General features: G+C 51.6%; 63 protein-coding genes, 5 tRNA genes and 2 other RNA genes (2 of these 70 cut by a window edge). 29 read left to right on the top strand and 41 right to left on the bottom strand.

Annotated features, from left to right (window positions below; all coding sequences use genetic code 11):
* The 10 genes from flgK to flgB all read right to left on the bottom strand — a co-directional run.
* Positions 1-1579, bottom strand: partial view of a flagellar hook-associated protein FlgK gene (flgK, locus tag C5523_RS10355; protein WP_108701064.1) — the 5' portion only. Its footprint begins 62 nt before the window's first position; only the first 1579 of its 1641 coding nucleotides appear in the window; it begins with the start codon at positions 1577-1579; its stop codon lies off the left edge, out of view.
* Between the two features lie 75 nt (positions 1580-1654).
* Positions 1655-2611: a flagellar assembly peptidoglycan hydrolase FlgJ gene (gene flgJ, locus C5523_RS10350; RefSeq protein ID WP_041851738.1), complete on the bottom strand. Its 957-nt coding sequence runs from the start codon at positions 2609-2611 to the stop codon at positions 1655-1657.
* Positions 2611-3705: a flagellar basal body P-ring protein FlgI gene (locus C5523_RS10345; RefSeq protein ID WP_041851739.1), complete on the bottom strand. Its 1095-nt coding sequence runs from the start codon at positions 3703-3705 to the stop codon at positions 2611-2613. The genes flgJ and C5523_RS10345 overlap by 1 nt, the downstream gene beginning before the upstream one ends.
* 12 nt (positions 3706-3717) lie before the next feature.
* Positions 3718-4416: a flagellar basal body L-ring protein FlgH gene (locus C5523_RS10340; RefSeq protein ID WP_041851740.1), complete on the bottom strand. Its 699-nt coding sequence runs from the start codon at positions 4414-4416 to the stop codon at positions 3718-3720.
* Between the two features lie 57 nt (positions 4417-4473).
* The gene (gene flgG, locus C5523_RS10335) at positions 4474-5256 is read right to left on the bottom strand and encodes a flagellar basal-body rod protein FlgG (RefSeq protein ID WP_041851741.1); all 783 of its coding nucleotides are present in this window, start codon (positions 5254-5256) and stop codon (positions 4474-4476) included.
* Between the two features lie 15 nt (positions 5257-5271).
* Positions 5272-6027: a flagellar basal body rod protein FlgF gene (locus tag C5523_RS10330; protein ID WP_041851742.1), complete on the bottom strand. Its 756-nt coding sequence runs from the start codon at positions 6025-6027 to the stop codon at positions 5272-5274.
* Positions 6028-6047: 20 nt separating this feature from the next.
* Positions 6048-7319 carry a flagellar hook protein FlgE gene (gene flgE / locus C5523_RS10325; RefSeq protein WP_108701063.1) on the bottom strand — a complete coding sequence of 424 codons (1272 nt, stop codon included), beginning with the start codon at positions 7317-7319 and terminating at the stop codon, positions 6048-6050.
* Between the two features lie 26 nt (positions 7320-7345).
* The gene (gene flgD, locus C5523_RS10320; RefSeq protein WP_071195452.1) at positions 7346-8032 is read right to left on the bottom strand and encodes a flagellar hook assembly protein FlgD; all 687 of its coding nucleotides are present in this window, start codon (positions 8030-8032) and stop codon (positions 7346-7348) included.
* 12 nt (positions 8033-8044) lie between these two features.
* A complete protein-coding gene (gene flgC, locus C5523_RS10315) occupies positions 8045-8449 on the bottom strand; it encodes a flagellar basal body rod protein FlgC (protein ID WP_108701062.1) in 405 nt (134 codons plus the stop codon).
* A gap of 2 nt (positions 8450-8451) precedes the next feature.
* Positions 8452-8868 (bottom strand): flagellar basal body rod protein FlgB, encoded by a 417-nt coding sequence (gene flgB / locus C5523_RS10310; RefSeq protein WP_041851746.1) that lies wholly within the window; start codon positions 8866-8868, stop codon positions 8452-8454.
* A 165-nt stretch (positions 8869-9033) separates the two neighbouring features.
* On the opposite strand from flgB, the gene flgA reads away from it, so the two are divergent.
* The 3 genes from flgA (at position 9034) to flgN (ending at position 10512) form a co-directional block, all read left to right on the top strand.
* Positions 9034-9699: a flagellar basal body P-ring formation chaperone FlgA gene (gene flgA, locus C5523_RS10300; protein WP_041851747.1), complete on the top strand. Its 666-nt coding sequence runs from the start codon at positions 9034-9036 to the stop codon at positions 9697-9699.
* 96 nt (positions 9700-9795) lie between these two features.
* Positions 9796-10086 (top strand): flagellar biosynthesis anti-sigma factor FlgM, encoded by a 291-nt coding sequence (flgM, locus tag C5523_RS10295; protein ID WP_041851748.1) that lies wholly within the window; start codon positions 9796-9798, stop codon positions 10084-10086.
* Between the two features lie 3 nt (positions 10087-10089).
* The gene (flgN, locus tag C5523_RS10290; protein ID WP_041851749.1) at positions 10090-10512 is read left to right on the top strand and encodes a flagella biosynthesis chaperone FlgN; all 423 of its coding nucleotides are present in this window, start codon (positions 10090-10092) and stop codon (positions 10510-10512) included.
* Between the two features lie 60 nt (positions 10513-10572).
* Here the strand turns inward: flgN and murJ are convergent, their stop codons facing one another.
* The 4 genes from murJ to rimJ form a co-directional block, all read right to left on the bottom strand.
* On the bottom strand, positions 10573-12108 hold the full coding sequence (murJ, locus tag C5523_RS10285) for a murein biosynthesis integral membrane protein MurJ (RefSeq protein ID WP_108701061.1): 1536 nt from the start codon (positions 12106-12108) through the stop codon (positions 10573-10575).
* A 106-nt stretch (positions 12109-12214) separates the two neighbouring features.
* Entirely contained in the window at positions 12215-13138 is a 924-nt protein-coding gene (locus C5523_RS10280; RefSeq protein WP_079496427.1) for a Gfo/Idh/MocA family protein, read from the bottom strand.
* A 2-nt stretch (positions 13139-13140) separates the two neighbouring features.
* On the bottom strand, positions 13141-13794 hold the full coding sequence (locus C5523_RS10275) for a YceH family protein (protein WP_041851752.1): 654 nt from the start codon (positions 13792-13794) through the stop codon (positions 13141-13143).
* A 9-nt stretch (positions 13795-13803) separates the two neighbouring features.
* Positions 13804-14388, bottom strand: a complete 585-nt coding sequence (rimJ, locus tag C5523_RS10270) for a ribosomal protein S5-alanine N-acetyltransferase (protein ID WP_041851753.1) — start codon at positions 14386-14388, stop codon at positions 13804-13806.
* Between the two features lie 232 nt (positions 14389-14620).
* On the opposite strand from rimJ, the gene mdtH reads away from it, so the two are divergent.
* From mdtH to C5523_RS10220, 10 genes are all read left to right on the top strand, one after another.
* Positions 14621-15829, top strand: coding sequence for a multidrug efflux MFS transporter MdtH (gene mdtH, locus C5523_RS10265; protein ID WP_041851754.1), 1209 nt, complete (start codon positions 14621-14623; stop codon positions 15827-15829).
* A 64-nt stretch (positions 15830-15893) separates the two neighbouring features.
* Positions 15894-16541, top strand: a complete 648-nt coding sequence (gene grxB / locus C5523_RS10260) for a glutaredoxin 2 (protein ID WP_108701060.1) — start codon at positions 15894-15896, stop codon at positions 16539-16541.
* A 115-nt stretch (positions 16542-16656) separates the two neighbouring features.
* The gene (locus tag C5523_RS10255; RefSeq protein WP_108701059.1) at positions 16657-17217 is read left to right on the top strand and encodes a lipoprotein; all 561 of its coding nucleotides are present in this window, start codon (positions 16657-16659) and stop codon (positions 17215-17217) included.
* Positions 17218-17454: 237 nt separating this feature from the next.
* Positions 17455-18501, top strand: coding sequence for a dihydroorotase (gene pyrC, locus C5523_RS10250; RefSeq protein WP_041851757.1), 1047 nt, complete (start codon positions 17455-17457; stop codon positions 18499-18501).
* 74 nt (positions 18502-18575) lie between these two features.
* Positions 18576-18821: a DNA damage-inducible protein I gene (gene dinI, locus C5523_RS10245; protein ID WP_041851758.1), complete on the top strand. Its 246-nt coding sequence runs from the start codon at positions 18576-18578 to the stop codon at positions 18819-18821.
* Positions 18822-19091: 270 nt separating this feature from the next.
* Positions 19092-19346, top strand: a complete 255-nt coding sequence (gene bssS / locus C5523_RS10240; protein WP_041851759.1) for a biofilm formation regulator BssS — start codon at positions 19092-19094, stop codon at positions 19344-19346.
* 115 nt (positions 19347-19461) lie between these two features.
* Positions 19462-20580 (top strand): N-methyl-L-tryptophan oxidase, encoded by a 1119-nt coding sequence (gene solA, locus C5523_RS10235; RefSeq protein WP_108701058.1) that lies wholly within the window; start codon positions 19462-19464, stop codon positions 20578-20580.
* A gap of 64 nt (positions 20581-20644) precedes the next feature.
* Positions 20645-20761: a YceO family protein gene (locus C5523_RS10230; protein WP_064572418.1), complete on the top strand. Its 117-nt coding sequence runs from the start codon at positions 20645-20647 to the stop codon at positions 20759-20761.
* 268 nt (positions 20762-21029) lie between these two features.
* Entirely contained in the window at positions 21030-21596 is a 567-nt protein-coding gene (locus tag C5523_RS10225) for a cytochrome b (protein WP_108701057.1), read from the top strand.
* Between the two features lies 1 nt (position 21597).
* On the top strand, positions 21598-22173 hold the full coding sequence (locus tag C5523_RS10220) for a YceI family protein (RefSeq protein ID WP_041851762.1): 576 nt from the start codon (positions 21598-21600) through the stop codon (positions 22171-22173).
* 90 nt (positions 22174-22263) lie between these two features.
* Here the strand turns inward: C5523_RS10220 and C5523_RS10215 are convergent, their stop codons facing one another.
* The gene (locus C5523_RS10215) at positions 22264-23313 is read right to left on the bottom strand and encodes a rhodanese-related sulfurtransferase (RefSeq protein WP_079496420.1); all 1050 of its coding nucleotides are present in this window, start codon (positions 23311-23313) and stop codon (positions 22264-22266) included.
* Positions 23314-23530: 217 nt separating this feature from the next.
* Here C5523_RS10215 and C5523_RS10210 point away from each other — a divergent pair, with 217 nt between their 5' ends.
* The 3 genes from C5523_RS10210 (at position 23531) to C5523_RS10200 (ending at position 26300) form a co-directional block, all read left to right on the top strand.
* Positions 23531-24451 (top strand): Kdo(2)-lipid IV(A) acyltransferase, encoded by a 921-nt coding sequence (locus tag C5523_RS10210; RefSeq protein WP_041851764.1) that lies wholly within the window; start codon positions 23531-23533, stop codon positions 24449-24451.
* 147 nt (positions 24452-24598) lie between these two features.
* Positions 24599-25831, top strand: a complete 1233-nt coding sequence (gene mdtG, locus C5523_RS10205) for a multidrug efflux MFS transporter MdtG (RefSeq protein ID WP_041851765.1) — start codon at positions 24599-24601, stop codon at positions 25829-25831.
* Between the two features lie 94 nt (positions 25832-25925).
* A complete protein-coding gene (locus tag C5523_RS10200) occupies positions 25926-26300 on the top strand; it encodes a MysB family protein (RefSeq protein ID WP_041851766.1) in 375 nt (124 codons plus the stop codon).
* On the opposite strand, the gene C5523_RS10195 is transcribed toward C5523_RS10200, so the two are convergent.
* From C5523_RS10195 to mdoG, 3 genes are all read right to left on the bottom strand, one after another.
* Positions 26301-26504: a YceK/YidQ family lipoprotein gene (locus C5523_RS10195; RefSeq protein WP_233473607.1), complete on the bottom strand. Its 204-nt coding sequence runs from the start codon at positions 26502-26504 to the stop codon at positions 26301-26303.
* 95 nt (positions 26505-26599) lie between these two features.
* Positions 26600-29128, bottom strand: coding sequence for a glucans biosynthesis glucosyltransferase MdoH (mdoH, locus tag C5523_RS10190; protein WP_071195456.1), 2529 nt, complete (start codon positions 29126-29128; stop codon positions 26600-26602).
* Positions 29121-30656 carry a glucans biosynthesis protein MdoG gene (mdoG, locus tag C5523_RS10185; RefSeq protein ID WP_103245499.1) on the bottom strand — a complete coding sequence of 512 codons (1536 nt, stop codon included), beginning with the start codon at positions 30654-30656 and terminating at the stop codon, positions 29121-29123. The genes mdoH and mdoG overlap by 8 nt, the downstream gene beginning before the upstream one ends.
* Before the next feature lie 273 nt (positions 30657-30929).
* On the opposite strand from mdoG, the gene mdoC reads away from it, so the two are divergent.
* Positions 30930-32078: a glucans biosynthesis protein MdoC gene (gene mdoC / locus C5523_RS10175; protein WP_108701056.1), complete on the top strand. Its 1149-nt coding sequence runs from the start codon at positions 30930-30932 to the stop codon at positions 32076-32078.
* Between the two features lie 19 nt (positions 32079-32097).
* Here mdoC and C5523_RS10170 read toward each other — a convergent pair whose 3' ends face one another.
* The 6 genes from C5523_RS10170 to csgB all read right to left on the bottom strand — a co-directional run bounded on the left by C5523_RS10170 (position 32098) and on the right by csgB (position 36260).
* On the bottom strand, positions 32098-33582 hold the full coding sequence (locus tag C5523_RS10170; protein ID WP_108701055.1) for a phospholipase D family protein: 1485 nt from the start codon (positions 33580-33582) through the stop codon (positions 32098-32100).
* A 229-nt stretch (positions 33583-33811) separates the two neighbouring features.
* On the bottom strand, positions 33812-34360 hold the full coding sequence (ymdB, locus tag C5523_RS10165) for an O-acetyl-ADP-ribose deacetylase (RefSeq protein WP_108701054.1): 549 nt from the start codon (positions 34358-34360) through the stop codon (positions 33812-33814).
* 104 nt (positions 34361-34464) lie between these two features.
* The gene (locus C5523_RS10160) at positions 34465-34776 is read right to left on the bottom strand and encodes a type 1 fimbrial protein (protein ID WP_079496414.1); all 312 of its coding nucleotides are present in this window, start codon (positions 34774-34776) and stop codon (positions 34465-34467) included.
* Positions 34777-34934: 158 nt separating this feature from the next.
* Positions 34935-35264: a curli assembly chaperone CsgC gene (csgC, locus tag C5523_RS10155; protein ID WP_107222881.1), complete on the bottom strand. Its 330-nt coding sequence runs from the start codon at positions 35262-35264 to the stop codon at positions 34935-34937.
* Between the two features lie 56 nt (positions 35265-35320).
* A complete protein-coding gene (gene csgA, locus C5523_RS10150) occupies positions 35321-35764 on the bottom strand; it encodes a curli major subunit CsgA (protein ID WP_041851773.1) in 444 nt (147 codons plus the stop codon).
* Positions 35765-35804: 40 nt separating this feature from the next.
* On the bottom strand, positions 35805-36260 hold the full coding sequence (csgB, locus tag C5523_RS10145) for a curli minor subunit CsgB (RefSeq protein WP_041851774.1): 456 nt from the start codon (positions 36258-36260) through the stop codon (positions 35805-35807).
* Positions 36261-37025: 765 nt separating this feature from the next.
* Here csgB and csgD point away from each other — a divergent pair.
* The 4 genes from csgD to csgG are packed head-to-tail and all read left to right on the top strand — an operon-like array spanning position 37026 to position 39373.
* Positions 37026-37676, top strand: coding sequence for a biofilm master transcriptional regulator CsgD (gene csgD, locus C5523_RS10140; RefSeq protein WP_041851775.1), 651 nt, complete (start codon positions 37026-37028; stop codon positions 37674-37676).
* 4 nt (positions 37677-37680) lie between these two features.
* The gene (gene csgE / locus C5523_RS10135; protein ID WP_108701052.1) at positions 37681-38070 is read left to right on the top strand and encodes a curli production assembly/transport protein CsgE; all 390 of its coding nucleotides are present in this window, start codon (positions 37681-37683) and stop codon (positions 38068-38070) included.
* A 26-nt stretch (positions 38071-38096) separates the two neighbouring features.
* The gene (gene csgF / locus C5523_RS10130; protein WP_041851777.1) at positions 38097-38510 is read left to right on the top strand and encodes a curli production assembly/transport protein CsgF; all 414 of its coding nucleotides are present in this window, start codon (positions 38097-38099) and stop codon (positions 38508-38510) included.
* A 26-nt stretch (positions 38511-38536) separates the two neighbouring features.
* A complete protein-coding gene (csgG, locus tag C5523_RS10125) occupies positions 38537-39373 on the top strand; it encodes a curli production assembly/transport protein CsgG (RefSeq protein ID WP_041851778.1) in 837 nt (278 codons plus the stop codon).
* Between the two features lie 35 nt (positions 39374-39408).
* Here csgG and C5523_RS10120 read toward each other — a convergent pair whose 3' ends face one another.
* The 4 genes from C5523_RS10120 to ghrA form a co-directional block, all read right to left on the bottom strand.
* Positions 39409-39891, bottom strand: a complete 483-nt coding sequence (locus C5523_RS10120) for a DUF1097 domain-containing protein (protein ID WP_125124331.1) — start codon at positions 39889-39891, stop codon at positions 39409-39411.
* Positions 39892-39994: 103 nt separating this feature from the next.
* Positions 39995-40549 (bottom strand): molecular chaperone, encoded by a 555-nt coding sequence (locus C5523_RS10115; RefSeq protein ID WP_108701051.1) that lies wholly within the window; start codon positions 40547-40549, stop codon positions 39995-39997.
* Positions 40550-40569: 20 nt separating this feature from the next.
* Positions 40570-41307: a phosphatase gene (locus tag C5523_RS10110; RefSeq protein ID WP_041851781.1), complete on the bottom strand. Its 738-nt coding sequence runs from the start codon at positions 41305-41307 to the stop codon at positions 40570-40572.
* A gap of 85 nt (positions 41308-41392) precedes the next feature.
* Positions 41393-42331 (bottom strand): glyoxylate/hydroxypyruvate reductase GhrA, encoded by a 939-nt coding sequence (gene ghrA, locus C5523_RS10105; RefSeq protein ID WP_041851782.1) that lies wholly within the window; start codon positions 42329-42331, stop codon positions 41393-41395.
* 271 nt (positions 42332-42602) lie between these two features.
* Here ghrA and C5523_RS10100 point away from each other — a divergent pair.
* The 4 genes from C5523_RS10100 to C5523_RS10085 all read left to right on the top strand — a co-directional run bounded on the left by C5523_RS10100 (position 42603) and on the right by C5523_RS10085 (position 43884).
* Positions 42603-42690 (top strand) — tRNA-Ser (locus tag C5523_RS10100).
* A 232-nt stretch (positions 42691-42922) separates the two neighbouring features.
* A non-coding RNA gene (locus C5523_RS10095) (RtT sRNA) lies at positions 42923-43058 on the top strand.
* A gap of 554 nt (positions 43059-43612) precedes the next feature.
* A tRNA-Ser gene (locus C5523_RS10090) sits at positions 43613-43700 on the top strand.
* Positions 43701-43748: 48 nt separating this feature from the next.
* A non-coding RNA gene (locus tag C5523_RS10085) (RtT sRNA) lies at positions 43749-43884 on the top strand.
* 455 nt (positions 43885-44339) lie between these two features.
* Here the strand turns inward: C5523_RS10085 and C5523_RS10080 are convergent.
* The 6 genes from C5523_RS10080 to uvrY all read right to left on the bottom strand — a co-directional run bounded on the left by C5523_RS10080 (position 44340) and on the right by uvrY (position 47880).
* Positions 44340-44426 (bottom strand) — tRNA-Leu (locus C5523_RS10080).
* A 12-nt stretch (positions 44427-44438) separates the two neighbouring features.
* A tRNA-Cys gene (locus C5523_RS10075) sits at positions 44439-44512 on the bottom strand.
* A gap of 52 nt (positions 44513-44564) precedes the next feature.
* Positions 44565-44640, bottom strand: a tRNA-Gly gene (locus C5523_RS10070).
* Between the two features lie 149 nt (positions 44641-44789).
* Entirely contained in the window at positions 44790-45338 is a 549-nt protein-coding gene (pgsA, locus tag C5523_RS10065) for a CDP-diacylglycerol--glycerol-3-phosphate 3-phosphatidyltransferase (protein ID WP_041851800.1), read from the bottom strand.
* Between the two features lie 56 nt (positions 45339-45394).
* Entirely contained in the window at positions 45395-47227 is a 1833-nt protein-coding gene (gene uvrC / locus C5523_RS10060) for an excinuclease ABC subunit UvrC (protein WP_041851801.1), read from the bottom strand.
* The gene (uvrY, locus tag C5523_RS10055) at positions 47224-47880 is read right to left on the bottom strand and encodes a UvrY/SirA/GacA family response regulator transcription factor (protein ID WP_041851802.1); all 657 of its coding nucleotides are present in this window, start codon (positions 47878-47880) and stop codon (positions 47224-47226) included. The genes uvrC and uvrY overlap by 4 nt, the downstream gene beginning before the upstream one ends.
* Positions 47881-48343: 463 nt before the next feature.
* Here uvrY and C5523_RS10050 point away from each other — a divergent pair, with 463 nt between their 5' ends.
* A complete protein-coding gene (locus tag C5523_RS10050) occupies positions 48344-48568 on the top strand; it encodes a DUF2594 family protein (protein WP_071196383.1) in 225 nt (74 codons plus the stop codon).
* 70 nt (positions 48569-48638) lie between these two features.
* Here C5523_RS10050 and sdiA read toward each other — a convergent pair whose 3' ends face one another.
* The 7 genes from sdiA to C5523_RS10015 form a co-directional block, all read right to left on the bottom strand.
* A complete protein-coding gene (gene sdiA, locus C5523_RS10045; RefSeq protein WP_041851804.1) occupies positions 48639-49361 on the bottom strand; it encodes a transcriptional regulator SdiA in 723 nt (240 codons plus the stop codon).
* A gap of 297 nt (positions 49362-49658) precedes the next feature.
* On the bottom strand, positions 49659-50411 hold the full coding sequence (tcyN, locus tag C5523_RS10040; protein ID WP_079496411.1) for an L-cystine ABC transporter ATP-binding protein TcyN: 753 nt from the start codon (positions 50409-50411) through the stop codon (positions 49659-49661).
* Positions 50408-51076: a cystine ABC transporter permease gene (tcyL, locus tag C5523_RS10035; RefSeq protein WP_041851806.1), complete on the bottom strand. Its 669-nt coding sequence runs from the start codon at positions 51074-51076 to the stop codon at positions 50408-50410. The genes tcyN and tcyL overlap by 4 nt, the downstream gene beginning before the upstream one ends.
* A gap of 21 nt (positions 51077-51097) precedes the next feature.
* Entirely contained in the window at positions 51098-52084 is a 987-nt protein-coding gene (dcyD, locus tag C5523_RS10030; protein WP_071196380.1) for a D-cysteine desulfhydrase, read from the bottom strand.
* A gap of 100 nt (positions 52085-52184) precedes the next feature.
* Positions 52185-52985, bottom strand: a complete 801-nt coding sequence (gene tcyJ, locus C5523_RS10025; protein WP_041851808.1) for a cystine ABC transporter substrate-binding protein — start codon at positions 52983-52985, stop codon at positions 52185-52187.
* Positions 52986-53069: 84 nt separating this feature from the next.
* Positions 53070-53621 (bottom strand): flagella biosynthesis regulatory protein FliZ, encoded by a 552-nt coding sequence (gene fliZ, locus C5523_RS10020; protein WP_041851809.1) that lies wholly within the window; start codon positions 53619-53621, stop codon positions 53070-53072.
* Positions 53622-53692: 71 nt separating this feature from the next.
* A complete protein-coding gene (locus tag C5523_RS10015) occupies positions 53693-54412 on the bottom strand; it encodes an RNA polymerase sigma factor FliA (RefSeq protein ID WP_041852034.1) in 720 nt (239 codons plus the stop codon).
* Positions 54413-54894: 482 nt separating this feature from the next.
* Between C5523_RS10015 and C5523_RS10010 the strand changes: the two genes are divergently transcribed.
* The 3 genes from C5523_RS10010 to C5523_RS10000 form a co-directional block, all read left to right on the top strand.
* Complete coding sequence (locus C5523_RS10010) at positions 54895-55539, top strand: acetyltransferase (RefSeq protein WP_108701050.1); 645 nt, start codon at positions 54895-54897, stop codon at positions 55537-55539.
* Positions 55540-55630: 91 nt separating this feature from the next.
* Positions 55631-55873, top strand: a complete 243-nt coding sequence (locus C5523_RS10005) for an acyl carrier protein (protein ID WP_108701049.1) — start codon at positions 55631-55633, stop codon at positions 55871-55873.
* 3 nt (positions 55874-55876) lie between these two features.
* Positions 55877-56400, top strand: partial view of an SDR family NAD(P)-dependent oxidoreductase gene (locus tag C5523_RS10000; RefSeq protein ID WP_108701048.1) — the 5' portion only. The gene runs 220 nt beyond the window's last position; the window shows 524 of its 744 coding nt (coding positions 1-524); it begins with the start codon at positions 55877-55879; its stop codon lies off the right edge, out of view.

Genomic DNA, 56400 nt, shown 5'->3' with positions numbered 1-56400 from the left:
CGAGATAATATTGCTGGTAACGCTGCAGGTTACCGTACTCTTCGTCGAGGTTGACGCCAGAAATCGATTGTTGCTGGTCAGAAAGCTGCGTAACAACATTCGCCTGCGTCGTACTGCTGGTTTTCAGCGTAGAGGTCGTTGTACCGACATAGCTGATCATTGACGCGTAGGCATCGTTAAAACTTTTTGTATTGCCGATGACTTTGCTGTTTTGCAGATTTAACAGCGCCTGACCATTGATGTTGTCGCTCTTACCGGATGTCGCGCTGGACGCCATGGCAATTTTCGACTCATCGGTGATGGCCACACTCATATTGGTAATGGCGTTCACGACCGGTTTCACCGTGAAACTGTCGTTTTTGTTCGCTGTACCGGAAACACTGACGGTCAGACCGTCAAAACTGAGGTTGCCGCTGGCATCCGGAGTAACGGCAAACGCCGTATTATCTGCCAGTCGGGTCACATTCCAGCCAGTATCGGTTTTAAGCAGCTTGTAATCCGTCGCCTGCACTTTGGTGCTGTCACTAATGATTGTTGACAGGACACCAGTACCGGTGTTTTTCGCATTGCTCAGAGTGGACGGCGTGCCAATCGTGAAGAAGTCGGTACCCGGATCACCATCGGTGTCATAGCCTTGTTTATGCTGTGCATTGAACTTATCTGCGAAAACATAAGCCAACTGGCCCAGCGTATTGCGCGTTTTGTCCAGATCCTGAGAGCGGAAGGTCAACACGCCACCCAGTGAACCGGTTGTCAGCAGTTTTTCCGGAATTTCAATGTTCCCTGCGGTCGGGTCAACATAAGCAACCGTCGTACGGGCAGGATCATCACTGGATGCCACCGCGGCCAACTGGCGGGAAGTACTACCCTGAACCAGCGTATAGCCATTCGCCATTGTGATGTTAAACGTGCTGTTGTCCTGGACGCTGACTTCAACGCCCACAATGCCGTTTAGCTCACTTACCAGTTGGTCGCGCTGATCCAGCAAGTCGTTCGGCGATGCACCGCCACCTACTGCCGTCAGACGTGAAATTTGGTCGTTCAGATTAGCGATTTGCTTGGTGTAGTTATTAATCTGATCAACGCTTGAGGAGATAGAGGTGTTAACCTGTTTATCCTGATCGCGCAGGTACTGGTCAGCCACTTTAAACTGGTTAACCAGACCATCGGCTTTACCCAGTACACTCTGGCGGGATGATGAATCCTCGGCGTTACTGACCAGAGTCTGAACGCTGGAGAAGAAACCTTGCAGCGCAGTGGCCAGCGTATTGGTTGAACCCGACAGCATGTTGTCAATTTTTGACATTTGGTTATAACGGGTCGTCAGGCTGCTACTCTGAGTATTCGCTGCGCGTAGCTGGTTCGTAATAAACGAATCATATTCACGTTGCACACCTGAGACAAACGCACCGTTGCCAATCCACCCACCAGCACCCAGGGTGCTATTCGCCGCAGTCAGGACTGTTGTCTGGCGGGTATAGCCCGTCACGTTATAACTTGAAATGTTATTACTGGTGGTATTAAGCGCCGCCTGGGCTGCACTGAGCCCACTCATCGCGGTATTAATCAAGTTGGCCATTGAGGTTCCTTATAAACTTTGAGACATAAGTCCTGCTAACGATTATCGGCAACCCTGAGCTGAACTTGAGTCGTTTCAGAACAGATTTTCAATATCATTGCTGTAGGCCTTGCTGACCTTCTCGCCCATCGACTTAAGCTGCTGGATCATACTTGTCAGTTTCTGCGCATATTTCGGATCGGTGGCATAACCCGCGTTCTGCAACGCCTGTGCGCCTTGTTCCGGCGTTGCCGCTGTCGTCACCGCCGCATACCGCGGATTGCGACTTAGCATGCTGACATAATCAGAGAGCGCTTCCAGATACGAGCTATAGACACGGAACCTGGCTTTGACCTTTTTGGCTTCGCCATTTTCATATTCAGTGGTGGTGATTTCGGTGGTCGGCCCTTTCCAACCAGGCGTCGCCTTCACGCCGAAAATGTTAAAGCTCGGCGCACCGTTTTCACGGGTGATTTGTCGCTGGCCCCAACCCGATTCCAGCGCGGCCTGCGCCAGAATCAGATGGTGAGGAACCCCGCTTTGCTCACTGGCAAGACGAGCAGGCAGGGAAAGTTGAGCCAGGAAGTCTTTACTGTCACCGCTCAGCGGCTCGTCACTATTTTCCGGCGCTTTCGGCAGTGCCTTACGCACCATTTGCGTAATAGCCTGGCTTTGATAAGTGTTGATGGTTTCGGGATCGAATTTCATCGGCACCTGCTGCATCTGGTCACCCGCAGCAACCGGCGCCTGCCCGCCGGACATCTGTTGGACCATCATATCGGCCAGTCCCAGCCCCTTGCCTGCCGTCATCTGCTGGGCAATTTGCTGGTCATATAAGCTGGTGTACATCCGCGTGGAATCGCTGCTGAAAATACCGTCTTTTGGCAGGGCTTCGCGCATGCTTTTCAGCATCATTTGCACGAACATCCCCTCTACCTGACGCGCCACAGGCCGCAGGTTAGTCTGCGGATCCTGCCCGGCTTTGGTTTTCAGTTCGTTAAGCGATTGCGCGTCCCATGCCGCGCTCGCCATCAAGCGGCTGTCAGTCAGCATTAGATGATCTCCAGCTTAGCCCGCAGGCAACCCGCGCTCTGCATTGATTGCAAAATGGACATCAGATCAATAGGTGTTGCGCCCAGCGCGTTCAGTGCACGTACCACGCTATTCAGATTGGCGCTGGAACGAATACTCTGCAGGGAGCCGCCACTCTGACGCAGGTCAATCTGTGTCTGCGGCGTGACCACTGTCTGACCACCGCCAAACGGCGTGTTCGGCTGGCTGACATTGGCAGACTGGTTGACCGTGACCGAGAGGTTCCCCTGTGCCACAGCGCAGTTATCCAGCGTGACTTCGCGGTTCATGACAACAGAACCTGTACGGGAGTTGATAACAATTTTAGCGTCCTGCGGCGCGACACCTACTTCCAGGTTCTGGATATCCGCCAACATGCGCACCTGCGAACTGCCGCCTTGCGGCACGCGGACCTGAACCGTACGGGCATCCAGCGCGGTTGCGCCACCCATGCCACGACGGTTGATGGTGTCAGCAATCTGCTGCGCCATCGTGAAGTCATCCTGGTTCAATTGCAGGTTGATGGTGTTGCCATTGCCAAACTGGGAAGGCAACTCGCGTTCAATCACGGCACCGCCAGTGATACGTCCACCGTTAAGCTGGTTAACCGCCACGCTGCTGCCACCGGCGGATGCGCCTGCGCCACCGACCAGGATATTCCCCTGCGCCAGGGCATAGACCTGACTATCCACCCCTTTCAGTGGGGTCATCAGCAGCGTACCGCCACGCAGGCTTTTGGCGTTACCCATAGAGGAGACCACCACGTCGATGGTCTGCCCCTGGCGGCCAAACGCCGGAAGCTGGGCGGTAACCATGACCGCCGCAACGTTTTTGAGCTGCATGTTGGTGCCAGCCGGGACGGTGATCCCCATCTGCGACAACATGTTATTCAGGCTCTGAGTAGTGAATGGCGTTTGGGTGGTCTGGTCACCCGTTCCGTCAAGGCCAACCACTAAGCCATAACCAATTAAGGAGTTTTCACGTACGCCCTGTACACTGGTGAGGTCCCGGATGCGGTCGGCCTGGGCGACAAACGCCACCAGCACTAACGCTATTCCAGCCAGAAATCTAAACATAATTCACCCCGGTTACATCGGCGATAAGTTGAGGAAGAAACGCTGCAGCCAGCCCATATTCTGCGCTTCGTTAATGTAGCCGTTGCCGACGTACTCGATGCGCGCGTCCGCCACCTGTGTGGACGGAACCGTATTGCTGCCGCTGATGGTGCGTGGGTTCACAACACCTGAGAAGCGGATAAATTCAGTGCCCTGGTTGATGGCGATCTGTTTTTCACCCACCACGTGTAAATTGCCGTTGATCAGTACCTGGTCGACCGTAACGGTCAACGTGCCGCTAAATGTATTGCTGGCGTTAGCGCCGCCTTTGCCGTTAAACGAGTTGCTGCCTTCGCTCGTCAGATCTGCACGCGCATTGCCGAACAAGCCTTCCAGATAGCGAGGCGTGGTATCCATTGAGAAACTGCTTTTGCCATCGCGGCTGGCATTCGCTGATGAACTCTTACTGGCGCTCACGTTTTCTTGCAGCACCAGCGTCAATGTATCCCCGACGTTACGCGGGCGACGGTCTTCAAACAGCGGCTGGTAGCCATAGTTGATAGGCTGCGCAGTCTGGTAAATAGAGCCATTGACGACCGGAACGGGTCCCGGCATCGGTTGAGCGGTCGTTGCGCCCTGCACCAGCGGTGTTGAGGGAACCCAGGCACATCCGTTCAACATCAGTGCCAGTAAAGCTAACAGGGGGTAGCGGCCCGCGGCGTTTTTTTGCATTACATTCATCTTCGAAATCAGGGTTCCGGTGCAGCCTGCGCCGCACCGGATAACGCCTTAGAGTTGCGACAGTTTCTGCAGCATCTGATCGGTGGTCGATACCGCTTTGCTGTTAATTTCATAAGCGCGCTGAACCTGGATCATGTTCACCAGTTCTTCCGCCACGTTTACGTTCGAGGTTTCCACATACCCCTGATACAGCAGACCCGCCCCGTTCAGCCCCGGCGTGGTGGTGTTCGGCGTGCCGGAAGACTGTGTTTCGAGGTACAGGTTTTCACCGATACTTTCCAGACCGGTGTCGTTCATAAAGGTTGTCAGGTTGAGCTGCCCCACCTGCACAGGCGCTGTCGCCCCCTGCTGCGTGGCGCTGACCACACCGTCACGGCCAATGGTGATACTCAGGGTGTTAGCCGGAATGGTAATGGCAGGCTGAACCTGGAAGCCGCCCGACGTTACCAACTGGCCATTCTGGTCAACCTGGAATGAACCATCACGGGTATAAGCAGAGGTACCGTCCGGCAGCAGGACCTGGAAGAAGCCCTCGCCTTTGATAGCCACATCTTTGCTGTTGTTCGTCTGGGAGAGGTTACCCTGGCTGTGCAGACGTTCGGTGGCCACCGGGCGAACACCGGTACCAATCTGCAGACCAGAAGGCAGCGTAGTCTGTTCAGAAGATTGCGCACCAGGCTGACGAATCGTCTGGTAAAGCAGATCTTCAAATACCGCGCGCTGACGCTTGAAACCATTGGTACTGACGTTCGCCAGGTTGTTGGCGATAACGTCCATATTGGTTTGCTGGGCGTCGAGGCCGGTTTTAGCGATCCATAATGAACCTATCATAGGAAATCCTGTTTATTAGCTCATGGACAGTAACTGGTTGGCACGCTGCGCATTCTCATCAACGTTACCAATAACTTTCATTTGCATTTCAAAGCGGCGCGCGCTGGCGATCATATCGGCCATTGCCGCCATAGGTTTAACGTTACTGCCTTCCAGCACACCTGACATGACGCGGATGTTTGGGTCCGGCTGTAACGTCTGGCCACGTGTGGCTTGCGCGCTTTGGCTGACGCGGAAAAGACCGTCATCGCCACGCACCACTTCACTGCCGTTCGCTTTCACCAGTTTCAGTTTGCCAACCGGGGAGACCGTGTTCGGCGGATCACCGGCGGTCAGGGCGGAAATGGTCCCGTCCGCGGCAATGGTGACCTGTGAACCTTCCGGAACAGCAATCGGCCCGTTCTCACCCATGACCGGATGCCCCTGAATGGTCAGTTGCCCGGTCGGTGTGACCTGAATGTTACCGTTACGGGTATACCCTTCGGAACCATCCGCGCTCTGCACCGCCAGCCAGCCATCCTGTTGCAGGGCAACATCCAGTGGGCGTGACGTGTAGTTCAGATCGCCTGGCGTCATATCAGCGCCAGGTGTGGTCTCGGCGACCAGTGTACGGGTCGGCAGCGATAACCCTTCTACCGGTACCGCACGCAGCGCACTAAGCTGCGCACGAAAGCCCGGTGTTGAAGCGTTGGCCAGGTTGCTGGCGGTGACAGACTGCTGGTTCAGCGTCTGACTTGCCGCACCCATCGCTGTGTATATTGCGTGATCCATTAGACCATCCCGTCAGCCGATTAACGCAGGTTAACCAGCGTGTTAAGGATCTGATCCTGGGTTTTGATGGTCTGCGCATTCGACTGATAGTTACGCTGCGCGACGATCATATTGACCAGTTCTTTACTCAGATCCACGTTAGAGGCTTCGAGTGCGCCATTGGTCAGCGAACCGAAGTTACCCGTACCTGCCGTACCCAACAGCGCCACGCCAGATTTGTTAGTGGCAGACCATACGTTATCACCCTCAGATTTCAGGCCTTCATTGTTGGCGAAGTTCGCCAGGACAATCTGACCCAGCACCTGTTTCTGTTCGTTGGAGTAGGAACCCACGACGGTACCGTCATCGTTAATGGTGTAGCTCACCATAGAACCCGGCTTGTAGCCGTTCTGCGAGGTGCTCACGACGGCGCTAGTGGTGTTCTGCTGCATGGAGTTCAGGAAACTCAGGGAGAATGTCGCCGCTGTAGCGCCGTTAAGCGTACCGGAAGTGACAGTAATGGCAGGATTCGTATTCGCCGTCGTGGACAGATCGTAGTTACCGGTCGTGGTATTAAAGGTGTAGTTGTATACACCTTGCAGACTACCGTTCTGATTAAAGACCATCTGCGCCGCTTTGGTCGCCGTAGAGCCCGTTACGCTGGAATCCTGCGTGTAGACATCCCATGTATTGTTATTTGTTGCGCTTTTGACATAAAACACGTTCATGTCGTGGGCGTTACCCTGGCTGTCGTAAACGGTGATCGGCCCTTTTAAGTTGTAGCTGTCAGCGTTAGTCGGGTCGAACGTGGTCACTGTCGGCGTCTTAGAAGACGAGTTCAGGTTAACCGGCATCGTTGCGGTGGTGGTGATTTGTGCCGACATCAGCGTCGTTGGGATATTGATCCCCGTTGGGTTAGCGCCCGACTGGATGGTCGGAGGCGTACCGCTTGCCGGAAAACCCGTTACTTGCAGACCCTGCATGTTTACCAGGTTGCGGTTTTCATCCAGCGTGAACTGGCCATTACGGCTGTAATAAACAGAACCGTTGGTATCAACGAGGCGGAAGAAGCCATTCTGGCTAATTGCGACATCCAGGCCGCGTCCCGTATTGGTGGTGGTACCGTCATTAAAGTCCTGGGTAACGCCCGCGACTTTAACACCCAGACCTACTTTAGAACCCGCAAACATGTCAGCGAAGGACGCAGTACTGGATTTAAAGCCATACGTAGCGGAGTTGGCGATGTTGTTACCAATAAGATCGAGGTTGGTGGCCGCAGCATTCAGACCGCTGACCGCTTGTGAAAAGGCCATGACTTACTCCTGATAAGTGTTAAGGCTTAAATAATCTGCCGGACTTCGTTGAGCGTAGTGGTGCCGTAGGTACCTAAATCTAACTTGTTGCCTGATTCCGACAGCGTTACCCCCTGAACCAGAGCGTATTGCAGCGGCTGAGCAACCAGTTGCGTAGTGCCTGAACTGGCGGCGATAGAAACTTTATAAGAGCCATCTGGGGCGGTGGTGCCGTCCGAAAGCTTTCCATCCCAACTGAAGGTATGGACGCCAGCGGTCAGCGGCCCCAGGTTGACGGTCTGTACCACGGTGCCGTCTTTGCTGGTGATGGTCGCGGTCGCTTTATCTGCGGCCTGGGTCAGTTCAACACCAAACGGCGTTGTGGTTGAGCTGCCAGCCAGAATCGTCGTACCTTCAATCATTACACCGTGACCTACCAGATTGCTGGCCTGCAGCGCCTGGCTGTTATCGATCTGCCCGGAGATAGATCCCAGGGTGGTGTTCAGTTTTTCAATCCCGTTCAGCGTACTGATCTGCGCAAGCTGTGAGGTCAGTTCGTTGTTCTGAAGCGGATTGGTTGGGTCCTGGTTTTTTAACTGTGCGACCAACAGGGTCAGGAAGCTGCTCTGTAGGTCTGACGCGCTACTCGTAGTCAGTTGAGACGAGCTGCTACTGCTGCTGGTGGACTTGACACTACTGCTGGACGTGTCGTTCACATTTACGGCGATAGACATTTATGTCTCCTTTTACTGGCCGAGAGTAAGCGTTTTGAGCATCATATTTTTAACGGTGTTGAGCACCTCCACGTTCGCCTGATAGCTGCGAGACGCGGACATGCTGTTCACCATTTCCCCAACAACATCAACGTTAGGCATTTTGACGTAGCCCTTCGCGTCCGCCAGCGGGTTGCCGGGTTCATAAACCAGCTTGTCGGGTGCCTGGCTTTCAACAATGCCAGCCACTTTTACGCCACCCGTTGCCTGACCTGGTGCAGCATCCACCTGGAAAACGACTTGCTTAGCGCGATAAGGTTGACCGTCCGGTCCGGCAACGCTGTCGGCGTTCGCCAGGTTACTGGCAGCCACGTTCAGACGTTTGGACTGCGCGGCAAGCGCGGAGCCGGAGATATCAAAAATATTCAGCAATGCCATGGTTAGTTATTCCCCTGCAACACGGACATCATGCTTTTAATCTGCCCGCCCAGCACGGTCAGCCCTGTCTGATACTTAAGGCTGTTATCCGCAAACTGTGTACGCTCGCGATCCATATCCACGGTGTTGCCATCGGCAGATGGCTGATCCGGGATACGATAAAGCAGGTCTGGAGACGGGGTGGAAATGGCTTGGGCCGGAATATGGCGACTGGAAGTTAACGCCAGCGAGACGCCTGTGTTCTCTGCACGGCCACGTTCCATCACCTTTTTCAGTTCGCTGGAAAAATCCATATCACGCGCCTGATACCCCGGGGTATCGGCGTTCGCAATATTGGCGGCCAGGATTTCCTGGCGCTGCGCGCTCAGATTCAGTGCTTCTTGCTGGAACCGTAACGCAGCATCAAGTTTATCGAGCATGGCTTCCCCGCTGATGACAATTATTTAGTCAACAGCTTAAATCTCCTTACGCGCGCCTTATCGACGGAATAAGCGCAAAATGCGTCGCTATTTATTGCGTTGATAGATTTGCGTGACGGGTAGAATCCTGTCATCTCTTCAACAAACAACAGGCAGGGGTCTGCGATGAACACGTTGAAAAGCGGTTTAGCCGCGGCATTGCTGTTTTTGATTTTAAGCCCGCAAGTGTTGGCGCAAGACTTAAAGGCGCAGCTCACCGCGTTTTTTGCACAACGACTGGCTGGCTTTAGTGACGAGGTGGTGGTAACAATACGTACGCCGAAAAATCTTTATCCCACCTGTGAGCAACCGGCTTTAAGTTTGACGGGCTACGCTCAGCTTTGGGGGAACGTCAACGTATTGACAAACTGCGGTAACGAAAAGCGCTATTTGCAGGTAAACGTCCAGGCGACGGGTAATTATGTTGTCGCCGCTCAGGCGATTGCCCGTGGTAGTGTACTGACGCCGGAAAGCGTAAAGCTCAAACGCGGCAGGCTCGATCAGTTACCGCCGAAAACAATGCTCGAAATTTCTCAGGCACAAGATGCCGTAAGCCTGCGCGATCTCTCACCCGATCAACCGGTTCAGCTCTCGATGCTGCGCCAGGCCTGGCGAGTAAAAGCCGGCCAGCGAGTGATGGTTGTAGCCAATGGCGAAGGCTTTAGTGTCAATAGTGAAGGCCAGGCGCTGAACAATGCGGCGGTGTCGCAAAGTGCCCGGGTACGCATGTCTTCTGGACAAATTGTAAGTGGAATTGTCGGCGCTGATGGGAATATTCTGATTAACCTATAATCTTTTTAAAGAATTCGCGGCATCTGCCGATAAATAAGCAACGACTGAAGATGGCAGACCCAAAACGCCGGAAAACCTCTATGAGGACAACACACTATGAGCATTGATCGTACATCGCCTTTAAAGCCGGTTAGCACCGTACAACCACGTGAAACCAGCGACACCCAGGCAACGAAAGTACGTCTGGAAAAATCGAAAACCGCCAACAGCACGAGCGTAACGCTCAGTGATGCCCAATCCAAATTGATGCAGCCGGGTAGCAGCGACGTCAATATGGAACGCGTTGAACAACTGAAAACGGCAATCCGTAATGGTGAGCTAAAGATGGACACCGGTAAAATCGCCGATGCCCTGATTAACGAAGTGCAGAGTTACTTGAGTAAATAATGTATGAATCAACTGTCAGACATTCTTGATCAGATGACAGTTATCCTGAACGCATTAAAAGACGTGATGGATGCTGAGCAAAAACAACTCTCTGTGGGCCATGTGCATAGCAGCACGTTGCAACGCATTACGGAAGAGAAAAGCTCATTGCTTGCCACACTGGATTATCTTGAGCAGCAACGCCGCGAAGCGCAAAAGGTGCAAAGTAGCGCGAATGACGATATCGCCGATCGCTGGCAGATAATCACACGAAAAACGCAACACCTGCGTGATCTGAACCAACACAACGGCTGGTTGCTCGAAGGGCAAATTGCCCTTAACCGAAAAGCGCTCGAGGTACTGAAACCTCACCAGGAGCCAGGGCTTTATGGTGCGGACGGTCAGACCTTTACGGGTAGCAGGGGCGGAAAAAAGATTTCCATTTAGCTAACGCGTTCACATTCTTTTATGCGGGAGTCGACTGTCATGGTCGACTCCCTTTTGCGCTTACGCTATCCGGCGGGCAAAATCTTTAACTCTGAACCCCAGCACCGCGAGCGTCGCGAAGTAAGCCACAACGCCTACCGCCACCACGACCATGAGCCGAGCCAGGCGATGCGCCATGTTGCCCTGCGCCCAGTCAGGCATCACATACAGCATGCCCAGCAGTGCGGCTGCCATTACGATCACCGCAATAAACAGACGTGTCAGGAAACGGCCCCAGCCGGCCTGTGGGGTAAAGATATTCTGCTTACGCAACTGCCAATAGAGCAGGCTGGCATTCAGACAGGCCGCAAGGCCAATCGAGAGTGACAGACCGGCATGTTTTAGCGGGCCAATAAATGCCAGGTTCATTAATTGCGTCATCACCAGCGTGACAATGGCAATCCTGACCGGCGTTTTGATGTCCTGTCGTGAATAGAACCCTGGAGCCAATACTTTCACCACAATAAGGCCCATCAAACCAACCGAATAGGCGATCAGCGCCCGCTGCGTCATCTGGGCGTCAAATGGGGTAAACTTACCATACTGAAAAAGCGAAACCGTCAGCGGCTTCGCAAGAATGCCTAACGCCACCGCGCTGGGCAGCGCCAGCAAAAAGCATAACCGCAACCCCCAATCCATCAGGCGGCAATATTCATCATGATTACCGCTGGCAAAACTTCGCGAGAGCGACGGCAGCAAAATCGTCCCCAGCGCCACACCCAGTACCCCGGATGGAAACTCCATCAGGCGGTCAGCGTAATACATCCAGGAGACCGAACCGGAGACCAGGAAGGAGGCAAAAATAGTGTTAATAATCAGGGAGATCTGACTAACCGATACGCCAAGGATCGCCGGCCCCATCTGTTTCATCACCCGCATCGCGCCCGCATCGCGGAAACTGATACGCGGCAGCACCAGCATGCCAATTTTTTTCAGATGCGGCAGTTGATAAACCAATTGCAGGATACCGCCCACCGTCACCGCCCATGCCAGCGCAAGCACCGGCGGATGGAAATACGGCGCACCGAACAGAGCAAAACCGATCATGCTGATATTAAGGAACGTGGGCGCGAATGCCGGGACGGAGAAACGGTTCCAGGTATTGAGGATCGCCCCGGCGAGCGACGCCAGTGAAATCAGCAAAATGTAGGGGAAAGTTATCTGCAGAAGCTGAGAGGTCAATGCAAATTTATCAGCCGTGTCGGCAAACCCCGGCGCCGTCACCAGAATCACCCAGGGCGCCGCCAGCATGCCGGCAACGGTGACAATCGCCAGTGCCAGCGTCAACAGCCCCGATACATAGGCGACAAAAACGCGCGTCGCCTCTTCGCCCTGTTTACTTTTATATTCCGCAAGAATGGGGACAAAGGCCTGAGAAAATGCCCCTTCGGCAAAAATACGTCGTAAGAGATTTGGCAGTTTAAAGGCGACAAAGAAGGCATCGGTCGCCATCCCTGCACCAAATACCCTCGCCACAATGGCATCGCGCGCAAAACCCAGCACGCGAGAAAACATGGTCATTGAGCTGACGGCCGCCAGCGATTTTAATAAGTTCATTTAAGGTTCCATAAACACAACGCCTGCACAAAGCAGGCGTTGGTATCGCGAAGCGCTTAGTCTACCTGGAATAACGCGAATTTCTACCGCCATATGTTACAGAGGGTTATTCGCTCATCGCCTCGCGCCAGAGTTTTTCAACGATACGCTGGGCCAGGATAGCCTGCTCACCCGCCGTTTCCGGAACCGTCTGATTTTGCACGCATTCGATAAAATGGCGCGCGCATCCGGCGAAGCCTCGTTGCTCCAGCGTACTCTGCCAGCCGGGTATGGGTGGAGTCACAATCCCCTGCCCCTGTTCTTCACGCCATTCACGCATGTCGGTAACGTCATACAGTCCGCCGTCCGTTACCGCCTGCACCCATTCGCGTTGACTACCGGCACGGCGATGCATACTGGTAGTGATTTGCAATGCGCCCTGCGCAAAATGGTGCTCGGCATAAATCATTTCACCCTGGTCATTAGTCAGCAATGTGCCGCTGGCAAGCGACGCACTGCCACCGGCCAGCCAGAGAGCGGTATCCACAACATGCAGATAATCATCGAGTAAGGTGAAGCGCAGATCGTGCGGACCAACGCTGTTGCTGCGATGTTTATCCATTCGCAGTGATGCTGCCTGCGGCAAATGACTTTTTAACTGACGGTACAGCGGAGCAAAACGGCGGTTGAACCCCACCATCAGTGTCAACTTTTTGCGCGCCGCCAGTTCAATGAGCTTTTCCGCATCCGACAGATTTTCTGCCAGGGGTTTGTCGACACAAACATGAACACCTGCATTGAGGAGTTCGCTCACCACCGCATAATGCGAGGCGGTAGAGGTGTGAACAAAAACCGCGTCACACTGCGCGGCGAGCTCGCCTAACGAGCCGACATAAGGAATACGCCAGGTGTCGCACACACGCTGCGCTTTTTCTCGCGTGGGTGACCAGGCTGCCGCCAGCGTCCAGTCAGTTGCCGCCCCCAGTACCGGTAACCATGCTTTTTGCGCGATACCGCCTAATCCCACAACCCCTATACGTAATGCCGCCACGATTAATCCCCCAGATGTTCGAGTAGTGAAGCCAGACGCTGTTTCAGTTCGGCAACGTCGTTTTCCAGCGCTTCAACCCGCGAAGCCAGATCGTTGTCGCTATCCAGCGGGCTTACTGTCTCCACAACGTTAATCAGCGTCTCCACATCACCGCTGAACAGATGCATATAGCGGCTTTCCCGTTTGCCAGGCTCGCGTGGTAAACGCACAACATACGGGCCATCTTCGCGCTGCGCCAGATTCTCCAGCGCGCTTTCCACTTCACCCATATCGTTAAATTCATGCATCCGCGCCGCGCGCCCGCGCAGTTCACCCGGCGTTTGAGCGCCACGCAGCAACAGCGTGGTAATAATGGCCACTTCCGCCGGGGAGAGTTTCAGATCGCCGAATTCGGAGTTGCAGAAACGCTGCTCATATTTAGTGACACGGTTACCGAAACCACTGACGGTGCGCAGGTAGTGGCGCTTTACCAGCGTATCCAGTATCTCCTGCACCTCATGCTCGCTGAGGTTCATTACCGGTTCACGGTTGGTTTTTTGGTTACAGGCGGTCACCACGGCATTGACCGACAATGGATATTGTTCAGGGGTAGTGATCTGTTTTTCCAGCAGGCATCCGATAACGCGCGCTTCCGTGGCGCTGAGTTGGTACTTCATGTTTTCTCCTTAACGACCCGGGGTCCAGTCTTTGGTGGTCAACGCCGTCAACACGTGGTCACGCCATTGCCCGTCAATCAGCAGATACGCTTTTGCGTAGCCCTCTTTTTCAAAACCAAGGCGCGCCAGTAAATCGCCGCTGCGTTTATTGTGCGGCATATAATTCGCCATAATGCGGTGCAAATGTTGCGTTCGTTGCATATAGCGAATGGCTGCCGTCAGCGCTTCGAACATTAACCCCTGCCCCTGCCATTTTTGCCCGATGGAATACCCCAGATAGCAGGCATGGAAAGAACCGCGTACCACATTGGAGAAATTCGCGACGCCGATGATCTCTTTTTCTTCTGGATCGAGTAATGCGAAATAAAAAGCGGTTCCTTGTTTATGGAATTCGTTAATCATCCCCAGGCGAGCCTGCCAACCAGATGGATAGCAATGGCTCTCGTCACGAACCGGTTCCCAGGGCTTTAAAAATTGACGGTTCTCAGCGTAATAGTCCGCAAGCCGCCAGGCGTCCCGCTCATGAACTAAGCGAACCACCAGCCTGTCAGTGACCAGGCGTACTTTCGGCACATTACTGCGATAGCCAAACATTCATTCCTTCTCCTTCCGGTTACCACTCTCAACCCCTTCCCTTTACTATACATTTGCGCAGCCACTCTGTGAAAACAACAACCTGCATTTTCGCAATACATAAGCTTTTTCGATGAGAAGTCTGAATTAAAGCCCGCTTTTGATAAAAAAATATTGTCGCGCCAACGATGGGAAAAAATCAGACGACCCGGCAGAATATTAACGTACTTACTTTTATTTCCCGGGAGGGGAAATGTCACGCGTATCGCAGGCAAGGAGCCTGGGTAAATATTTCCTGCTCGTCGATAATATGTTGGTGGTGCTGGGCTTTTTCGTCGTTTTCCCGCTTATTTCTATACGTTTTGTTGATCAACTCGGTTGGGCTGCCTTGATGGTTGGTATTGCCCTTGGGTTAAGGCAATTCGTGCAGCAAGGGCTGGGCGTTTTCGGCGGCGCCATCGCGGACCGTTTTGGTGCTAAACCACTGATCGTCACCGGCATGCTAATGCGTGCTGCCGGTTTTGCCACCATGGGTATCGCCCATGAACCCTGGCTGCTGTGGTGCTCCTGCATATTATCCGGACTCGGCGGTACGCTCTTCGATCCGCCGCGCACGGCGCTGGTGGTTAAACTGATTCGCCCATCGCAGCGCGGCCGCTTCTTCTCGCTATTGATGATGCAGGACAGCGCGGGGGCGGTGATCGGCGCACTGATTGGCAGTTGGTTACTGCAATACGATTTCCGTCTGGTCTGTATTGTCGGTGCCGCCGTGTTTGTTCTTTGTGCAGGCTTTAACGCCTGGCTGCTGCCTGCATGGAAATTATCGACGGTAAAAACGCCGGTGCGTGAAGGGCTGGGCCGCGTTTTGCGTGATAAACGTTTTGTCACCTACGTACTGACACTTACCGGCTATTACATGCTGGCGGTTCAGGTAATGTTGATGCTGCCAATCATGGTGAATGATATCGCCGGTTCGCCTGCGGCAGTAAAATGGATGTATGCCATTGAAGCCAGCCTGTCGCTGACGCTGCTGTACCCTATTGCCCGCTGGAGTGAAAAACGTTTTCGACTGGAACATCGGCTGATGGCCGGGCTGCTGTTTATGTCATTCAGTCTGTTGCCGATAGGCCTGGTCAACAGCCTGCAGCAACTGTTTACGCTGATTTGCACCTTTTATATCGGATCCATTATTGCTGAACCGGCACGTGAAACGTTAAGCGCGGCGCTGGCAGATTCCCGTGCCCGCGGCAGTTATATGGGGTTCAGTCGCCTGGGGCTGGCATTTGGCGGTGCGTTGGGTTATGCCGGCGGGGGCTGGCTGTTTGACGTGGGTAAAGCACTGAGTCAGCCGACGTTACCCTGGATGATGCTGGCGCTGATTGGCCTTATCACCTTTTTCGCCCTGCTGTGGCAATTCGCGCTAAAACGCACCCCGTCTCGCCTGCTCGAACCGGGCGCATGATTTGCCAGCCCTTTTAATCTCTTCCATACTTTTTTGTGATGGACAATCAGTATGGAGGAGAACCGTGAAACTCTACATTTATGGTCACTGCCCGTTCTGCGTTAAGGCCCGCATGATTTTCGGCCTCAAGAATATCCCCGTCGAACTCAACGTGTTGCTCAATGATGACGAAGCAACGCCGACCCGAATGATCGGCCAAAAAATGGCGCCGATACTCCAAAAAGACGACAGCCGCTATCTACCTGAAAGCATGGATATCGTCCATTACGTGGACAAACTTGACGGTAAGCCGTTGCTGACCGGAAAGCAGAATCCAGCCCTCGACGCCTGGCTGAGAAAAGTCAATGGCTATGTCAATCGTCTGCTCATTCCGCGTTTTGCCAAAAGCCCCTTCGACGAGTTCGCTACGCCAGAAGCAAGAGCCTATTTTGTGGCGAAGAAAGAGGCGGCGATCGGCAATTTTGACGAGCACATGGCCCACTCAGCCGGGCTTATCAAAAAAATCAGCGATGATTTACGCGCACTGGATAAGCTTATCGTTCAGCCTAATGCGGTAAACGGAGAGCTGTCGGATGATGATATTCACCTGTTCCCCTTACTGCGTAATCTGACCATTGTGGCGGGGATTAACTGGCCGACGCGCGTGGCCGACTACCGCGATAACATGGCGAAACAAACGCAGATTAACCTGCTCTCATCAATGGCGATATAATGCCCCAGGCGGAAGCGTACGCTTCCGCTTTCAGCTTTTTCTGCTGGCTTATCCTCTGCCCTGGACTGATGCTACAGACAAGGATGAATACACAGGCACTCTCTTGAGGAACATAATGAAAAAGATTATTTTCGCCGCGGCTTTGATTTTAAGCGGCGTTTTGGTGGGTTGTAACCAGTTAACACAGTACAGCATCAGCGAGCAGGAAATTAACCAGTCACTGCAAAAACGCAACGATTTCGCCAAAGACATCGGCCTGCCCGGCGTGGCGGACGCGCACATCGTCCTCAGTAATCTGGTCAGTCAGATTGGCCGTGAGGAACCGAATAAGATTACCCTTTCCGGCGATGCCAATCTGGAGATGAACTCTCTTTTCGGTAATCAGAAAGCGACCATGAAGCTCAAAATGAAGGCGCTGCCGGTCTTCGATAAAGAAAAAGGGGCAATTTATCTCCAGGAGATGGAAGTGGTTGACGCAACCGTCACACCACAGAAAATGCAGTCCATTCTGCAAACCCTTCTGCCCTACCTGAATCAGTCCCTGCGTAACTACTTTAATCAGCGCCCCGCTTACATTCTGCGTGAAGACAGCAGTAAAGGCGAAGCGCTGGCTAAGAAATATGCCAAGGGTATCGAAGTGAAGCCGGGTGAAATTATCATCCCGCTCACCGATTAAGCCCGTAAGGGCTTTTTCTCTGGAAAACAAGCAAGCCGAAGCGTTTATACCCACCATCATTCGCGTTGCGGGAAAGCGAAGACGCCATGAACACCCGGGAGCTTATTCACGTTAGTAACCGGGACAAGCGCGAAGTGGCTCAGATGCAGCTTGAAGTATGATGGGTATACGCTTATGCTTAGTGCCCGGCAAAAAACCAGCCATATTGACTGATTCTCACCCAGCCGGAGCACTCCCATGACAGCACATTCCCAGGTTTTAAAAATCCGCCGCCCTGACGACTGGCACGTTCATTTACGTGACGGCGATATGTTAAAAACCGTCGTGCCCTGGACCAGCGAAATTTATGCTCGCGCCATCGTCATGCCCAATCTTGTCCCGCCGGTGACCAGCGTTGAGGCGGCAATTGCTTATCGCCAGCGCATTCTTGATGCCGTACCTGCCGGACATGACTTTACTCCGCTAATGACCTGCTACCTGACCGATTCACTCAATCCCGACGAAGTGGAACGCGGTTTTCGCGAGAATGTCTTTACCGCCGCCAAGCTCTACCCGGCGAATGCCACGACCAATTCAAGTCATGGGGTGACCAGTATTGATGCCATCATGCCGGTACTTGAGCGCATGGAAAAACTGGGGATGCCACTGCTGGTTCACGGTGAAGTGACCCAGGCAGAGATCGATATCTTCGATCGCGAAGCCCGCTTTATCGAGACGGTCATGGAGCCACTTCGCCAACGTCTGCCGGGGTTGAAAGTGGTGTTCGAGCACATCACCACCAAAGATGCCGCGGAATATGTCCGTGACGGCAATGAACTGTTAGCGGCCACCATCACACCGCAGCATTTGATGTTCAACCGCAACCATATGCTGGTCGGCGGTGTACGTCCGCATCTGTATTGCCTGCCTATCCTGAAACGTAACGTGCATCAGCAGGCGCTGCGTGAACTGGTCGCCAGCGGCTTTACCCGCGCGTTTCTCGGCACGGACTCTGCGCCACACGCCCGCCATCGTAAAGAGGCAAGCTGTGGCTGTGCAGGCTGCTTCAACGCGCCGACTGCGCTGGCAAGTTATGCCACCGTGTTTGAAGAGATGAATGCCCTGCAGCATTTTGAAGCGTTCTGTTCACTTAACGGTCCGCATTTTTATGGCCTGCCGGTGAATGAAACCTTCATTGAACTTGTGCGTGAAGATTCAACGGTCATCGACAGTATTGCTTTGCCGGAAGATGCGATTATCCCATTCCTCGCCGGTGAGACAGTCCGCTGGACAGTGAAATCCTGATTTTTTTCACCCCCCTGTTGTAAATCTTGCAAGGTAACTGTATAAATATACAGTAAATAACACAGGGGGTTGCCATGCGCATCGAAGTGACTATTGCCAAAACTACACCGCTCCCGCCAGGTGCTATTGATGCCCTGGCGAGCGAGTTATCCCGCCGACTGAATAATTATTATCCTGATAGCGAAAATAAAATTACGGTTCGTTATGCGACAGCGAATAACTTATCGGTGATGGGCGGAGCAAAAGAAGATAAAGAGCGCGTCAGTGAAATTCTGCAAGAAACGTGGGAAAGCGCCGACGACTGGTTTATCCGCGATTAAAAAGAGTTTGTATTGTGCATGTTTTTGCCGGGTCGCCCCGGCTTTTTTGTTTTTTTAAGCAAAAATCTTACTTTCCTCCTGACCTGCTTAAAAATCACGCGTAAGTTAGCGTTTTCTTGTTCAAAAAAATCCAACTGAAATAAAATTATGTTGCAGAGTGTTATTTATTCGATCAGCAAGGTTAAATATTGGTATACTGAAAAGGCTTCACAAAAACACGCATTGAACCTCGAAAGTCGTTGTCAGTTAACACGCCATAAGGGGGTTATGATGGAAAAGAATAATGAAGTCATCCAGACCCATCCTCTGGTTGGATGGGATATCAGCACAGTGGACAGTTACGATGCACTGATGTTGCGCTTACATTACCAGACCCCAAACAGAGCCGCTTCTCAGGACACCGAAGTAGGCCAGACGTTGTGGTTAACGACCGAAGTTGCCCGCCAGTTTATTTCGATTTTAGAAGCGGGTATCGCCAAAATAGAATCAGGCGAGTACCAGGAAAATGAGTATCGTAGGCATTAGCGATAATGCTCAATAATCACTCAACAGGCACCCACGTGGTGCCTTATTTATTTCCCGTCTTGTATAACGCCTCCCGGTTATTTACCCTCCCGATTACGACTTGATGGAGAACGACATGAAATACGATTTGATCATCATTGGCAGCGGCTCTGTCGGTGCGGCGGCGGGCTACTATGCGTCCCGCGCCGGTCTCAACGTACTGATGACCGATGCGCACCTGCCACCGCATCGGGAAGGGAGCCACCATGGCGATACTCGTTTAATCCGCCATGCTTATGGGGAGGGGGAAAAGTACGTTCCGCTGGTATTGCGCGCCCAGGAGTTGTGGGATCAACTGGTTGCTGACAGCGGCGAAGCCGTCTTTGAGCGCACCGGGGTACTTAATCTTGGCCCGGCACATTCCTCTTTTCTGGCAAATGTCGCGCAAAGTGCGCTGCACTGGAATCTGGCCGTGGAAAAGCTTGATGCGCCGTCACTGATGGCACGCTGGCCAGAAATCACCGTCCCGGATGACTACATCGGCTTGTTCGAAGCGGACTCCGGCATCCTTCGCAGCGAACTGGCAATTAAGGCCTGGATTCGCCTGGCGCAAGAAGCCGGGTGCGCCCAACTGTTTAACTGCCCGGTGACAGCCCTGCATACTACCGATGATGGTGTGAGTATTGATACATCTGAGGGAACATTCAGCGCGAAAAAGATCCTCATTAGTAGCGGTACATGGGTTGCTAATCTTGTTCCCGGCTTACCTGTCCAGCCGGTACGAAAAGTCTTTGCCTGGTTCCAGGCTGATGGTCGTTACAGCACCAAGAATCGCTTCCCGGCCTTTACCGGCGAAATGGCGGATGGATCTCAATACTATGGTTTCCCCGCTGAGGATAATGCGTTAAAAATCGGCAAGCATAACGGCGGACAACGTATCAACGAGGCCAGTGAACGCGTACCGTTTGGCGCAGTAGCCTCAGATGGTTCAGAGTGTTTTCCCTTCCTGCGCCAGTTCTTACCGGGCATCGGTGGTTGCCTGTACGGGGCCTCTTGCACTTATGATAATTCGCCTGATGAAGACTTCATCATCGATACCCTTCCCGATTGCCCCCATGCGCTACTGGTCACCGGGCTGAGTGGGCATGGTTTCAAATTTGCGCCAGTGCTTGGGGAAATTGCGGCCCAGTTCGCCCAGGGTGAAAGCAGTAAATTTGATTTAACCCCCTTCTCTTTAGCGCGCTTTGCAGGATAATTCCTTCCCGCGACCCTTATCCTTTTGGGTCGCCTTTTCTTTTGGCCGAATATCTGGAGAGATTATGCGCCGCTTGTTCTTCTTTCTTGTTAATAACGTCCGCGAGCATTTAATGGTATATATCGCTTTATGGTCACTCATTGCTCTTGTGGACTTAATTTATGTTGTCTGGGCTGAATGACGAATATTGACACTTACTGACATTTATTTAAAAAAACTTAAAATTACGACAGATTTTTTGAAATAAAAAATCTCCTTACCGCCTCTGCCCTTAGCCCTGCAAAGCTTCTATCACTTCCATACCCTCTAATGAACTGAACATATTTTTGAAAATTAATTCAAAATTTTTGATATACAAAAAATAAGATTATTAATTGTTATTTTTAAGTTGCAATATTATTTTTCTGACGCCATTTTAAATTAACTTTTACACTCTTGCGGTTCACATTATGCAATTCCGTAATTCTCCATTTCGCTATGGCGCAATTTCTGTTGCCCTGCACTGGCTGGTCGCAATTACAGTCTATGGCATGTTTGCACTGGGTTTATGGATGGTCACGCTTAGCTACTATGATGGCTGGTACCACCAGGCGCCCGAATTGCATAAAAGCATTGGCATTGTCCTGATGCTGGTCCTGGTGGTTCGCCTTATCTGGCGTCGCCTCTCTCCACCGCCCGCGCCACTCGCAAGCTACTCGCGACTGACCCGCGTCAGCGCGGTTGTTGCACATATCGCCCTTTATTTGCTGCTGTTCGGCATCCTGTTCAGCGGTTACCTCATCTCCACGGCTGATGGCAAGCCCATCAGCGTTTTTGGCCTGTTTGAGGTGCCTGCCACCTTTGCTGATGCGGGCTCGCAGGCAGACCTGGCCGGAGATATTCACCTGTGGCTGGCATGGACGGTCGTTATCCTATCGGTCTTACACGGTCTTGCCGCCTTTAAACACCATTTCATCGATAAAGACGACACCCTAAAGCGCATGCTGGGTAAATCGTCATCTGACTCTGGAGTATGATATGAAGAAAAGCCTGCTGGGTTTCACCCTCGCTTCGTTACTGTTCTCTGCGGGCTCCGCGATGGCAGCGGAATATAAAATCGACAAAGAAGGCCAACACGCCTTCATCAATTTCCGCATCCAGCACCTCGGTTACAGCTGGTTGTACGGCACATTTAAAGATTTTGACGGCTCTTTTACTTTTGATGAGGCAAATCCTGCTGCCGATAAAGTCAACGTCACCATCAATACCAACAGTGTCGATACCAACCATGCGGAACGCGACAAACACCTTCGCAGTGGCGAATTCCTTAATGTGACGAAACACCCGCAGGCAACCTTCACCTCTACTGAGGTAAAAAAAGATGGTGATGAACTGGATATCACCGGCAATCTGACCTTAAACGGCGTAACCAAACCCGTGAAACTGGAAGCCAAACTGATGGGCAAGGGTGATGATCCGTGGGGTGGCAAACGCGCCGGTTTTGAAGCAGAAGGGAAAATTAAACTTAAAGACTTTAATATCACTACCGACCTTGGTCCTGCATCGCAGGAAGTCGATTTGATCATCTCTGTGGAAGGCGTACAGCAGAAGTAAAACCACGCACGCAGCAGGGGCGGATCATACATGATTATCCGCCCCTGATGATTCGCCTGCGAGCCTGTTGCTTACGCAGGCGAAAATCTTTTACTCAGGGTCCGGGATACCAAGCTTTGTATTCAGACGTCCGCGTGATTTGTTGAAAATCTTGTTGCCATTTTCCCGCCCGGCTCGCCGCTTACGCTGTTCCTCTTCCGGCAACTGGCTCTCTTCAAGGCAGGCTTCGCTACAGCATCCTTTGAACTTTTCAGCGCACGACGGGCACTGAATAAACAACAAATGGCAGCCGTCATTCACACAGTTAGTATGGCTGTCACAAGGCACACCGCACTGATGGCAATGGGCAATCACATCGTCAGAGATACGCTCCCCCATACGATCATCGAACACAAAGTTCTTACCGATAAAGCGTACCGGCAGCCCCTGCTCACGGGCGCGACGGGCATATTCAATGATCCCGCCTTCGATGTGCCAGACCTTGCTAAAACCGTTGTGCTTCATCCAGGCGCTGGCTTTTTCGCAGCGGATCCCGCCGGTGCAGTACATGACAATCTTTTTGTCTTTATGTTCCTGCATCATTTCAACCGCTTTTGGCAACTGCTCGCGGAAGGTATCGGCAGGAATTTCCAGCGCACCATCAAAATGACCCACTTCGTATTCATAGTGGTTGCGCATGTCGATAAAGACCGCTTCCGGATCGTCCAGCATCGCGTTCACTTCGGCGGCTTTCAGGTATTCACCGACGTCACTGGCATTAAACGAGGCATCCTCAATCCCGTCAGCGACAATGCGATCGCGCACTTTCATGCGCAGTACCCAGAATGATTTACCATCATCGTCAATGGCGATATTCATACGCAGGCCATTCAGAGCAGGATCGAAACTGTACAGATAGGCTTTCAGTGCTTCGAACTGGCTTTCTGGCACGCTGATTTGCGCGTTGATCCCTTCATGAGCTAAATATACGCGACCGAATACATTTAGCTTTGTTAAGGCGGTATAGAGTGCGTCGCGGGTGGCCTGCGGGTTGACGATGGAGAAATATTTATAGAATGAGACGGTCTTGCGCGGCTCGGTTTCGGCGAGCATGCGCGCTTTCAGTTCATCATTCGAGATGCGGTTGTGTAACACTGGCATGGTGTACGTATCCTGCAATGCGGTAGTCAATAAAATCGGGCGGCATCATAAAGCAATTAGTGGCAATTTACATCCACACAATTTGCGCTACATTTCCCTCATTAAAATCATCTTTCAATAACAATAGCCTGGCAATTACGCATTCAACTGGTAGAGGTTTTGGTTGATTCGATAAAAATGCGACAATGCAGGAGATTTTTGCTGAGTAAGGAACGATATGACGCATTTACCAAAATTTTCCCCGTCACTGCTCCATCCGCGTTACTGGCTAACCTGGTGCGGAATTGGGCTGTTGTGGCTGGTGGTACAACTGCCTTATCCGGTCCTCTATCGCCTGGGTTGCGGTATGGGGCGACTGGCAATGCGCCTGATGAAACGCCGCGTCCGTATCGCACATCGCAACCTTGAGCTTTGTTTCCCGCAGATGCCTGAGCAAGAGCGTCAGGAAATGGTCAAAAAGAACTTTGAGTCGGTTGGGATGGGGTTGATGGAAACCGGGATGGCGTGGTTCTGGCCGGACAGCCGGATCAATCGCTGGGTTGATGTTACGGGCATGGACAATACCAAAATGCACTTCGCCGAAGGTAAGGGCATTTTGCTAATTGGCGTACATTTTTTAACGCTCGAACTGGGTGCTCGCGTCTTTGGCATGCATATTCCGGGCATTGGCGTGTACCGTCCTAATGACAACCCGCTGCTGGACTGGCTGCAAACGTGGGGACGGTTACGCTCAAACAAGACGATGATAGATCGAAAAGACCTGAAAGGAATGGTACGTGCGCTAAAAAGCGGCGATGTCGTCTGGTACGCGCCAGACCACGACTACGGCCCGCGTTCCAGCGTCTTTGTGCCCTTCTTCGCGGTCGAGCAGACCGCGACTACGACCGGTACCTGGATGCTGGCAAAAATGTCTAAAGCTTGCCTGGTACCTTTCGTACCGCGTCGTAAACCGGACGGTAAAGGTTATGAGTTGATCATGCTGGAAGGTGAAACCACCCCACCGCTGGAGACCGCAGAAGAGACCGCCGCCTGGATGAATAAGGTTGTTGAGCGCTGTATTCTGATGGCCCCGGAGCAATATATGTGGCTGCACCGTCGCTTCAAAACCCGCCCGGACGGTGTCCCTTCGCGCTATTAATCCCCGTAGCCCGGAACGCCGGGCTACGTTTGTTGCATTTCTACACATGCTTTCCGTTGCAGGTGTCATCACCCAGGCGCATAATTAGCAGGCTTATTATTTTCAATCGCTAATTCTCCGCGTGTGAAACGCGTAACGTGAACGGTAATGTCATCTCCTGCTCCCATAAACTGGAAACGTAATCTGACCGTGGCCTGGGTCGGCTGTTTTTTAACTGGCGCGGCATTTAGTCTGGTCATGCCTTTTTTGCCTCTCTACGTTGAGCTACTTGGCGTTACCGGGCATAGCGCGCTCAACATGTGGTCCGGTCTGGTCTTTAGTATTACCTTTCTTTTTTCCGCCATGGCTTCACCCTTCTGGGGCGGCCTCGCTGACCGTAAAGGGCGTAAAATTATGCTCCTGCGTTCTGCACTCGGGATGGCGATTGTCATGGCCCTGATGGGCTTTGCGCAAAATATCTGGCAATTCCTTGTGTTGCGTGCGCTGCTCGGCTTACTCGGCGGCTTTATACCTAATGCCAACGCGCTGATCGCGACACAGATGCCACGAAACCGCAGTGGTTGGGCGATGGGAACACTATCGACGGGCGGTGTAGCCGGAGCACTGCTTGGACCGCTGGCAGGCGGTCTGCTGGCCGATGTATATGGGCTGCGGATGGTCTTTTTTATCACCGCCTCGGTTCTGTTTATCTGCTTCTTGTTGACGCTCTTTTGCATTCGGGAAAATTTCACTCCGGTGGCGAAAAAAGAGATGCTTCACGCCAAAGAGGTTTTAGCTTCACTGAAAAGTCCGCGTCTGGTGCTGAGCCTGTTTGTCACAACGATGATAATCCAGGTCGCAACCGGATCTATCGCGCCTATTCTGACACTCTATGTCCGTGAACTGGCGGGGAATGTCGGTAATATCGCGTTTATCAGCGGCATGATAGCGTCGGTTCCCGGCGTGGCGGCGCTGATGAGTGCACCGCGACTTGGCCGCCTGGGCGATCGTATCGGTCCGGAAAAGATTTTGGTTGCCGCACTGCTGATTTCCGTCTTGCTGCTGGTACCGATGGCCTTCGTACAAACGCCGTGGCAGCTTGGGCTACTGCGTTTTTTACTCGGTGCTGCCGATGGCGCGCTACTGCCTGCGGTACAAACGCTGCTGGTCTATAACACAACCCAACAAATTGCAGGCCGCGTATTCAGCTACAACCAGTCATTCCGCGATATCGGTAACGTAACCGGCCCGTTGCTCGGCGCGGCGGTCTCGGCAAACTACAGTTTTCGTGCGGTATTCTGCGTCACGGCGGGCATTGTCCTGTTTAACGCCTTTTACTCCTGGGTCAGTTTACAACGCCCTGCGCGCCAGAGGGTCGCTGACCGGGTCATTGATGATTAACACCGATGACTGATTTTTTTGTTCGGGTACTTGCAAAACCTCATATTCAACTATTCTTTCCCTGAATACCTCGTCAAACCACAGGGAGAAACTTATGACTATGTACGCTACGCTCGAAGAAGCAATTGACGCTGCTCGCGAAGAGTTCCTCGCCAATAATCCAGGCGTTGAGGAAGAAGATGCGAATGTGCAGCAATTCAACGTCCAGAAATACGTTCTCCAGGATGGAGACATTATGTGGCAGGCAGAATTCTTCGCCACAGACGAAGAGGAAGGCGAGTGTCTGCCAATGTTATCGGGCGAAGCCGCACAGAGTGTGTTTGACGGCGATTTTGATGAGATAGAGCTACGTCAGGAGTGGCTGGAAGAGAACACGCTGCACGAATGGGATGAAGGGGAATTCCAGCTTGAGCCTCCACTTGATACCGAAGAAGGCCAGGCTGCTGCGGATGAGTGGGACGAGCGTTAATTATTCGTATGGGCCATGATGTGCGTCAATGGGCAGTAAGAGCGTATCGAACACCAGCGAGAATGGCAGATCGAGTACGGTGACATAGCGCCATGCGGAGTCGCGGACATCCCATTTGACACCAGGGTAGTACTGATTGCCATGCCCCTGGCCGGGGATCGTCCGGCTGATGATGCTACCACATCCGCTCAGCAGACATGCCATAAGCGCCACAATGACTATTCTCACTGACTACCTCACATACATTATTTACGTAAAAAAATACCGGCCCTGGGGCCGGTATTTTCCTTAATGTCGGCTTACTTTGTTTTCAGGGCAAGCGGATTAAGCTTCACATCCTGATAAAAGTTAACCCAGGAGAGATATCTCTCAGGCGATGCCCATACGCGGTAGTGCATGCGCGCCATAGTAACCGGGTCACTCAGCAGCACCAGACGACGGTCACGGGTAAGCTTGTCCGGGGTCTCGTTCAGCGCCTGCTCAACGTGACGCTCACGGGCGATCTCCAGAATATGCCCGCTACGGTGACGTGCCGTTGCCATTGCCGTTGCCAGCGCGTTAAACGACGGGTTGAACACCGCGTGCATAAAGCCATCTTCCAGTGAACGGCCGCGGTTCAGTTCCAGATACTTGTCGGTATCGACCAGCACCTGCGGCGGAGAGTACTCCTCCGGGATCAAGAACAGTTTCCAGCGTTTAGTACGCAGGCCCGTCGTTGAACGACTGGAAATGACCGACACGAACGGAGAGAGGATCAGCGAGAAGACGATCGGCGCCAGCCAGAACAGGAAGCGCAGATCCAGCCATGCCATACCCACTGCCCATACCAGCCCCAGCAACAGCTGAGAACCGTGGCGCATGAAGGCTTCGCCCCATGGAGTCGAATCATCGTCACGCTGCGGTGAGTTCCAGACCACTTCCCAGCCGAGGAATGCGCTGACCACGAACACCGTGTGGAACAACATACGCACCGGCGCCAGCAGTACAGAGAACAGCACTTCCAGCAGCAGGGAGAGCGTCACCCGCACAAATCCACCATACTCTTTCGGCCCTTTGCACCACACCAGAATGATACTCAGCAGTTTCGGTAAAAACAGCAGGACCATTGTTGAGGCAAAGAGCGCGATAGCCAGTTCAGGGCGCCACTGCGGCCACACCGGGAAGAGCTGACGCGGTTGCAGAAAGTACTGTGGCTCCGTTAATGCATGTACCACCTGCAGTGCAGTCGACAAGGCCAGGAACATAAACCACAGCGGCGCGGACAGGTAGGACATGACCCCCGTCAGGAACACCGCACGGTGTACCGGGTGCATCCCCTTGACGAGGAACAGACGGAAGTTCATCAGGTTGCCATGACACCAACGGCGGTCACGTTTAAGCTCATCAAGCAAGTTCGGCGGCAGTTCCTCGTAAGAACCTGGCAGGTCATAGGCAATCCAGACGCCCCACCCCGCACGACGCATCAGTGCGGCTTCCACGAAGTCATGCGAAAGAATCGAACCGGCAAAGGAGCCTTCACCCGGCAGCGGTGCCAGCGCACAGTGCTCGATAAACGGCTTCACGCGGATAATCGCGTTGTGACCCCAGTAGTGCGATTCCCCCAACTGCCAGAAGTGCAGTCCCGCGGTGAACAGTGGGCCATACACGCGTGTCGCAAACTGCTGACAACGTGCGTAGAGCGTATCCATACCAGAGGCTTTCGGCGATGACTGAATGATACCCGCGTTCGGGTTCGCTTCCATCAAACGCACCAGCCCGGTCAGACAATCACCGGTCATCACGGAGTCGGCGTCCAGCACCACCATGTAACTGTACTGGCTACCCCAGCGACGGCAGAAATCATCGATGTTACCGCTTTTACGTTTCACACGACGGCGGCGACGGCGGTAGAAAATTTGCCCTTCGCCCTGCACCTCGGCGATCAATTCCATCCAGGCTTTCTGCTCGGCAACGCAGATGTCCGGGTTGTAACTATCACTCAGGATGTAAACGTCGAAATGCTCACCGTTACCGGTCGCTTTAACCGACTCCCAGGTCGCACGCAGGCCCGCAAAAACGCGATCAACATCTTCGTTACAGATAGGCATGATCAACGCAGTACGGTGCTCAGGATTGAGCGCCTCATCACCGACAGTGGAAGCGGAGATACTGTATTTATCCCGCCCTATCAGCAACTGTAAGAAGCCCATAAGCGCGGTCCAGAAACCGGCCGACACCCAACAGAACAGGACGGCGAACAGAATAAGGATGCCGGACTGCAGCACATACGGCAGTAGCTGCATAAAGGAAACCCACAGATTCTGACCCACCATGTCCGACGGGTTAATCAGCGCCCAGCCCTGGTAAGGCAGGATGGTCTTCATGTACCAGGTAGCGACCACGGTTTGCGACAGGGTCAGCAGCAACAGGATGTAACGGCGAATAGAACCCACCGTACGCCATTTTTGCTCGCTGGCCTGCTCTTCTTTCGTTAAACGCGACATATAGCGCGGCTGAACATCGCGACCGCGCAGCCGATCCCAGAAGCGCCCAAGCGGGTTCGTTCTCCATGGATCAGGGAACATTGATGAGCGCTTCGCTTTTGGCATCGCCTCCAGTTGTGTACGCCCTTCATCATCTTTAACGAGTTGACCTTTCGCGAGGGAATCAGGCCAACTGTGTTCAAGACGCGCTTTCACTGAACCCAGCGGCGAATCATCATCACGAGTCCAGCTATGACGTTCCTCGTCCAGGGCTTCATGCACGGCACGAAGACTCTCTGTCGGCAGCGCTGCCTTTTCCGCATCCGGAAGCGGCAGCGCGTCGATATACTCAGTTGTCTTATTCATTGGAAGGTAGCTGATAGCTCCAGGTTTCACTCAGGGTCTTGTCACCATTGACCAGCGCGGCACGCATATCGGTGGTTTTCTTCGGATCTTTAACCTTGACGCGCAGCATTAAACGCCAGCCTTGCGTGACAGGATTATAACGAACGGTGTTTTCAACGATTTCGCCATTATCACCGATACTAGCCTGCGCGGTGACGGGGGTGTCTTTCGGCAGTTGCTTCATATCCTGACCGGTGAAGTCCACCACAAAAGCCTGTGTGCCATCCGGCTGACGAATCAGGTTGGATTGTTTGACATCGCCAGTAGAGCGACGGGTCTGCATTACCCATGCGTTATCAGGCGCGTGCAGCTTGTCTTCATCGCGGCTAAAGGTGATGGTGTATTTGAAATTCATCTCTTTACCCGGTTCCGGCAGTTGATCCGGCGTCCAGTAAGTGACGATATTATCGTTGGTCTCGTCGTTGGTCGGAATTTCCACCAGCTCTACCTTCCCTTTACCCCAGTCGCCTTTCGGAGTGATCCAGGCGCTCGGACGCAGGTCATAGCGGTCATCAATATCTTCAAAACGGGAGAACTGGCGACCACGCTGCAGCAGACCAAAGCCCTGCGGGTTTTCCATGGCATAACTGCTTACCGCCAGGTGTTTCGGGTTATTCAGCGGACGCCAAATCCACTCGCCGTTTCCGGCCAGCATCGACAGGCCGTTGGAATCATGCAATTCCGGACGGTAGTTGGTTGCCGGTGATGGCTGAGACGGCCCGAACAGGAACATACTGGTGAGCGGCGCTACGCCCAGTTTGCCCACTTTGTCACGCAGATAGACTTTAGACTGCACGTCAACGACAGTATCGCGCCCTGGAATGATCACAAAACGATAGGCGCCCGTCGCGCGCGGAGAATCCAGCAGTGCAAAAATGGTCAGGCGTTTATCCGTCGGTTTTGGACGTTCGATCCAGAACTCTTTAAAGTGAGGGAACTCCTCCCCTGACGGTAGAGCCGTGTCGATCGCCAGACCACGGGCGGAAAGACCATATACCTGGCCTGCGCCAATCACACGGAAGTAGCTGGCACCCAGCATACTGACGATTTCATCGTTTTTATCTTTATTATTAATGGGGTAGAGGACTTTGAAACCGGCAAATCCGAGATCTTTGACCGTGTCTTTATCGTGCTGCACATTGCCAAAGTTAAAATAATCCGGGCTGTATTTAATTTTGCGAACAGCGGTGGCAGTCACTTCATTGATAGCAACCGGCGTGTCGAAGTACATGCCCTGGTGATAAAATTCAAGCTTAAATGGGGTATTAATGGCGTTCCAGTAGGCCTTATCATGGTTGAATTGAATCTGCTGATAATCCGCATATTTCATCTCACGGAATACGGACGGCAGATTGCTCTTTGGCGCTTCGTAACCTTTGCCTGCTAAGGATTGTGCCTGTTTTGCGACATCGTCAATGGAAAAAGCCCAGCCTGATGACGTATAAAGTGACAACAGTACCGCAGCACCCAACCAACGCATTTTCATCATTCGTAATTTAGGTTTCATAATAACTAAGCACTTCCCCCTTTGTGTGCTTAAATCGATCCGATCCATTTTAATGGAAACTTTGGCATTCCGACAACTGAATCCCCGCTTTGTTCAGCGCGCTGGCTCAGTGAATAAGCAAATGAAACTAACCCTTTATCGTTTTGCGTACTTATCCTGGAGACAGTCTATCGGTCATAGTGTAGGGTTGATTAGGAATGTAATCATTATTTGTCTTATGGATAAGACGAAAAGTCTGAGAGTTAAAGGAGTCATATGAGCAGAATACCCGCACAACGTGAATATTTCCTTGATTCCATCCGCGCGTGGTTAATGTTGCTTGGGATCCCTTTTCACATTTCGCTGATTTATTCGAGTCATATGTGGCACGTGAACAGCGCGCACCCCTCATGGTGGCTGACCTTGTTCAATGACGCGATCCACGCCTTCCGTATGCAGGTGTTCTTCGTCATTTCCGGCTACTTCTCTTATATGCTTTATCTGCGCTACCCGCTACAACGCTGGTGGACGGTACGCGTCGAGCGTGTTGGCATCCCGATGCTGACCGCCATTCCTCTGCTCACGCTTCCGCAATTTATTATGTTGCAATATGTCAACGGACGCGCGCAGGACTGGCATACGTTATCGCTGTACGACAAATTTAACACCCTGGTGTGGGAATTGATTTCTCATCTCTGGTTTTTGCTGGTACTGGTCGTTCTCACGACGGTCAGCATGTGGCTGTTCCGCAGAATTAAAAGCAATGCGGCCCGTCTGCTCGACAACATTACGCTGGGCAAACTCTCCCTGGCGTTTCTGGCATTCGGCATCATTTACGCGGCATTCCGCCGACTCGTATTCATTATTTACCCTGATATATTGCGCGACGCGCTGTTCAATTTCGCCGTCATGCAATCGCTGTTTTATATTCCCTTTTTCCTGCTGGGCGCGCTAACCTTCATTAATCCGCGCCTCAAATCGCTCTTTATTAACCCCTCCCCTGCCTGTTTTATTGCTTCGCTTATCGGCTTTGCCGCCTATCTGCTGAATCAACACTATGGCAGCGGTGATGGCTGGATGTATGAAACCGAATCGGTGATTACCATGCTGCTGGGTTTATGGATGGTGAATGTGGTCTTTTCGCTGGGTTATCGCATGCTGAATTTCCAGTCTGCCCGCGTGAGCTATTTCGTTAACGCATCGCTGTTTATCTATCTGGTACATCATCCGTTAACGCTGCTGTTCGGTGCGTGGATAACCCCACACATTCACTCAAACTTGCTTGGATTCACCACCGGCCTGGTGTTTGTCATTGGTTCTGCGCTACTGCTCTATGAAGCGCACCTACGTATTCCGGTGCTGCGTTTCCTCTTCTCGGGTAAGCCGGAAGGTAAAACCAGCAACACACATGCGACAGCGCGTTAATCGAAGAGTGGCTGCCTAATCAGAGTAGCCACTCAACCGGCAGGCGTGACGCCAGCCGTACCAGCATCCGTTGCCAGAACCGCGTCTGCGGTTCTTTTTTCAATACCGTCTCCTTGCCGTTTTGCAACGCCACCCAGTTAATACGTCCCCAGCGATCAAGGCGTAGTTGCCAGGCTGCCGCACGCTGACTACGCAAAAAACGGTGATGAATCCGCTGCGCCAGATCGGCACTGTCGATCACAAAACCCATCTCGGTGTTCAGCATGGCCGAGCGCGGGTCAAAATTAAACGATCCGATAAAGACCTTTTCTCCGTCGATACTGAATGTCTTGGCATGCAAACTGGAGCCGGAATTCCCGGTGAGCCCACGATCATGGACCGGGTGTGCCTCATCACGGGTTGGCTTAAGTTCATACAGTTCTATTCCGTGGCGAAGCAGCTTCTTGCGCCAGCGCGCATAGCCCGCATGAACCACTGAGACGTCGTTCGCCGCCAGAGAATTGGTAAGAATAGCGATACTTACACCTTTGCGCGCCAGACGAATAAGCTGGGCAACCCCCCGACGTCCTGGAACAAAATAGGCCGAGATAATATCCACCTGCCGTTGCGGCGTACCCATCACATTATTCAGACGCTCCGGTAACAAGGTATGCGTACGTGCTTTTCCCTGCCCTTTACGCGGGTCATCGCTCAGTAGCCGGGTTTTCGCCCAGACTATGGGGAGCGTCCCGGACTCGAGCTGACTGGCAAAAGGGGTAGATTCCAGCTTGTTCCGGTAGCGCACTGCGGTGATATCCTGATACCAGGCCTCCGGCAAACGGATGCGCCCGGCGATCTCTTCGCGTGGCAAATCCAGTACCGCATGCAGCGGCGACACGGACTCAGAGTGCCAGTAGCGGGAAAAATCCTCGCTGACATCACGTACCACCGGGCCTATCGCCATAACATCAAGGTCGGTAAATAATGGCTCTTCCCCAGCGCCAAAATAGGCATCTCCGACGTTGCGGCCACCGACCAGCGTCACCACACCATCGGCAGTAAAGCTTTTATTGTGCATACGACGGTTGAGGCGAGCGAAATCGGTAAGATATCCCAGCGCTCGTAACGTGCGAAATGAGAAGGGATTGAACAGGCGAACCTCAATATGCGGATGGGCGTCAAGCTGGCGTAAAACATCATCCATGCCAAGCGTATTGTTGTCATCAAGCAGCAACCGGACGTGAACACCGCGATCCGCGGCCTCCAGAAGCGCAAGTAACAGTAGCCGCCCGGACATATCATCCTCCCAGATGTAATACTGCACATCCAGGGTTCGTTGGGCCATTTCCGCCAGTCGATACCGCGCCACAAAAGCATCCAGGCTGTCATCAAGCGCCACCAGCCCGCACAGGCCTGGGTGGGCCGCGCACAACGGCTTGACAGCGCGCCCCAGCCGCGTATCTGGCGGCGGGGTCGCAGGCTCTTGCGAGGGGAAATCAGGTTCATCGAATATTTTTATTGTCATAGCTGTCAAAGTATATCTGCCCGCGCCGCGTCTGGTGGGGTAGATAATCCGAAACGCATCGCTGCAGGCGTTCTACGCCTGCGTTCGTTAACAAGAAAATGGGCAGGTAAAAGGAAAAGTATCGCGGCGATGCGCTGGCCATCCCATTTTCCATAAAGCGTGGCTATCCAAGCTGCATACCATGACCAGAATGATTTTCGTAAAGGCGATAATTAGCAACCTCGGCATCTTATCCGCCGGCATTCGTCTGCGTTCCACGCTGTGTCAGCAGTCGCCGATACAACCCGGTGTTTTCGTCATCAAAGCAGACGAACACCACCCGACGTATTTGCGGATGGTCAGCCAGAAATGCCTCGACGGTATTGACGGCGATTTCTGCGGCGGCGGCTTTCGGATAACCATAGACGCCAGTGCTGATCGCCGGGAAAGCAATGGATTCGTAGTTATTGGCTTCGGCCAGCATCAGGCTGTTGCGATAGGCATCTTCCAACAGGTGAACATCATGGTCATCTCCGCCATGCCATACCGGACCGACAGTATGTACTACGGCTTTTGCGGGTAACTTTCCGGCGGTGGTGATCACCGCATGCCCAGGCGGACAATCCCCTTGCTCCTGACGTACGCGCCGACAGGCCTCCAGCAATGCCGGACCAGCCGCCCGATGAATAGCACCATCCACCCCACCACCGCCGAGCAGTGATGAATTCGCCGCATTAACGATAACATCCACGCTGACGGTGGTGATATCCCCCTGAATAACCTGCATTATCGCTTGCATGTTTCTGCCTCGTGGCTTTCTCTTCTCTCAAGTGTAGCGCAGCCGGGTATGAAAATTGATCAGGCCCAGTCTGCATTATTTCGCACATTGAGCCTGTAAAAAGATCAGTTATAGGTGATGTCCATTACAGCCAGCGTATGCGCGGGGTTGAGGTAGTTGATTTTCATCGTCACAAGGTTGTCGAAGCCACTCTGCTCCTGGGCAAGGTTTTTCAGGGAGAATTGTTGAGTTTTCGCCTGTCCCTGGCGGTCACAGGCTACCGTCGCACGATGGGCGTCGACACGGACATCACACGGGGTTTCGACAACAGCCCCTTCAAAATAGATAACACCGCCGGTCGCCGCTATCGCAACAGAGCTGCATACAGCGGCACAGAAAAGGGCTGCTGGAATAAGCAGCATATGTGAAGTTGACATATATACCTCAATAATGAGTGGTCTTTGCAGGTGGTGAGAGGGGCACCGCGCAGACACCTTTTAAAACAATATGTCAACTTTATGTATACATTAATTAATCAAATTTAACAGCCATGAAACAAATTATTTTTCAGAGAAACATTCATTAAATGAATAGGTTACAGCGTTTGCTGTGATGTCCAGCGCTGAGACAAATTCACTGACTGGCCATCCGTAACGGTAACCACGATGTCGACATTATCCTGCGCTTCAATATTCATACTTAAGCGCATCAACGATGTCGGTTGATTTGCGATAAATTGAACCGTCTTGCGTTGCTGGGTGCGACTCTGGCCGCCCTCCCCCTGTCGCGTTGCCAGAATCTGTACCTGACAGAGGCAATTTTCAGTGAGTAAAACCTGTGGGGTAATCGTGTACATATCGCCGACGCGGGTCGTGTCGAAAGTAATCTGGCTGGACAGCGCGGCAAGTAATAACAACGTATTCATAACGCCTCCCAAAAAGAAACAGGGCCGTAGCCCTGTTTCTTCAAACGATATGTCTGTTAGTACTGGTTGGCAGTGGCGTTGTTGCCGAAACCAACCTGATGAACGTTTACGGTAGAGCCAGAAGCAGTCTGGTTGACCAACGCACCATTGCCGCCACCATACTGGCTGACAGAAATTGTAGAGTCTCTGCTGTTCCACTGGTCAATGGTTGCGCTGTTATGGAAACCGTTTTGTGACAGGCTGATAGTGCTGTCATCAGAACCCTGACCAACATCAGCACCGTTGCTTGAGCCATTCTGGCGAATTGTCGTTGTAGAATCGCGAGCATCGGATTGCAGTGCCAGCGCGGAGTTGCTGCTACCGGTCTGGTAGATGCTCAGTTCAGAATCCGGACCGCCATAGTTATGGCCGCCATGACCTGAGAACTGCGGGACGCTGCCTGCAAAAGCACTGGCTGAAACGACGATCGCTGCTACTGCTGCCACTTTGAAAAGTTTCATGGTAAACCCCCATCGGATTGATTTTAAAGCCACAATGGCATCAACGTTGTATAACGCGTATGTCCATTTGCGACTGTCTCTGGACAACGACTGCTGTTTTCTGTGTACCGTACTGAGTAATACTCGCCCTGTTACCCGACCCTTTTTGGATAATCATTGCGGTGTTGCCGTAAGCGCCTTGTGTAATATTCGCGTCATTAGCACTGCCTGACTGATCGATATATGCAAGGTTATATGCTCCTGACTGGTCAATTTTTGCCGAATTGCTCCCGCCGTTCTGGGAAATAACTGACAATAACTTCGAGCCAGTTTGATTAATTTGTGCGTTATTATTTGCACCGGATTGACCAATAATGGCCGCTTTATTGTAGGCAGCGGCACTTAATTCATTCACCGCCAGGTTATATTCCGAACTTGCCATATCATAACCTGTAGCGGCGGCGAACCCAGGTGCACCCAGCATTGTTAACATCATAAATAACAACTTGTTTTTCATGTTGTCACCCTGGACCTGGTCGTTTATTAAAAAAGAGTTTAAATATTCGTTCCGCTGGCGATAACACACTCAATTAATTTGTTAACGCTGCGTTACGGAAATCAGTATGGTCAGGTCGTAAAATAAAATATCTCACCCGCGATTCGTATTTTTTACTCCCTAATTAATACCAAAGTATGAATATTCGTATTGTTACAGTCAGGCGTATATAGAGAGCGTATTTAAACCATTTTAAACAGGCGGGTTTGCTTATAACAATTTGGTTGTAACGAGGTAATCAGTAAGTATGTTCTGCGAAGGAGATAACATTTCTTCGTTCGACCTTCACAATGCCTCCTTTTTTTCGATGCACAAATTGGACATCATCCCTCATACCAAAATCTTTGTTATGGTATGAATGATGCTACTTTTTAATTACTAGAAATATAATTAAAATACAATGACATACAATAATTTGTATGATTTTTTAAATTTGTGCAAGTATGATTTCGTGTACAACTTACCTATCAAAAATAAACAATAAAAAATCACTTGAGAAATATTTTAATATTTATTTTTACATTACGTTACATGTTTAACACTTGCTTTAAGAATGGCAATGACTAGATTGGAATTAGCAGCACTCATTTAGATTTATTAATTTCCCTTAATTGTTAGGGATTAAGTATTTATTACTACACACAGCAACACAACATCTGTCAGTACCTCTGGTTCCCCACCTTTTTGGTGGGGAAGCTGCGGATGTCCTAAACGCGGGGTTTCATCATGTTCAGTGAAGTCCAAAGTTCGTACAATCATGCATTGTTGTTAATTACCAAACCCTCTCTGCAGGCAACAGCCTTGTTGCAGCATCTGAAACATTCTCTGTCGATGACAGGAAAATTGCATAATATTCAACGCTCTCTGGATGATATCCCCAGTGATTGCCTGGTGTTATTCGATATGATGGAGGCGGATAAGAAAATCATTCAATACTGGCAGGACGTTTTGTCCAGAAAAAACAATAACCTAAAGTTATTGTTAATGAATACGCCTGATGACTATCCGTTCCGTGAAATCGAAAACTGGCCACATATCAATGGGGTATTTTACGTCTCGGAAGACGAATCCCGCATGGTTGAGGGATTACAAGGGATCCAGCGCGGCGAGTGTTACTTTTCACAAAAGCTTGCCAGCTACTTAATTACCCACTCTGGAAATTATCGTTATAGCAGTTCGGAGTCGGCATTGCTGACCCACAGAGAAAAAGAGATTTTGAATAAGTTGCGCATTGGCGCATCCAACATTGAAATCGCCCGCTCTCTGTTTATTAGCGAGAATACGGTAAAAACGCATCTTTATAATCTTTTCAAAAAGATAGCGGTTAAAAACCGAACTCAGGCAGTCTCCTGGGCCAACGATAATCTCAGGCGTTAACGCCATGAAACGCGCATCGCATTACCTTGCGGCAGCAACATTATTGCTCGCCGCCGGGAATCTGCACGCTGTCGAAGTGGAGATTCCCGGTTTATTAACCGACCATACGGTTTCTTCGATCGGACACGATTTTTATCGTGCTTTTAGTGATAAATGGGAAAGTACCTGGACAGGGAATTTAACTATCAATGAAAGACCAAGTGCTCGCTGGGGAAGTTGGATAACCATCACGATTAATCAAAGTGTTGTTTATCAGAATTTTATGTTCCCAACGCGGCGCGATTTTGAAAAGAACGTTGATATTGCACTTGCACAGACACACGAAGCACTCGACCGTCGCCAAATTGATCAGGCACTACTGAGCACCCGCGATTTAGCGACAGATGAATTCTAAAACACGATAAATATCCGGAGGGTAACATGCGTATCGCATATGCCGTCATTTCATTAATGTTGATAACACCATTAAGTTGGGCGGGACAAATGACATTTCAGTTCCGTAATCCTAATTTCGGTGGCAACCCTAATAATGGCGCTTTTTTATTAAATAGCGCACAGGCTCAAAACTCTTATAAAGATCCCAGCTATAAAGATCTTGGCGTTGAGAGCACATCAGCGCTTGATAATTTTACTCAGGCTATTCAATCACAAATACTGGGTGGGTTATTAACAAATATAAATTCCGGTAAACCAGGTCGAATGGTAACCAGCGACTTTATTGTTGATATTGCCAACAAAGATGGACAGTTACAATTAAATGTAACTGACAGAAAAACAGGCAAAACGTCGACTATTCAGGTTTCAGGTTTACAAAACGGTTCTACCGATTTTTAAAGCATCGCCATTACAGGACAATAATCATGCAGCGCTTATTCATACTTCTGGCCGTGTGTTTATTAAGCGGATGCTTAACTGCGCCGCCAAAACAAGCCGCCAAACCTACGTTATTACCTCGGGCACAAAGCTACAGTGATTTGACACATTTGCCACTGCCTTCCGGTAAAATATATGTGTCGGTGTATAACATTCAGGATGAAACCGGGCAGTTTAAACCCTATCCGGCCAGTAACTTCTCGACCGCCGTTCCGCAGAGTGCGACCTCCATGCTGGTGACGGCGCTAAAAGATTCACGTTGGTTTGTTCCACTGGAACGCCAGGGGCTGCAGAATTTACTGAATGAGCGCAAAATCATTCGCGCGGCGCAGGAAAATGGCACGGTTGCAATTAATAACCGCTTCCCGCTCCAGTCATTGACCGCAGCAAATGTCATGATTGAGGGCTCGATTATCGGTTATGAAAGTAACGTGAAATCGGGGGGCGTTGGCGCGCGATATTTTGGTATAGGTGCGGACACGCAATATCAGCTCGACCAGATTGCCGTTAACCTGCGAGTGGTCAACGTGAGTACCGGGGAAGTGCTTTCGTCAGTGAATACCAGCAAGACTATTTTGTCCTATGAAGTGCAGGCCGGGGTATTCCGCTTTATTGATTATCAGCGTCTGCTGGAAGGCGAGGTGGGCTACACGGCTAACGAACCGGTCATGCTTTGCCTGATGTCAGCGATTGAGACAGGGGTGATTTTACTGATTAACGACGGTATCGACCGTGGGCTTTGGGATCTGCAAAACAAGGCAGAAAACAAAAACGAAGTGCTGGTTAAATATCGCGAGATGGCGGCGATGCCTCCGGAATCCTGATGGCAAACGCAGAAAAAGCGTGACGGGTTAAATCGTCACGCTTTTTTTTGTTCTTTTGTCATATCACCAGCGTTACGGGCTGCGAGCCACAGGCCGCTGTTTTTCATGGCATAACCAAACAACAACCCGACCACAAGCGAAGGCACTATCATGCGCCAGTCGCCCTGCCCCGCAAATGTCGCGCACGCGCCAATAAAGGTACCCGGAACGAAAGAAAGCAGCAGATTTTTCGCCTGGGCACACATCAGAAACGCCACCAGCCCGGTCATGACATACCCTACAATCTCAAGATGCGGAGCCAGCGCGCTACCGTGAATAATTACCAGCGCCCAGGCCACCCCGCTCATTAACGTGCAGGCAGAGATTAACAGGCCTTTAAGGCCACCTTGCGGACAGGCAAAGTAGGCGGTACAGCCAAGGAATCCGGCCCAGCCGATCAGACCGAGAGAGACGGCAACCCAACCCCAGAGACCGGAGAGAATACCTGTTGTTAATGCAATAGAGAGGAGTATGTTCATGGCGCGCATCTTAGCAGATACGCACCTTATTTATGTGACAGGAGACGCAATAATTGCAATATCACACTTCCAGTTGCATATTAAATGTGATTAAAATCACACTTTATTCCTCTGCGGATTCCTGCAACTCATCCCACATGGCAGAGAGAGCATCACGCGTCAGCGGCGCCATAGTACGCCAGAATGGGGTAGTCGCATGCGCTTCCACCTTACCGAGGAAGGTGCCACACCACGGCAGCAGATATTCTGCAAAGAGCGTTTCCAGCACTTCACTTTCATCTTCTGCTGACTGATCTTCAAGCCAGGAGGCGGCCAGCAGCAACGTGCCAAAATGGTCCGCAGGTGCGTCTGTCAGCGGCATACCGCGAGTCGAGAGAAATGCTCGCACTTCGGCTTCCGTAGCCCCATCCACCCATGCGCTGCGATACGGGGAAACGCGGCACTCGTTGCCGACAAACAGCGCGTTGAAATCAGCGGCCAACCCCTGCGCGTCACAATTCTTTTGCAGACGCTCCAGCATTTCATCCTGCTCCAGCGGCCAGTTTTGCGCCAGCTTCCCTTCACGTATGAGGGTATAGAGCGGCACGAGTAAGGGATCCTGTGGCTGACGATAAAACAGTGAACCCAGTACGCGGCAAAGGATGGAAAATTCGTTCATGCAATGATTCCAGTGGCTAATTAAAAGTCGGCAAATTCAGTAATGGGCGTCATTCCGCGCGCTTCAAGGAAGCTCAGCATCCGGCGCGGTGTGACATTCAGAATACGATCTTCCGGGAAGTCGACCTCATCAAGGATTTCACGGCACTGCGCAAATTCACCCAGCGTAAATGCTGTATGCGAGTCGGAACCCAGCGCAACCCATCCGCCCGCATCACGCACGGCGGCAGCAATCGCACGGCAATTCGCTTCACTGCCTTTCCGCGAATGAAGGAAAGAGGAGTTGTTGATTTCCAACGCCACGTTGTACTTCGCGGCAGCAGCGGCAATCGCCGGGATGTCCACCGGATATTTTGGATTACCCGGATGGCTGATGATATGCGCATAACCATTCGCCATTGTCGCAATCATCGCCTGAGTATTGGTGTCTTTATCCTGTGGGGCAAACACCGGTTCGTGAAAACCCGCAATGATCAGATCGAGCGACGTCAGCATAGGACCGCTACAATCGATTTCCCCTTCAATATTTTTGATGTTGGCTTCAATGCCGCGCAGAATGCCTACGCCATCCACAACGCGTGGCCAGATACGCATGTTAATGAAGTGCCAATGGTGCGGCGCATCATCCATATCTGGGCCATGATCGGTGATAGCGAAAAGCTTAATCCCTTTATGCTTTGCTTCGGTAATGTAGTCTTGCAGGGTGCTATAGGCGTGGGTGCTGGCGACGGTATGCATATGCAGGTCAACGGGATACATGAAACTCTCCTGTAGTTGTTTGTGCAAGGATAGCAGTTATCGCCGCCATTTTTAATGAAAAACCCGGTCTGACACGCAAGTGTCATTAATAACCGCGAAGGCGATCGACACGACCTTTCACCCTTTCGCCACGTTCAAGTTTGTCGATTGCTGTAGCAATAAAAGCAATGGCCTCATCTGCACGGGTGGTGGCCGCAATATGTGGCGTCATGGCAACGCGGGGATGCGCCCAGAGCGGATGGTCGGCTGGCAGCGGCTCGCGGCTAAAGACATCCAGCATTGCTCCTTTCACTTTGCCGCTATTAAGCGCCTGCAGAAGATCGTCTTCAACAACGTGAACACCGCGCGCCAGGTTCATAATATAGCTATTGTCCGCCAGTTGGTTTATCACGCTCAGGTTAATGAGCCCCACCGTTTCTGGGGTGTTAGGCAGTAAATTTATCAATACGCGTGTTCCGTGCAGAAACGCGCCAAACTCTTCCGCCCCTGCAAAACTGACCACGCCCGGCAGATCTTTACGTGACCGACTCCAGCAGCGTAGCGGAAAACCCCAGGCGTTCAGGCTGGCGGCCACTTTCGCCCCCAGTATTCCGGCGCCAAGGATGCCAATGGTAAAATCTTCGCGCCGATATTCCTCCAGCTCCAGCCACCTGGCCTGCTGTTTTAATGCCTGGTAATCATCAAACCGACGGAACCAGTGCAGTACCTGGCTCACCGCATATTCCTGCATCTGCAATCCCATACCAGTATCTTCCAGGCGAAATAGCGGGATGTGTTGCGCCAGCATTTCCGGATGCGCCTTGAGCTTACTCAGAATAGAGTCGACGCCTGCCCCCAGCGCAAACACCCCTTTGAGCTCACGACCGCGTAGCATTTCAACAGGCGGATGCCAGACCAGCGCATAATCGGCAGGGCCATCATCACCCTCGCGCCATTCACGTACGTTCGCGCCGGGTAATGCCTTGCGCAATGCTGGCAGCCAGGCGGCGGGATCGAAGGTCGGGTGATAAAAGATAATCTCCATTTCTGCTCCAGATTGATGGTGTTGTTTCCCGGTAAATGTCGGGTTTACTTGCCGTTTTGTTAGATGATTATGTTCACACATCACCTTAGCAAATATCACTGAAAGTCTTCATAAAAGTGTTTCGCGGGGAAAAAAGCCAGTTTCAGAACATTTAAGAAGCAAGTTGATTGAAGTTTGTCTAAACGCGCTAATTTATTGAAAAAGAAGATTGACGGAAGTGCCGGTTTTCCCTACATTAGCGCCCGTCCCGACAACATCGGGAAGACAATGTGGTGAGGTGTCCGAGTGGCTGAAGGAGCACGCCTGGAAAGTGTGTATACGGCAACGTATCGGGGGTTCGAATCCCCCCCTCACCGCCATCATTTCAGATAAGAGCCAGTACGAAAGTACGGGCTTTTTTCTTTTTATAGTCTCCCATATCAGGGGGGATGAGAACCCCCGACCGGGTTCGACAACCGGCGCCAGCCGGGTGGACAGATGACGAGCCTGCGAGGAAGCTGCCCGCAGGGCGAGCGAAGCGAGTCAATCCCCCCCTCACCGCCATCATTTCAGATAAGAGCCTGTACGAAAGTACGGGCTTTTTTCTTTTTATAGTCTCCCATATCAGGGGGGATGAGAACCCCCGACCGGGTTCGACAACCGGCGCCAGCCGGGTGGACAGATGACGAGCCTGCGAGGCAGCTGCCCGCAGGGCGAGCGAAGCGAGTCAATCCCCCCCTCACCGCCATCATTTCAGATAAGAGCCTGTACGAAAGTACGGGCTTTTTTCTTTTTATAATCTCCCACACCAGGGGGGGATGAGAACCCACGACCGGGGTTCGGCAACCGGCGCCAGCCGGGTGGACAGATGACGAGCCTGCGAGGAAGCTGCCCGCAGGGCGAGCGAAGCGAGTCAATCCCCCCCCTCACCGCCATCATTTCAGATAAGAGCCTGTACGAAAGTACGGGCTTTTTTCTTTTATAGTCTCCTACCGGGGGGATGAGAACCCAATGAAAGTTCAAATGCCAGCAATGTGCTTTTATTTCCCCTCGCCCCTATGATCGGTTCAGTGCGCACCGTTATCCGGTAGCCCGAATAAGCGCCAGCGCATCCGGGGGAAATCAGACAACCGGGCCTGATACCACAAGACGAATCTGCGCATTGCCAGCCATCATTTCCCTGCCGTTGCTCATACCTTAAGCGAACAATCATCAATACCGAAAATATGCTTGACCGTTTTAGCGCAACTCCCTATAGTAGCGCCCCGTTGCCCCCCCAGTGGTGTGGCAGCAAAACAATGTGGTGAGGTGTCCGAGTGGCTGAAGGAGCACGCCTGGAAAGTGTGTATACGGCAACGTATCGGGGGTTCGAATCCCCCCCTCACCGCCATCATTTCAGATAAGAGCCTGTACGAAAGTACGGGCTTTTTTCTTTTATAGTCTCCCATACCAGGGGGGGATGAGAACCCCCGACCGGGTTCGACAACCGGCGCCAGCCGGGTGGACAGATGACGAGCCTGCGAGGAAGCTGCCCGCAGGGCGAGCGAAGCGAGTCAATCCCCCCCTCACCGCCATCATTTCAGATGAGAGCCTGTACGAAAGTACGGGCTTTTTTCTTTTATAATCTCCCAATCTGGAGGGAGGACGCTGCCCTTTCCAATTCTTAAGTCTCTGGGAATTGATGGCAATGGAATGCTGAACCCGCAGATCTCCAGCGGATCCTCTGAGTCTTCGCAAGCAACTAAAACGCAGCAGCACATCGTTGCCCATTTTCAGTGAGTTGATGTCGTCAGCTATGGACGCTTTCATCTGGCCGCCAAACTGCGGCCAGAGGACACACCTCAGGCAACAATAGAAGAAAAGTGAAAACTGTTACTGTTATCGGGGATCAGAAAACGTGAATGGCTACGCGGTCAGGGGAAAACCACCTTATGCCGCATCTTCGGAAAGGAGTGTATAAAAACAAAAAAACCACCCGGAGGTGGTTTCACGACACTGCTTATTGCTTTGATTATACTTATCTTTCCCATGGTACCCGGGGCGGGACTTGAACCCGCACAGCGCGAACGCCGAGGGATTTTAAATCCCTTGTGTCTACCGATTCCACCACCCGGGCTCGGGAAGAAATTGGAGGCGCGTTCCGGAGTCGAACCGGACTAGACGGATTTGCAATCCGCTACATAACCGCTTTGCTAACGCGCCAGATTCTTCAGGCCTTTCGACCAGCACCCGCAATATGCCGATGCTTGTAAACTGGAGCGGGAAACGAGACTCGAACTCGCGACCCCGACCTTGGCAAGGTCGTGCTCTACCAACTGAGCTATTCCCGCAATATCAAGTTTTGTTCTAATCACTTGATTTTGTTATCTTCTGGCGAGCTACGCTGCCGTCTGATGCGATGCATTCTACTTACCTGACGCACTGAGTCAACGATATTTTTCAAAACCCGGATCGTTTGCTGAAAATTAACGCGAAACGATCACTGTTCAAGCAAATCTCCGCGTGCCGCGTTCAGGTATTGCAACATCGACCACAATGTCAGTACCGCAGCAACCAGGAACAGACCAATCCCCGCCCACTCTACCCACTCGTTTGGACGCCACAGCATCCAGACCAATGCAGTCATCTGCGCGGTCGTTTTCACTTTACCGATCCAGGAGACGGCAACACTGTTGCGTTTCCCCAGCTCCGCCATCCATTCACGCAGGGCCGAAATAATGATCTCACGGGCAATCATAGTAGCCGCCGGCAACGTCACCCACCAGGTATGGTAATGCTCTGCTACCAGCACCATTGCGATTGCGACCATTACTTTGTCCGCTACCGGGTCCAGGAATGCGCCAAAGCGCGTGCTCTGGTTCCAGCGACGCGCAAGGAAGCCGTCAAACCAGTCGGTTACGGCGGCAACCAGAAAAATCAGCGCGCATGCGAACGAAGCCCATTGAAAAGGCAGGTAAAATGCCAAAACAAAAAACGGGATAAGTATGACGCGAAACAGGGTAAGCAACGTAGGGATATTAAATCGCATAATGACGGTAACTATCTGTTGTCAGTAAATTTTGACCCTATGTTGCTACAGAGCCCTTAATGTTTCAACGAGTAGTAGATCTTTTCTGCCAGACCTTGCGAGATGCCCGGCACTTTTGCAATTTCTTCAATGCTCGCATTCAGCAAACCCTGCAGACCACCCATGTACTTTAACAGCATCTGGCGGCGTTTTGGACCAACACCTTCGATGGTTTCCAGCGTACTGGTATTCTTCACCTTTGCCCGCTTTTTACGGTGGCCGCTGATGGCATGATCGTGCGACTCATCGCGAATATGCTGAATCACATGCAGTGCCGGGGAATCTGGCGGAAGACTAAACCCTTCGCCTTCAGGTTCAAAGAATAAGGTCTCGAGCCCCGCTTTACGGTCTGTTCCTTTCGCCACGCCCAACAGCAACGGATGATGTTTATCCCATGGGACGTCGAGTTCGGCAAATACCGTTTTGGCCTGCCCTAACTGCCCTTTCCCACCATCAATCAAAATCACATCCGGAATTTTGTTCTCTTCAATCGCTTTCCCGTAACGACGACGCAACACCTGATTCATGGCGGCGTAATCATCACCAGGCGTGATGCCCGTAATGTTATATCGCCGGTATTCCGCACGTACCGGCCCGTTGGCATCAAACACCACACAGGACGCCACCGTCTGCTCACCCATCGTATGGCTAATATCGAAACACTCCATACGCTTCACTTCCGGCAATTTGAGCAAGGTCGCCAGCGCGGTCAGGCGTTGATGGACGGTCGACTGCTGCGACAATTTCGTACTGAGCGCCGTCGCGGCGTTCGTACGTGCCAGCTTCAGATAACGCGCCCGATCGCCGCGCGGTTTGGTCTGCACGTTAACTTTGCGTCCGGCAAGCTCAGACAACGAATCCGCCAACAGCGTTTTGTCATTGAGGTTGAAATCAAGCAGGATCTCACCTGGCAGCGTGCGCATCTGGCTTCCCTGCAGGTAAAACTGCCCGACAAAGGTTTCCACCACCTCGCCAAGTTCAGTACCATTCGGCACTTTCGGGAAATAACTCCGGCTACCCAGCACCTTGCCCTGACGAATAAAGAGCACATGCACGCAGGCCATGCCAGCATCGAACGCCACGCCGATCACATCCAGATCGTCCCCGGTATTGGAGACAAACTGTTTTTCGGTGACCCGGCGTACGGCCTGAATTTGATCGCGAATACGCGCCGCCTCTTCAAATTCCAGCGCCTGGCTGGCTTTTTCCATCCGGGTAATCAGTTTCGTGAGCACCTGATCATCTTTACCGGCAAGGAACAGCCGCACATAGTCCACCTGCTGTGCGTACTCCTCTTCGCTCACCAGCCCCGCCACGCAGGGGCCAAGACAGCGGCCAATCTGGTATTGCAGACACGGACGCGAGCGGTTGCGATAGACACTATTTTCGCACTGGCGGACCGGGAATATTTTCTGCAAGAGCGCCAGGGTTTCCCGCACAGCATAACCATTAGGAAACGGGCCAAAGTACTCCCCTTTAGCGTGCTTCGCACCACGGTGCATCGCCAGGCGCGGGTGGGTATCACCGCTTAGGAAAATAAAAGGATAGGATTTATCATCGCGCAGCAGCACGTTGTAGCGCGGCTGATAAAGCTTGATGTAGTTGTGTTCCAGCAGTAACGCTTCCGTCTCTGTATGGGTTACCGTGACGTCAATCTGCTGGATCTGTGCAACCAGCGCTTCTGTCTTTCGCGAGGCGAGATTGCTGCGAAAATAACTGGAGAGGCGCTTTTTAAGATCTTTTGCTTTGCCTACATAGATAACTGTGCCGCCGGTGTCATACATTCGGTAGACACCCGGCTTGCTGGTTACTGTCTTGAGAAAGGCTTTTGAATCGAAAACTTCATTCACTGACTTGCTAACGTCTCCGCATTGCACAGACCATGGCGAATCGCCAGGTGAGTCAGCTCCACGTCACCATGAATGTTCAATTTACTGAACATGCGGTAACGATAGCTGTTCACCGTTTTGGGGCTGAGATTCAGTTGCTCAGAGATCTCATTGACCTTCTGACCTTTAGTGATCATCAGCATAATCTGCAATTCGCGTTCAGACAAACTCTCAAACGGTGAGTCGGTTTTTTCCGGTTCAATCTGACTGAGAGCCATCTGCTGAGCAATGTCGGACGCAATGTATCGCTGCCCGGAATGGACGGAGCGAATCGCATTGACGACTTCCTGCGGGGCAGCGCCTTTGCTGAGATAACCTGACGCGCCAGCTTGCATTACTTTCGCCGGAAGCGGGTTTTCTGTGTGAATGGTAAGCATGATGACTTTGGTGTCGATATTAGCGCGCGCAATCTTGCGTGTGGCTTCAAGGCCACCGATGCCCGGCATGTTCATGTCCATCAACACAACGTCGACAGAATGCGCCCGGCACCATTTTACGGCATCCTCGCCGCAACAAACTTCGCCAGAAATTTTTATGCCTTTAATATCTTCGAGAATGCGTCGTATCCCTGCGCGCACCAGTTCGTGGTCATCAACAAGAAGTACGTTGATCAATGGAATATCTCCAGAAAAGGGATGACGCTGCTGCAAGCTAATTCTTCACATACTAACGGTTTTTGCTGCGTTAATGAAAGTTAAAAAATGCCACTCATTCGATTTCGGTCTCGTTTTTGGAAATTAACCTGTACATTTTGTGGAAACTTTCACACCCCGCGCCATATCAGGTTTGCGAGTTTAAAAGTACTTTTCGGAAAGCTGCCTGAGCGCACAGTTTTATTCTGATGGGGAATTTAAAGCGGCACTTTGTAACAATAATTAACCGTCACTCTACCTCTATTAAACATATATTTTGCCTACACTATTCAAATTAAATATATGGCTAATGTTTAATTTAATAAACCAGACAGCGGGTACGTGCAAAAAACAACCACTGCTATTTTTCCCCTGGCTTGTGGTATACTCCGCCGCTTTGACATTCACCGTCACGCTAAGCACGGTAACTTAACGAGGTAAATAAATGAGCACACCTGATTTTTCCACTGCTGATAATAACCAGGAACTGGCTCAGGAAGTCTCATGCCTGAAAATGATGATCACGCTGATGTTGCAGGCTATGGGACAGGCCGATGCAGGTCGCGTCATCCTTAAAATGGAAAAACAGATCGCAGCGCTGGAAGATGAAACCCAGGCGGCGGTGTTCACCAACACGGTGAAGCAGATCAAACAGGCTTATCGCCAGTAAGTGAATCCGGCTGGCAGCCTACAAAAGCTGGCAGCCGGTATACGTCTGGCACGCAGAACGAAGGTTCAGGTCAGATAATTCCCGTCGCAGCCGCATAACAGGCAATCTGCGTTTTATTCGGTGCGTTGAATTTTTTCTGCATGTTCTTCTGGTGAAAATTCACCGTATTCTCAGATATGGACAAAATCATAGCGATTTCGGCCGATGTCTTCCCTTCCGCTGTCCATTTCAGAATTTCTTTCTCGCGCTTACTGAATTTCATTTCTGGCGCAATGACCATATTGTCACCCAGCCGGGAAAGCGTGATCAGGCTTTGCTGAATCAGCGTTTGCAGGCGCAACTCAATCTCTTCATCATGCTGTGGATGATGGAGAATACTTGTGCGGGACACGGACAAAAATCCCATTGCGTGGTTTGGCAGCATCAAACACTGCGTAATCCCTTTGCGTAATCCAAAATCCCGCGCACCATTCCATAATTCCGGCGTCTCGTGAAATAATTTGTCATTCCACGGCAAATGCCCGTGCAGGAAATTCTCTGGTTTGAGTACCGGGTCGACAGCGAAATAATTTTCGGACTGATAATGCGCCATCCAGGCATCCGGATACGTGGTGTGTACATTGATTTTCGGGCGCGTGAACGGCACCGGATGTCGGACACACAGTGCAAAAAAATCAAATTCAAGCAGCTGCGTTTGCTGCTCTAATGTTGAATATACCTCTTCCTTGTCCGTTATCTCCTGAAAACGTAGCAGCATCTCCCTGCGCCACGAGAAAAAGTCATTATCCTGCATACTGACCGATATCACCCCTGACAATAATAATCATTATTATGGATACATTAAATTAACACATAAATCTTTTTTATAAGTGTGAAATATCGGTATCAGCGAAAATCAGTAAAAATTTTCGCAGGTTATGGCGAGCAGATAAGGCAGAAAACACTGTTTTTTGTGGGAAAACGCGACGGCGAAGCGTGGTCAAATATCTTTATTGGCAATGCATATGATTAAAAGCGCACGAATAAATTTAGCTTAAGTTAGCATTAATCACCGATTCGGAAAGCGAGTTGCTGCCGAATCGGTGAATCATTACTGCATCAGGAATTTTTCCAGAAACTGCTGTGTGCGTGGCTGCTGCGGATTGGCGAATAGCGACTTTGCAGCGCCCTGTTCGACAATGCGCCCCTGGTCCATAAAGATGGCCCGGTCCGCCACATCGCGCGCAAAGCTCATTTCATGGGTGACAATCACCATCGTCCTTTTTTCCTGCGCCAGTTGCCTGATGGTATTGAGCACCTCCCCTACCAGTTCAGGATCCAACGCCGAGGTCGGTTCATCGAACAGAATGACATCCGGGCGCATTGCCAGCGCGCGCGCAATCGCCACACGCTGCTGTTGTCCGCCGGATAAACGCCGCGGATAGCTGGTCTCTTTACCACTTAATCCGACTTTAGCCAGCAACTCTCGTGCCCGCGCTGTCGCTTCCTCTTTCGGTTCGCCTTTCACAATGACCGGGCCTTCAATAATGTTTTCCAGCACCGTACGATGCGGAAAGAGATTGAAGTTCTGGAACACAAAGCCTACATGCTGGCGCAACTGGCGAATCAAATTTTTCTGTTGTCCTATCGGTTTTGCCGTATCGATGGTTATGTCACCCACCCGAATCGTACCGCTTTCAGGCTGCTCCAGGAGATTGATACTGCGCAATAGCGTGGTTTTACCGGATCCGCTGGGCCCAATGATAGCCACCACTTCCCCTTGCGCCACGTCCAGATCGATGCCGTGCAGCACCGTCTGGCCGTGGAATTGTTTCACCAGGTTTTTCACTTCGATGGCACTCATTTCGGATCGCGCTCCTGCCGGTTCAACTGGTTTTCAAAATAGTTCTGCAACGCAGAGAGTACCGTCGCCATAACCCAGTAAATGAGCGAAGCGGCCAGATACATTGTGAACACTTCCAGCGTACGTGAGGTGATCAGTTGCGCCTGACGGAACAGTTCCGGCACCTGAATCGTCGCCGCCAGCGAGGTATCTTTCACCAGGCTGATAAAGCTGTTAGAGAGCGGCGGCAATGCCACACGCGCGGCCTGTGGCAATATTGCGCGCCGTAACGTTTGCCAGGGTGTCATCCCGATACTGGCGGCGGCTTCCCACTGCCCTTTATCGATAGACGAGATAGCCGCACGCAAGGTTTCCGAGGCGTAAGCGGCGGTATTGAGCGACAGACCGATCATCGCCGCCGGGATCGGGTCCAGCTCTATGCCAAATTGCGGCAACCCGTAGTAGATCATAAAAAGCTGGGCGATGAGCGGCGTACCACGGAAAATCGAGATATAGATGCGCGCCAGCCAGCGCACAGGGAGCAGCGGGGAGAGGCGCATTAACGCCAGCACAAACCCCAGCAGCAGGCCAAAGAACATGCCGCCGATGCTCAGTTGCAGCGTAAATACCGCCCCTTTAAGCAGGTACGGCGCAGAGTCGATCACCAGTTGTAGACTTTCTTGCATTATGGTTGTTCTGCCCGGCAATTAAACATGTGGGTGATAGGCAAACAGCGCCGGAGCGCCACCGGTGTGGACAAACAAAATCGGGCCGTCATCTTTAAAACGCTTTTGCTCAATCCCATCAAGCAGCCCTGCCATCGCCTTGCCGGTATAGACAGGATCGAGAAGAATACCTTCCAGGCGCGCAAGCAGTTTAACCGCCTCCATGCCTTCATCATTCGGCTGACCGTATCCCGGCGCAAAATAGTCATCCCAGAGGGTAATCTCTGCGCTGGCCTTCACCTCCAGCAGTTGCGCGATCTCCTGTTGCAGGGTCACTACTTTGGGTTTTTGGTCAGCCACACTGCGCGATACCGTCACGCCGATTAACTCGACATCCGGGAGCAGTTGTTCCAGACCAATCGCCAGCCCGGCATGCGTTCCGGCGCTGCCCGACGCCACCACGACCGAAGAGAGCCCCACGGCACCTTCACACTGTTGGGCAATTTCTAACGCACTTTCGACATAACCCAGCGCCCCCAGCGCGTTTGAGCCGCCAACCGGAATCACGTAAGGGCGAAAACCCTGCGCTTCAATACGTGTTGCCAGCTCATCCAGTTGGCGTTTGGGATCGGTCAGCGCGTCGCACATTTCGATTTGCGTATTAAACAGGTCCAGCAACAGGCGGTTACCGTTGGTCAGATAGTTTTCCGCGGTCGTGCCAATAGGATTTTCCAACAGCGCCACGCAGTGCAGCCCCAACTTTGCCGCCACCGCCGCCGTCTGGCGCACGTGGTTAGACTGAATAGCCCCTGCGGTAATCAGTGTGTCGGCCCCTTCGCGTAGCGCGTCTGCGGCGAGAAACTCCAGCTTACGCAGCTTGTTCCCCCCCATCGCCATGGGGGTAACATCATCGCGCTTAATAAAGATGTCACGACCGACGAAATCAGAAAAGCGCGGCAGGTATTCAAGCGGCGTCGGCGCGCCGATAAATTCCAGGCGGGGAAAACGGGTGAGATTTTGCAAGGACATCGATCCTCCGGTAGCGAGATAGGAATGGCTTTTATTATGCACGTATACCGCGCGTAAATAAAAAAGGCGCTGAAGGTAGCGCCTTTTTCTTACGGAGAGATTACTTCGTTACATCAGCGCCGAACCATTTTTCCGATAGCGCTTTCAGCGTGCCGTCTTTCTGCATGTCGGCAATCGCCGCATCAATGGCTTTCAGCAAGTCTTCGTTACCTTTGCGCAATGCGATACCGGATTCCTGACGAGAGAAAGCATCACCCGCAACGGCCAGCGTATTGTTGGTTTTTTTCACCAAATCGAGGGCGGCCAGGCGGTCCACCAGAATGGCGTCAATGCGGCCTACACGCAGATCCTGGTATTTGGTCGGGTCATCATCGTAGGTGCGGATATCCACGCCCTGCACGTTGGCACGCAGCCACTCTTCATAGTTAGTACCCAGACCCACACCCACTTTTTTGCCTTTCAGATCGGCTGCTGATTTGATGCTTCCTTCATTGCCTTTTTTCACCAGCGCCTGAATCCCGGAGACGGTGTAGGGGGTGGAGAAATCATATTTTTTCTTACGTTCGTCAGAGATGGTGACCTGGTTAATCACCACATCAATACGTTTTGAATCCAGCGACGCCAGCATGCCATCCCACTTGGTGGGTTTCAGGTCCGCTTTCACGCCCAAATGTTTCGCCAGCGCATCGGCAAACTCCACTTCAAACCCGGTAAGCTTGCCATCATCCCCCTGGAAACTGAACGGCGGATAAGTGCCTTCCAGTCCAACCAGCAAGGTGCCACGCTCTTTAACTTTATTCAGTAGATTTTCAGCGGCGAACGTTTTGACGCTCATCCCCGCAACCAGCGCGACAGCCATAACCCCCATCAGCGCCTGACGACCCAAAAGTGCAAGTTTCATAGTGACTCCGACCAGAAAATGAAGAGCGTAACGCACGGTACCTGAATCATTTTCAGGCACCTGTGCGTCACATTTTATTCATTTTTAATATATATCAGATCGAGCACCGACAGCGATCTTTTGCACAACGTTAAAGCGTGATTGTGCTTTAAATTGTGCGTACTTACGCAGCGCGATACGGTAATTATTGGTACTGGTGGTAGGTAACCAGGGTTCCAGATTCTCATCAGGGTACCCTTCGTCAAGAAGATCACGGGAGATATTAAGCTCACTCAAATGATTTCCGAGGCGGCGAAGACGAACGACGTATTCACGCACCGTGCCATGGCTCATTTCAGTGTGATCGAACAGGAATTGTTTAAATCCAATGATATCGAAGAAATCACTTTGCTCTTTGCAATGCAGGTCCCCGCAGAATCGGCAGAGTGCCACCCATTCTTTTTGTTCCTGCTGCCAGGCTGCCTCATCCAGAAGCATATCCAGGCGTGAGATTGCAATTTTGTTCACAATTTCGCCTCGACGCACCAGGGTGATGCGGTCGAGTAATTTGTGACAATGTGCGCAATGCGTTTGGCTGTGTTTAAAGTCTTTTAAATAGCGGCTTAGTGGCCGTCTTTTAGGTTGCTGCACCGTCATGATAACTCCTGGTTGTCAATGCGTTGTGCGGCATTTTTCAGGGGCGATCCAGTACAGACAGTCTCACCAACCTATAACTTACCCAGCTTTGTACGTAAGCGCTTAATAGCCTGACTATGCAATTGGCTAACCCGAGACTCTCCGACGTCAAGAACAGCGCCAATCTCTTTGAGATTAAGCTCTTCCTGATAATAAAGCGTCAGAACCAGTTGTTCGCGCTCCGGTAAGGATTCAATGGCTTCCATTACACGGTGACGCAAATTACTTTCCATTAACTGGAATAACGGGTTTTCCTGTTGATGATCGTCAGTCACCACTTCGATACTGTCACCATGCTCTTCTCGCCATTCGTCATAGGAGAAAAGCTGGCTATTATTGGTATCAAGCAACATCTGACGGTATTCTTCAACCGGAACACCGAGGCGTTGTGCAACTTCTGTTTCGGTCGCATTACGTCCCAGCTCTTGCTCAAGTTGCCCCATAGCCTGTGCTACTTCGCGAGCGTTACGCCGGACACTGCGCGGTACCCAATCACGGCTGCGCAATTCATCCAGCATAGCCCCACGAATGCGCTGCACTGCGTAAGTGGTAAATGCCGTTCCTTGCAGAGCGTCGTATCGGTCCACTGCATTCAGTAACCCGATCCCGCCCGCCTGTAGCAGATCGTCCAGTTCCACACTCGCCGGCAAACGCACCTGCAGGCGCAATGCTTCGTGACGCACCAGAGGTACATAACGCTGCCACAGCGAGTGTTTATCCATTACACCTTCAGCGGTATAGAGTGAATTCACGATAAACAGCCCTGCGTTAGTTTGAGTTATCGGCATGATTATCCGATTCTGTAGCACTTTTAATCGGATGAATAGTGGGTGAAATGGGGGGTTATTTGCATTAATAAAAAAATACACATCGTCGAAAATGAATTTTGTAAAGAATTCATGACGATCTCTATAACGACGCAACTGTGACATCGGAAATTGTGCTCATTTTTAACGCATTATGATAAAAGGTTTTGTCTGATGTCACCGATTTCATTACATAAACAGCTCGTTATCCTTTGATTTTACAAAGCATTAACAGTGAATTTATTCTATCCGCTAATTAGCGAGATAAAATGATGGTTATTTACTAACTGGAAATACATGTCTGTCGTTTAGATTAGAGTATTAATGACAATTCTCTCCTCTTTTCTCGAGCGTCAAGCGAGAATGCGATGATAACTTCTGCGCATAGATACCAATACTGAGAGACTGCGGCTAAATTAGAGGATACGATGAAACTAGCAATCTACGGGGCTGGTGGGCTCGGCAGAGAGGTTCTCGAGCTTGCGATGCAAATCAATAAGTTGCAATCGCGCTGGTCAAGTCTTTGTTTTATTGATGACATCAACGCCAACAGGCAATTAAAAAGCCACGACATTTTATCGCTTGCGCTTATCTCACCACAAGAGTACGAAGTTGTGGTTGCGGTGGGTGAACCCAGTTTACGAAAGTACCTTGCGGAGAAAGCTAAAGACGCAGGCTTTAACCTCGCCACGCTGATCCATCCCGACGCCTATATTAGCAGTGATACAACAATCGGTATGGGTTCGGTCATATGTTATGGCGCTTTCATTTCTTGCGATACAGTTATCGGAGACAATGTCCATTTACAGCCCAATGCGAGTCTTGGCCACGATTGTTGTATCGGTAATCATTGCGTAATTTCCTCATATGCCAATCTTGCAGGCCATTGTATTGTTGGCGATCTGACGTTTATTGGTATGAATGCCGTTGTGCGTGAAACCAGCACTATTGGCGCTGAAACCATTATCAGCATGGGCTCTGCAGTCTTTAATGATATCGCTTCCGGTGTGATCGCGATGGGCAATCCTGCACGCGCCATCCGCAAAAATGATGAAAAGAAAGTATTTCGTTAAGCCGCTGTGCTCACGAAACATCATGCACTACGCCGCCCGCATGTGGGCTGAATGAATTTAACCTAATTTCCAAGCTACTCTGGAGAAAAAGATGTCAAACCTGGAAACCTATAACCGTATTTTCGTTGAAACCTTTGAAGTTGCTGAGGAAACTCTCCCTGGCTACAAATATCAGGACACACCATCCTGGGATTCCGTTGGCCATATGACCATGATCGCCTCTCTGGAAGATGCATTCGACATAATGATGGACACTGATGACATCATCGAATTTGCCTCCTGGGAAAAAGGTAAAGAGATCTTGAAAAAATACGACGTGGAATTCCAGGACTAACTTATGTTGCTGAAAGCGAAAACGGCTGTCATCACCGGTTGTCTGCAAGGCATTGGTAAAGCGACGCTGGAAACCTTCGCCAAAGCAGGCGCCAATGTGTTTGCTTGTTGCCAGGCGGAAGATCCCGAATTTACGGCATTCGTTGGGCAACTGAGCGCGAAATACCAGGTTGATATTATCCCGGTTTATTTTGATCTGACGGATAGCGATGCCATTAAACAGGCGGCAATGTCCATCCAGAAAAGCAAAAGACCCGTTGATATTCTTGTGAACATCGCAGGGGCCAATTTTGATGCCAATTTCCAGATGGTGACCCTTGAACAGTTGCAAAAGACCTTCACGATCAATTTCTTTTCGCAGATTGCCTTTACGCAATATATTGCGCGGTTAATGTTACGCCAGAAAAAAGGCAGCATCATCAATATTTCCAGCATCTCGGCCCTGGATGGCAACCCGGGACAGCTCGCCTATGCCAGTGCAAAAGCGGCATGGATAGCAGCAACGAAAACAATGTCCGCCGAGCTTGG

Source organism: Phytobacter sp. SCO41, assembly GCF_003073275.1.
GTDB lineage: Bacteria > Pseudomonadota > Gammaproteobacteria > Enterobacterales > Enterobacteriaceae > Phytobacter > Phytobacter diazotrophicus.
Note: the sequence above shows the minus strand (reverse complement) of the source record. Positions and strands in the feature narration are given on the sequence as shown.

Coding starts and splice junctions, on each gene's coding strand:
- flgE (WP_108701063.1), bottom strand. CDS start 7,319: ATGGCCTTTTCACAAGCGGTCAGCGGTCTGAATGCTGCGGCCACCAAC.
- C5523_RS10220 (WP_041851762.1), top strand. CDS start 21,598: ATGAAGAAAAGCCTGCTGGGTTTCACCCTCGCTTCGTTACTGTTCTCT.
- C5523_RS10210 (WP_041851764.1), top strand. CDS start 23,531: ATGACGCATTTACCAAAATTTTCCCCGTCACTGCTCCATCCGCGTTAC.
- flgD (WP_071195452.1), bottom strand. CDS start 8,032: ATGTCTATCGCCGTAAATGTGAACGACACGTCCAGCAGTAGTGTCAAG.
- C5523_RS10005 (WP_108701049.1), top strand. CDS start 55,631: ATGTCAAACCTGGAAACCTATAACCGTATTTTCGTTGAAACCTTTGAA.
- mdtH (WP_041851754.1), top strand. CDS start 14,621: ATGTCACGCGTATCGCAGGCAAGGAGCCTGGGTAAATATTTCCTGCTC.
- C5523_RS10230 (WP_064572418.1), top strand. CDS start 20,645: ATGCGCCGCTTGTTCTTCTTTCTTGTTAATAACGTCCGCGAGCATTTA.
- C5523_RS10195 (WP_233473607.1), bottom strand. CDS start 26,504: ATGGCATGTCTGCTGAGCGGATGTGGTAGCATCATCAGCCGGACGATC.
- C5523_RS10170 (WP_108701055.1), bottom strand. CDS start 33,582: ATGACAATAAAAATATTCGATGAACCTGATTTCCCCTCGCAAGAGCCT.
- csgA (WP_041851773.1), bottom strand. CDS start 35,764: ATGAAACTTTTCAAAGTGGCAGCAGTAGCAGCGATCGTCGTTTCAGCC.
- tcyN (WP_079496411.1), bottom strand. CDS start 50,411: ATGAGTGCCATCGAAGTGAAAAACCTGGTGAAACAATTCCACGGCCAG.
- C5523_RS10115 (WP_108701051.1), bottom strand. CDS start 40,549: ATGAACGAATTTTCCATCCTTTGCCGCGTACTGGGTTCACTGTTTTAT.
- C5523_RS10225 (WP_108701057.1), top strand. CDS start 21,030: ATGCAATTCCGTAATTCTCCATTTCGCTATGGCGCAATTTCTGTTGCC.
- rimJ (WP_041851753.1), bottom strand. CDS start 14,388: ATGTTTGGCTATCGCAGTAATGTGCCGAAAGTACGCCTGGTCACTGAC.
- C5523_RS10330 (WP_041851742.1), bottom strand. CDS start 6,027: ATGGATCACGCAATATACACAGCGATGGGTGCGGCAAGTCAGACGCTG.
- C5523_RS10275 (WP_041851752.1), bottom strand. CDS start 13,794: ATGAAGTACCAACTCAGCGCCACGGAAGCGCGCGTTATCGGATGCCTG.
- flgC (WP_108701062.1), bottom strand. CDS start 8,449: ATGGCATTGCTGAATATTTTTGATATCTCCGGCTCCGCGCTTGCCGCG.
- ymdB (WP_108701054.1), bottom strand. CDS start 34,360: ATGCAAGCGATAATGCAGGTTATTCAGGGGGATATCACCACCGTCAGC.
- mdtG (WP_041851765.1), top strand. CDS start 24,599: ATGTCATCTCCTGCTCCCATAAACTGGAAACGTAATCTGACCGTGGCC.
- mdoH (WP_071195456.1), bottom strand. CDS start 29,128: ATGAATAAGACAACTGAGTATATCGACGCGCTGCCGCTTCCGGATGCG.
- csgE (WP_108701052.1), top strand. CDS start 37,681: ATGAAACGCGCATCGCATTACCTTGCGGCAGCAACATTATTGCTCGCC.
- tcyL (WP_041851806.1), bottom strand. CDS start 51,076: ATGCAAGAAAGTCTACAACTGGTGATCGACTCTGCGCCGTACCTGCTT.
- flgN (WP_041851749.1), top strand. CDS start 10,090: ATGAATCAACTGTCAGACATTCTTGATCAGATGACAGTTATCCTGAAC.
- flgA (WP_041851747.1), top strand. CDS start 9,034: ATGAACACGTTGAAAAGCGGTTTAGCCGCGGCATTGCTGTTTTTGATT.
- C5523_RS10215 (WP_079496420.1), bottom strand. CDS start 23,313: ATGCCAGTGTTACACAACCGCATCTCGAATGATGAACTGAAAGCGCGC.
- murJ (WP_108701061.1), bottom strand. CDS start 12,108: ATGAACTTATTAAAATCGCTGGCGGCCGTCAGCTCAATGACCATGTTT.
- csgF (WP_041851777.1), top strand. CDS start 38,097: ATGCGTATCGCATATGCCGTCATTTCATTAATGTTGATAACACCATTA.
- csgG (WP_041851778.1), top strand. CDS start 38,537: ATGCAGCGCTTATTCATACTTCTGGCCGTGTGTTTATTAAGCGGATGC.
- flgJ (WP_041851738.1), bottom strand. CDS start 2,611: ATGCTGACTGACAGCCGCTTGATGGCGAGCGCGGCATGGGACGCGCAA.
- solA (WP_108701058.1), top strand. CDS start 19,462: ATGAAATACGATTTGATCATCATTGGCAGCGGCTCTGTCGGTGCGGCG.
- csgC (WP_107222881.1), bottom strand. CDS start 35,264: ATGAATACGTTGTTATTACTTGCCGCGCTGTCCAGCCAGATTACTTTC.
- C5523_RS10120 (WP_125124331.1), bottom strand. CDS start 39,891: ATGAACATACTCCTCTCTATTGCATTAACAACAGGTATTCTCTCCGGT.
- flgB (WP_041851746.1), bottom strand. CDS start 8,868: ATGCTCGATAAACTTGATGCTGCGTTACGGTTCCAGCAAGAAGCACTG.
- ghrA (WP_041851782.1), bottom strand. CDS start 42,331: ATGGAGATTATCTTTTATCACCCGACCTTCGATCCCGCCGCCTGGCTG.
- pyrC (WP_041851757.1), top strand. CDS start 17,455: ATGACAGCACATTCCCAGGTTTTAAAAATCCGCCGCCCTGACGACTGG.
- C5523_RS10010 (WP_108701050.1), top strand. CDS start 54,895: ATGAAACTAGCAATCTACGGGGCTGGTGGGCTCGGCAGAGAGGTTCTC.
- fliZ (WP_041851809.1), bottom strand. CDS start 53,621: ATGACGGTGCAGCAACCTAAAAGACGGCCACTAAGCCGCTATTTAAAA.
- flgM (WP_041851748.1), top strand. CDS start 9,796: ATGAGCATTGATCGTACATCGCCTTTAAAGCCGGTTAGCACCGTACAA.
- bssS (WP_041851759.1), top strand. CDS start 19,092: ATGGAAAAGAATAATGAAGTCATCCAGACCCATCCTCTGGTTGGATGG.
- pgsA (WP_041851800.1), bottom strand. CDS start 45,338: ATGCGATTTAATATCCCTACGTTGCTTACCCTGTTTCGCGTCATACTT.
- C5523_RS10255 (WP_108701059.1), top strand. CDS start 16,657: ATGAAAAAGATTATTTTCGCCGCGGCTTTGATTTTAAGCGGCGTTTTG.
- C5523_RS10345 (WP_041851739.1), bottom strand. CDS start 3,705: ATGTTTAGATTTCTGGCTGGAATAGCGTTAGTGCTGGTGGCGTTTGTC.
- csgB (WP_041851774.1), bottom strand. CDS start 36,260: ATGAAAAACAAGTTGTTATTTATGATGTTAACAATGCTGGGTGCACCT.
- csgD (WP_041851775.1), top strand. CDS start 37,026: ATGTTCAGTGAAGTCCAAAGTTCGTACAATCATGCATTGTTGTTAATT.
- sdiA (WP_041851804.1), bottom strand. CDS start 49,361: ATGCAGGATAATGACTTTTTCTCGTGGCGCAGGGAGATGCTGCTACGT.
- tcyJ (WP_041851808.1), bottom strand. CDS start 52,985: ATGAAACTTGCACTTTTGGGTCGTCAGGCGCTGATGGGGGTTATGGCT.
- C5523_RS10200 (WP_041851766.1), top strand. CDS start 25,926: ATGACTATGTACGCTACGCTCGAAGAAGCAATTGACGCTGCTCGCGAA.
- C5523_RS10160 (WP_079496414.1), bottom strand. CDS start 34,776: ATGTCAACTTCACATATGCTGCTTATTCCAGCAGCCCTTTTCTGTGCC.
- C5523_RS10340 (WP_041851740.1), bottom strand. CDS start 4,416: ATGCAAAAAAACGCCGCGGGCCGCTACCCCCTGTTAGCTTTACTGGCA.
- flgG (WP_041851741.1), bottom strand. CDS start 5,256: ATGATAGGTTCATTATGGATCGCTAAAACCGGCCTCGACGCCCAGCAA.
- dcyD (WP_071196380.1), bottom strand. CDS start 52,084: ATGTCCTTGCAAAATCTCACCCGTTTTCCCCGCCTGGAATTTATCGGC.
- mdoG (WP_103245499.1), bottom strand. CDS start 30,656: ATGATGAAAATGCGTTGGTTGGGTGCTGCGGTACTGTTGTCACTTTAT.
- dinI (WP_041851758.1), top strand. CDS start 18,576: ATGCGCATCGAAGTGACTATTGCCAAAACTACACCGCTCCCGCCAGGT.
- mdoC (WP_108701056.1), top strand. CDS start 30,930: ATGAGCAGAATACCCGCACAACGTGAATATTTCCTTGATTCCATCCGC.
- C5523_RS10110 (WP_041851781.1), bottom strand. CDS start 41,307: ATGTATCCCGTTGACCTGCATATGCATACCGTCGCCAGCACCCACGCC.
- C5523_RS10050 (WP_071196383.1), top strand. CDS start 48,344: ATGAGCACACCTGATTTTTCCACTGCTGATAATAACCAGGAACTGGCT.